The organism is Candidatus Arsenophonus triatominarum (assembly GCF_001640365.1).
In the GTDB taxonomy this organism is placed as follows: Bacteria; Pseudomonadota; Gammaproteobacteria; order Enterobacterales; family Enterobacteriaceae; genus Arsenophonus; species Arsenophonus triatominarum.
The window spans coordinates 344,472-392,287 of the sequence record NZ_LWMI01000006.1 but is presented as its reverse complement, the minus strand read 5'-3'; the positions used below and the strand labels follow the sequence as shown (position 1 = coordinate 392,287).

43 protein-coding genes and 13 pseudogenes are annotated in these 47,816 nt (G+C 37.1%); 21 read left to right on the top strand and 35 right to left on the bottom strand.

The features are described 5' to 3' along the window. Nucleotides 1-375 precede the first annotated feature (375 nt). The 7 genes and pseudogenes from AYJ55_RS04900 (at nucleotide 376) to AYJ55_RS04865 (ending at nucleotide 7,827) form a co-directional block, all read left to right on the top strand. Nucleotides 376-855: a hypothetical protein gene (locus tag AYJ55_RS04900; protein WP_187153172.1), complete on the top strand. Its 480-nt coding sequence runs from the start codon at nucleotides 376-378 to the stop codon at nucleotides 853-855. Nucleotides 856-867: 12 nt separating this feature from the next. Further along, nucleotides 868-1,796 (top strand): annotated as a pseudogene (locus tag AYJ55_RS35600) (inverse autotransporter beta domain-containing protein). Between the two features lie 19 nt (nucleotides 1,797-1,815). Next, nucleotides 1,816-2,136 (top strand): annotated as a pseudogene (locus AYJ55_RS35595) (Ig-like domain-containing protein); the annotation flags it as partial. Nucleotides 2,137-2,268: 132 nt separating this feature from the next. Next, a complete protein-coding gene (locus tag AYJ55_RS04880) occupies nucleotides 2,269-2,517 on the top strand; it encodes a hypothetical protein (protein WP_063654615.1) in 249 nt (82 codons plus the stop codon). Between the two features lie 17 nt (nucleotides 2,518-2,534). Then, nucleotides 2,535-5,153, top strand: coding sequence for an Ig-like domain-containing protein (locus AYJ55_RS04875; RefSeq protein WP_245677266.1), 2,619 nt, complete (start codon nucleotides 2,535-2,537; stop codon nucleotides 5,151-5,153). Nucleotides 5,154-5,176: 23 nt separating this feature from the next. Further along, nucleotides 5,177-6,034 (top strand): beta-prism lectin domain-containing protein, encoded by an 858-nt coding sequence (locus AYJ55_RS04870; protein ID WP_063654611.1) that lies wholly within the window; start codon nucleotides 5,177-5,179, stop codon nucleotides 6,032-6,034. A 191-nt stretch (nucleotides 6,035-6,225) separates the two neighbouring features. Further along, on the top strand, nucleotides 6,226-7,827 hold the full coding sequence (locus AYJ55_RS04865; protein WP_162505322.1) for a hypothetical protein: 1,602 nt from the start codon (nucleotides 6,226-6,228) through the stop codon (nucleotides 7,825-7,827). Between the two features lie 97 nt (nucleotides 7,828-7,924). Here AYJ55_RS04865 and AYJ55_RS04860 read toward each other — a convergent pair. After that, nucleotides 7,925-8,970 (bottom strand): annotated as a pseudogene (locus AYJ55_RS04860) (IS481 family transposase). Nucleotides 8,971-9,000: 30 nt separating this feature from the next. Between AYJ55_RS04860 and AYJ55_RS04855 the strand changes: the two are divergent. From AYJ55_RS04855 to AYJ55_RS32680, 4 genes and pseudogenes are all read left to right on the top strand, one after another. After that, nucleotides 9,001-9,177 (top strand): annotated as a pseudogene (locus AYJ55_RS04855) (IS3 family transposase); the annotation flags it as partial. Nucleotides 9,178-9,213: 36 nt separating this feature from the next. Further along, nucleotides 9,214-9,579, top strand: a complete 366-nt coding sequence (locus tag AYJ55_RS04850) for an IS630 transposase-related protein (RefSeq protein ID WP_063653415.1) — start codon at nucleotides 9,214-9,216, stop codon at nucleotides 9,577-9,579. Next, entirely contained in the window at nucleotides 9,503-10,036 is a 534-nt protein-coding gene (locus AYJ55_RS04845; protein WP_162505291.1) for an IS630 family transposase, read from the top strand. Before AYJ55_RS04850 ends, AYJ55_RS04845 begins: the two co-directional genes overlap by 77 nt. Before the next feature lie 21 nt (nucleotides 10,037-10,057). Beyond that, nucleotides 10,058-10,383: pseudogene (locus AYJ55_RS32680) on the top strand (IS3 family transposase); the annotation flags it as partial. Between the two features lie 14 nt (nucleotides 10,384-10,397). Here AYJ55_RS32680 and AYJ55_RS04840 read toward each other — a convergent pair. From AYJ55_RS04840 to sctF, 16 genes are all read right to left on the bottom strand, one after another. After that, the gene (locus AYJ55_RS04840; RefSeq protein ID WP_063654603.1) at nucleotides 10,398-11,219 is read right to left on the bottom strand and encodes an IS630 family transposase; all 822 of its coding nucleotides are present in this window, start codon (nucleotides 11,217-11,219) and stop codon (nucleotides 10,398-10,400) included. Between the two features lie 122 nt (nucleotides 11,220-11,341). Next, nucleotides 11,342-11,773: a hypothetical protein gene (locus tag AYJ55_RS04835; RefSeq protein WP_063654601.1), complete on the bottom strand. Its 432-nt coding sequence runs from the start codon at nucleotides 11,771-11,773 to the stop codon at nucleotides 11,342-11,344. After that, complete coding sequence (locus AYJ55_RS04830) at nucleotides 11,766-12,164, bottom strand: hypothetical protein (protein WP_063654599.1); 399 nt, start codon at nucleotides 12,162-12,164, stop codon at nucleotides 11,766-11,768. The genes AYJ55_RS04835 and AYJ55_RS04830 overlap by 8 nt, the downstream gene beginning before the upstream one ends. A gap of 5 nt (nucleotides 12,165-12,169) precedes the next feature. Then, entirely contained in the window at nucleotides 12,170-13,483 is a 1,314-nt protein-coding gene (locus tag AYJ55_RS04825) for a FliI/YscN family ATPase (RefSeq protein ID WP_063654597.1), read from the bottom strand. Next, nucleotides 13,467-15,500, bottom strand: a complete 2,034-nt coding sequence (locus AYJ55_RS04820) for an EscV/YscV/HrcV family type III secretion system export apparatus protein (RefSeq protein ID WP_063654595.1) — start codon at nucleotides 15,498-15,500, stop codon at nucleotides 13,467-13,469. The genes AYJ55_RS04825 and AYJ55_RS04820 overlap by 17 nt, the downstream gene beginning before the upstream one ends. Nucleotides 15,501-15,502: 2 nt before the next feature. Continuing rightward, nucleotides 15,503-15,862 carry a hypothetical protein gene (locus AYJ55_RS04815; RefSeq protein WP_063654593.1) on the bottom strand — a complete coding sequence of 120 codons (360 nt, stop codon included), beginning with the start codon at nucleotides 15,860-15,862 and terminating at the stop codon, nucleotides 15,503-15,505. Nucleotides 15,863-15,896: 34 nt separating this feature from the next. Next, on the bottom strand, nucleotides 15,897-16,871 hold the full coding sequence (locus AYJ55_RS04810; protein WP_063654591.1) for an IS701 family transposase: 975 nt from the start codon (nucleotides 16,869-16,871) through the stop codon (nucleotides 15,897-15,899). A 316-nt stretch (nucleotides 16,872-17,187) separates the two neighbouring features. Continuing rightward, nucleotides 17,188-20,634 carry a hypothetical protein gene (locus AYJ55_RS04805; protein WP_162505320.1) on the bottom strand — a complete coding sequence of 1,149 codons (3,447 nt, stop codon included), beginning with the start codon at nucleotides 20,632-20,634 and terminating at the stop codon, nucleotides 17,188-17,190. A gap of 262 nt (nucleotides 20,635-20,896) precedes the next feature. Beyond that, a complete protein-coding gene (locus tag AYJ55_RS04800) occupies nucleotides 20,897-21,295 on the bottom strand; it encodes a CesT family type III secretion system chaperone (protein ID WP_063654587.1) in 399 nt (132 codons plus the stop codon). A 15-nt stretch (nucleotides 21,296-21,310) separates the two neighbouring features. Beyond that, on the bottom strand, nucleotides 21,311-22,336 hold the full coding sequence (locus AYJ55_RS04795; protein WP_162505319.1) for an HrpJ domain-containing protein: 1,026 nt from the start codon (nucleotides 22,334-22,336) through the stop codon (nucleotides 21,311-21,313). Then, entirely contained in the window at nucleotides 22,326-22,982 is a 657-nt protein-coding gene (locus AYJ55_RS04790; protein ID WP_162505318.1) for a hypothetical protein, read from the bottom strand. The genes AYJ55_RS04795 and AYJ55_RS04790 overlap by 11 nt, the downstream gene beginning before the upstream one ends. Nucleotides 22,983-22,993: 11 nt before the next feature. Further along, nucleotides 22,994-23,578 carry a type III secretion system domain-containing protein gene (locus tag AYJ55_RS04785; protein ID WP_063654581.1) on the bottom strand — a complete coding sequence of 195 codons (585 nt, stop codon included), beginning with the start codon at nucleotides 23,576-23,578 and terminating at the stop codon, nucleotides 22,994-22,996. Beyond that, nucleotides 23,578-24,312, bottom strand: coding sequence for a type III secretion system inner membrane ring lipoprotein SctJ (gene sctJ / locus AYJ55_RS04780; protein ID WP_063654579.1), 735 nt, complete (start codon nucleotides 24,310-24,312; stop codon nucleotides 23,578-23,580). The genes AYJ55_RS04785 and sctJ overlap by 1 nt, the downstream gene beginning before the upstream one ends. Further along, entirely contained in the window at nucleotides 24,309-24,614 is a 306-nt protein-coding gene (gene sctI / locus AYJ55_RS04775) for a type III secretion system inner rod subunit SctI (RefSeq protein ID WP_222703419.1), read from the bottom strand. The genes sctJ and sctI overlap by 4 nt, the downstream gene beginning before the upstream one ends. Continuing rightward, the gene (locus AYJ55_RS04770; RefSeq protein WP_063654575.1) at nucleotides 24,598-24,903 is read right to left on the bottom strand and encodes an EscG/YscG/SsaH family type III secretion system needle protein co-chaperone; all 306 of its coding nucleotides are present in this window, start codon (nucleotides 24,901-24,903) and stop codon (nucleotides 24,598-24,600) included. The genes sctI and AYJ55_RS04770 overlap by 17 nt, the downstream gene beginning before the upstream one ends. Further along, a complete protein-coding gene (sctF, locus tag AYJ55_RS04765; RefSeq protein ID WP_063654573.1) occupies nucleotides 24,900-25,115 on the bottom strand; it encodes a type III secretion system needle filament subunit SctF in 216 nt (71 codons plus the stop codon). Before sctF ends, AYJ55_RS04770 begins: the two co-directional genes overlap by 4 nt. Before the next feature lie 897 nt (nucleotides 25,116-26,012). On the opposite strand from sctF, the pseudogene AYJ55_RS04760 reads away from it, so the two are divergent. The 4 genes and pseudogenes from AYJ55_RS04760 to AYJ55_RS25000 form a co-directional block, all read left to right on the top strand. Next, nucleotides 26,013-26,387: pseudogene (locus AYJ55_RS04760) on the top strand (transposase); the annotation flags it as partial. Nucleotides 26,388-26,422: 35 nt separating this feature from the next. Continuing rightward, a complete protein-coding gene (locus AYJ55_RS04755) occupies nucleotides 26,423-26,788 on the top strand; it encodes an IS630 transposase-related protein (protein ID WP_063653415.1) in 366 nt (121 codons plus the stop codon). Next, nucleotides 26,712-27,245, top strand: a complete 534-nt coding sequence (locus AYJ55_RS04750; protein ID WP_162505291.1) for an IS630 family transposase — start codon at nucleotides 26,712-26,714, stop codon at nucleotides 27,243-27,245. Before AYJ55_RS04755 ends, AYJ55_RS04750 begins: the two co-directional genes overlap by 77 nt. Nucleotides 27,246-27,264: 19 nt before the next feature. Next, a pseudogene (locus AYJ55_RS25000) lies at nucleotides 27,265-28,075 on the top strand (IS256 family transposase); the annotation flags it as partial. A 335-nt stretch (nucleotides 28,076-28,410) separates the two neighbouring features. Here the strand turns inward: AYJ55_RS25000 and AYJ55_RS28125 are convergent. From AYJ55_RS28125 to AYJ55_RS04715, 5 genes are all read right to left on the bottom strand, one after another. Continuing rightward, a complete protein-coding gene (locus AYJ55_RS28125; RefSeq protein ID WP_162505317.1) occupies nucleotides 28,411-28,845 on the bottom strand; it encodes a transposase family protein in 435 nt (144 codons plus the stop codon). Next, nucleotides 28,797-29,309: a helix-turn-helix domain-containing protein gene (locus AYJ55_RS28120; protein ID WP_063653633.1), complete on the bottom strand. Its 513-nt coding sequence runs from the start codon at nucleotides 29,307-29,309 to the stop codon at nucleotides 28,797-28,799. Before AYJ55_RS28120 ends, AYJ55_RS28125 begins: the two co-directional genes overlap by 49 nt. A gap of 148 nt (nucleotides 29,310-29,457) precedes the next feature. After that, nucleotides 29,458-30,618 (bottom strand): ABC transporter permease, encoded by a 1,161-nt coding sequence (locus AYJ55_RS04725; RefSeq protein ID WP_063654662.1) that lies wholly within the window; start codon nucleotides 30,616-30,618, stop codon nucleotides 29,458-29,460. Further along, a complete protein-coding gene (locus AYJ55_RS04720) occupies nucleotides 30,618-31,760 on the bottom strand; it encodes an ABC transporter permease (RefSeq protein WP_063654660.1) in 1,143 nt (380 codons plus the stop codon). The genes AYJ55_RS04725 and AYJ55_RS04720 overlap by 1 nt, the downstream gene beginning before the upstream one ends. A gap of 9 nt (nucleotides 31,761-31,769) precedes the next feature. Beyond that, nucleotides 31,770-32,741 (bottom strand): HlyD family secretion protein, encoded by a 972-nt coding sequence (locus AYJ55_RS04715; RefSeq protein ID WP_063654563.1) that lies wholly within the window; start codon nucleotides 32,739-32,741, stop codon nucleotides 31,770-31,772. Nucleotides 32,742-33,051: 310 nt separating this feature from the next. Between AYJ55_RS04715 and AYJ55_RS04710 the strand changes: the two are divergent. Next, a pseudogene (locus AYJ55_RS04710) lies at nucleotides 33,052-33,357 on the top strand (IS701 family transposase); the annotation flags it as partial. A gap of 710 nt (nucleotides 33,358-34,067) precedes the next feature. Here AYJ55_RS04710 and AYJ55_RS04705 read toward each other — a convergent pair. The 3 genes from AYJ55_RS04705 to AYJ55_RS04695 form a co-directional block, all read right to left on the bottom strand. Then, nucleotides 34,068-35,042, bottom strand: a complete 975-nt coding sequence (locus AYJ55_RS04705) for an IS701 family transposase (RefSeq protein ID WP_063654559.1) — start codon at nucleotides 35,040-35,042, stop codon at nucleotides 34,068-34,070. 323 nt (nucleotides 35,043-35,365) lie between these two features. Next, the gene (locus AYJ55_RS04700) at nucleotides 35,366-35,707 is read right to left on the bottom strand and encodes a SecY-interacting protein Syd (RefSeq protein WP_063654557.1); all 342 of its coding nucleotides are present in this window, start codon (nucleotides 35,705-35,707) and stop codon (nucleotides 35,366-35,368) included. Nucleotides 35,708-35,853: 146 nt separating this feature from the next. Then, a complete protein-coding gene (locus tag AYJ55_RS04695) occupies nucleotides 35,854-36,126 on the bottom strand; it encodes a SecY-interacting protein Syd (RefSeq protein WP_063654555.1) in 273 nt (90 codons plus the stop codon). 186 nt (nucleotides 36,127-36,312) lie between these two features. Here AYJ55_RS04695 and queF point away from each other — a divergent pair, with 186 nt between their 5' ends. The 3 genes from queF to xni are packed head-to-tail and all read left to right on the top strand — an operon-like array spanning nucleotide 36,313 to nucleotide 39,320. Continuing rightward, nucleotides 36,313-37,158, top strand: a complete 846-nt coding sequence (queF, locus tag AYJ55_RS04690) for an NADPH-dependent 7-cyano-7-deazaguanine reductase QueF (RefSeq protein ID WP_063654553.1) — start codon at nucleotides 36,313-36,315, stop codon at nucleotides 37,156-37,158. 10 nt (nucleotides 37,159-37,168) lie between these two features. Beyond that, nucleotides 37,169-38,539: a nucleotide 5'-monophosphate nucleosidase PpnN gene (gene ppnN, locus AYJ55_RS04685; RefSeq protein ID WP_063654551.1), complete on the top strand. Its 1,371-nt coding sequence runs from the start codon at nucleotides 37,169-37,171 to the stop codon at nucleotides 38,537-38,539. Nucleotides 38,540-38,561: 22 nt separating this feature from the next. Continuing rightward, entirely contained in the window at nucleotides 38,562-39,320 is a 759-nt protein-coding gene (gene xni, locus AYJ55_RS04680) for a flap endonuclease Xni (protein WP_063654549.1), read from the top strand. A 41-nt stretch (nucleotides 39,321-39,361) separates the two neighbouring features. Here xni and rlmM read toward each other — a convergent pair whose 3' ends face one another. The 3 genes and pseudogenes from rlmM to AYJ55_RS04665 all read right to left on the bottom strand — a co-directional run. Beyond that, on the bottom strand, nucleotides 39,362-40,459 hold the full coding sequence (gene rlmM / locus AYJ55_RS04675) for a 23S rRNA (cytidine(2498)-2'-O)-methyltransferase RlmM (protein WP_063654547.1): 1,098 nt from the start codon (nucleotides 40,457-40,459) through the stop codon (nucleotides 39,362-39,364). Continuing rightward, a complete protein-coding gene (locus AYJ55_RS04670) occupies nucleotides 40,452-40,847 on the bottom strand; it encodes a DUF423 domain-containing protein (RefSeq protein ID WP_063654545.1) in 396 nt (131 codons plus the stop codon). The genes rlmM and AYJ55_RS04670 overlap by 8 nt, the downstream gene beginning before the upstream one ends. Before the next feature lie 46 nt (nucleotides 40,848-40,893). Then, a pseudogene (locus tag AYJ55_RS04665) lies at nucleotides 40,894-41,641 on the bottom strand (transcriptional regulator GcvA); the annotation flags it as partial. A gap of 288 nt (nucleotides 41,642-41,929) precedes the next feature. On the opposite strand from AYJ55_RS04665, the pseudogene AYJ55_RS32675 reads away from it, so the two are divergent. Next, nucleotides 41,930-42,512, top strand: a pseudogene (locus AYJ55_RS32675) (IS256 family transposase); the annotation flags it as partial. Nucleotides 42,513-42,520: 8 nt separating this feature from the next. On the opposite strand, the pseudogene AYJ55_RS24985 reads toward AYJ55_RS32675, so the two are convergent. From AYJ55_RS24985 to AYJ55_RS32670, 4 genes and pseudogenes are all read right to left on the bottom strand, one after another. Beyond that, nucleotides 42,521-42,781: pseudogene (locus AYJ55_RS24985) on the bottom strand (integrase core domain-containing protein); the annotation flags it as partial. Nucleotides 42,782-42,803: 22 nt separating this feature from the next. Next, nucleotides 42,804-43,292 (bottom strand): IS630 family transposase, encoded by a 489-nt coding sequence (locus AYJ55_RS04650; protein ID WP_063653499.1) that lies wholly within the window; start codon nucleotides 43,290-43,292, stop codon nucleotides 42,804-42,806. After that, nucleotides 43,261-43,626 (bottom strand): IS630 transposase-related protein, encoded by a 366-nt coding sequence (locus tag AYJ55_RS04645; protein WP_063653415.1) that lies wholly within the window; start codon nucleotides 43,624-43,626, stop codon nucleotides 43,261-43,263. Before AYJ55_RS04645 ends, AYJ55_RS04650 begins: the two co-directional genes overlap by 32 nt. 35 nt (nucleotides 43,627-43,661) lie before the next feature. Then, a pseudogene (locus AYJ55_RS32670) lies at nucleotides 43,662-44,569 on the bottom strand (IS3 family transposase); the annotation flags it as partial. 388 nt (nucleotides 44,570-44,957) lie between these two features. Here AYJ55_RS32670 and AYJ55_RS04625 point away from each other — a divergent pair. After that, the gene (locus tag AYJ55_RS04625; RefSeq protein WP_063654537.1) at nucleotides 44,958-45,143 is read left to right on the top strand and encodes a SufE family protein; all 186 of its coding nucleotides are present in this window, start codon (nucleotides 44,958-44,960) and stop codon (nucleotides 45,141-45,143) included. Nucleotides 45,144-45,473: 330 nt separating this feature from the next. Here the strand turns inward: AYJ55_RS04625 and AYJ55_RS35590 are convergent, their stop codons facing one another. The 3 genes and pseudogenes from AYJ55_RS35590 to tcdA all read right to left on the bottom strand — a co-directional run bounded on the left by AYJ55_RS35590 (nucleotide 45,474) and on the right by tcdA (nucleotide 47,390). Beyond that, on the bottom strand, nucleotides 45,474-45,611 hold the full coding sequence (locus AYJ55_RS35590) for a transposase (protein WP_222703418.1): 138 nt from the start codon (nucleotides 45,609-45,611) through the stop codon (nucleotides 45,474-45,476). Nucleotides 45,612-45,784: 173 nt separating this feature from the next. After that, a pseudogene (locus tag AYJ55_RS35585) lies at nucleotides 45,785-46,449 on the bottom strand (IS982 family transposase); the annotation flags it as partial. 131 nt (nucleotides 46,450-46,580) lie between these two features. Continuing rightward, nucleotides 46,581-47,390 (bottom strand): tRNA cyclic N6-threonylcarbamoyladenosine(37) synthase TcdA, encoded by an 810-nt coding sequence (tcdA, locus tag AYJ55_RS04620; RefSeq protein WP_063654534.1) that lies wholly within the window; start codon nucleotides 47,388-47,390, stop codon nucleotides 46,581-46,583. Nucleotides 47,391-47,816: the final 426 nt, after the last annotated feature.

Here is a 47,816-nt window from a genome sequence, read left to right as displayed (position 1 = left end):
GACTAATTGGGCGGTTTCACATTTAATTCCGCAGTATATGTTTTTACTCATTTTGGCACCTATAAAATTATGAGGTAAGTATATCACCTCAACTTTAGGTGGCCAAAATTCAGTATGCCACTACAATAGCCCAATGGAGCGATTTTTTGTAGTTTCTCTTCTTCATATATTGAATCATTTATCTATTAAAAACGTTAGTCTAGTTCTAAAAAAATTTAGATATATTCGAAACCTGCTCAATATTGATTAATCATTGGGTTATGTCATAAGTTAACCTCTAGTTCAGGATGATGCTTGGTTTTAATTTTAAATAATAAACTTTTGTTAAAGGATATAACATATTTTGAGTTCTTATTTTGAAAGAAAAAAAATAATTTGGGATTGATTTTTTTGCAATTTTTTTACATCATATTACCACATATTGCCTATTCATCACAACCAACTAAAAAATCTTATCCGTTAACTCCCTTTGAAAATTTAAGTCCAGAAAATTATCCTCTGGAAATGCCAGAAATTGAGGTAGTTGAAAAAGATGACGCAAAAAATACGAGAGTAAAATCTATTTTACCTGATTTAGACAGTTCTAATTTCGATCCAAAAGAAGAGGATACATTTGATAAGAAAATAGCTTCAGGAGTTACTCAGGTGAGTAATATTCTTCTAAACAAGGATCCATTAGAGACTTCTATTGGCTATGCAAAGAATATTGGCCTAGGATTAGTTAATCAACGAATTACCGGTTGGTTAAACCAATATGGTAAGGCCGTGTTTCTTTTAATACAGATACTAAAATTTCGGGCGATTTTTTATTACCTATTATTGATAAGGAAAACAGTCTTCTTTTTAGCCAGTTAGGACTCAGAAATAATGCTGAAAGAAATACGGGTAAACCTCGGTTTAGGATATCGCCAATATTGGAAAAAATTGATGTATGGTGTTAATACTTTTTATGATTATGACATTACCGGAGGTAATGCGCGTTTAGGAATTGGTGGTGAAACGTGGACAGATTATTTTAAACTTGCTGTAAATGGTTATTTTGGCTTGACTCAATCGCATCAATCAAAATTATCACGCATGGATGATTATGATGAACGTCCTGCAACAGGTTTTGACGTTAGCGCTGAAGCTTATTTGCCAAAGTACCTCAATTTGGCGGTAGTGTTAAATATGAAAAATATTTTGGTAAAGGCATCGATCGTCACGCTAACCTTGATCCAACCCAATTAAATGATTATCCACAAGCTTTAAGTTTAGGAATAATTTACGCGCCTATCCCCCTGTTAACCTTCAGAGGGGAACATTCAATTGGTGATCAGAATAATACAAAAATTAGCATGAATGTGAACTATCGTTTTGGGGTATCACTTCAACAACAATTAGATCCTGATTCTGTTGATATAATGCGTAGTCTCGTTGGTAATAAGTATGATTTTGTCGACCGAAATTATGATATTGTGATGCAATATAGTAAACAAGAATTAATAAATATTGCTTTACCTAAAGAGATAATTGGTGAAGCTAAAGAAATAAAGACAATCAATGTTAAGGTCAATAAAACAAAGTATGGTTTAAAAGATATAAAGTGGATTGTGGACCATCACTTTTCCACTGATGGGGGAGAATTCAAAAAAATTTCACAGACTGAAGCGCAAATTATCTTACCACCTTATTCGAATTTTTCAAAAGAATATTATATCAGCGCAGTAGGTATTGATAAAAACCATAATGAGTCAAATAAAGCCACAACAGTTATTCGGAGTATTCGATCTACAACGACTTTAGTACAAATTTAATTATTACACCACCAGGAAAACTCTCACAGCAAATAATAAAGATAGGTATGTTGTTACAGCTGAGATCAAAGATAAAAAAGGAAAGCCACTTAGTAATGAAAACATTACTTTTGAGATAAGTGGGCTGAATTTAATTAATGGTGAATCCGGCGCAACATTATCTTCTAGTAGTCATATTGATAATAAAAAACTCACCGTTAAAACAGATAGTAATGGAAAATCCTTCATTGAAGTTTTTAGTAAAACTGCCGGTAAAGGTAGCATTACAGCAACGATGGACAATGGAAATCATAAAAGTGCTACTATTAATTTTGAGTCGGATGAAAACACAGCTGAATAAAAGACAGTAACTTAGAAGTTATCACTGATAATCAAATAGCAAATGGTCGAGCGGAAAATAAGGTAAAGCCGTCGTTACCGATAAGTATGGTAATGAAGTGGCCGAACGTTATAGTCAAATTTACCGCGAGCAATGAAGCAAATTCCCAAAACCCGTAATGTTACTACCGACAATAATGGTAAAGCGATTTTTAGTATTGTCAGTGAGCAAGCAGGACAAATGAAAATCACAGCCAATATTAATGGTTCTAATACAGAAAAATTATTACTTTTTTTAGCAGATGTCAGTACCGCGGAAATAGGCAGTGTAAAGCTTGATGATACTACGACGACAAAGATAGAGATGGCAATCAGTATTTTACCTATACCGCACAATTGGTAGATAAAAACGGTAATCCAGTGAAAGTAGCAAATAAGATTATTCGTTGGCATCAAGATAAAAACACGGATGTTAACGTGCCACCTACTAGTGAAACTGATGCTAATGGTCAAGCCAAAATTAGACTAACCAGCACAACAAAAGCCGTTGATAATGTAATGGTAAGTGCACAGTATGAAGATACCCCTCAACGGGAGGCTAATGAGAGAGTTAGTTTTATTGCCGATATCAGTACCGCGAAAATAGGTAGTATAGAGCTTAATGATACTACAACGACAAAGATAGCAGATGGCAGTCAGTATTTTACCTATACCGCACAATTGGTAGATAAAAACGGTAATCTATTAAAGATAGCTGATAAAGTTATCGATTGGCACTTAAATAAAAACACGAATGTTAACATGCCATCTACTAGTGAAACTGATGCTAATGGTCAAGCCAAAATTAGACTAACCAGCACAACAAAAGCAGTTGATAGTGTAGTGGTAAGTGCACAGTATGAAAATACCCCTCAACGGGAGGCTAATAAGAGAGTTAGTTTTATTGCCGATATCAGTACCGCGAGAATAGGTAGTATAAAACTTGATGATGCTACAACGACAAAGATAGCAGATGGTAGTCAGTATTTTACCTATACCGCACAATTAATAGATGATAATGGTAATCTAATAAAGATATCAAATAAGATGATTAGTTGGTATCAAGATAAAGACAATGCTGTTATTTTGCCAAAAACTAGTGAAACTGATGCTAATGGTCAAGCCAAAATTAGACTAACCAGCACAACAAAAGCAGTTGATAATGTGGTGGTAAGTGCACAATATGAAAGTACCCCTCAACGGGAGGCTAATAAGAGAGTTAGTTTTATTGCAGATAGTCATACCGCTCATATTGACAGCCTAAACGTCGATAAAGGAACTGCAACAGCAAACGGCTCTGATGTCATTACATTTACCGTAACAGTGAAAGATGCAAACGGTAATCTTGTTCCAAAAAATGAAATCGCTATTAGTCAGAGCCCAGAAGGGACAGGAACATTTGAGAATTTAAATGATGGAAAAATTATAACAGATGCTAATGGTCAGGCCACTTTTAGACTTAGAAGTAACAAAGCAGAAAATGTGACCGTAACAGCAGTTAACGATACCGATACAACGGGAAAAGAAAAGGTAGTTAACTTTGAGCCCAATGATAGTACAGCAACCATAGCGATAGAAAATGATAAAGATAGCGGAATAGCGAATGGCTCTGATGTCATTACATTTACCGTAACAATCAAAGACGGAAATCGTAATCCGTTTATCAATCATCAGTTGAATATCAAAACCACTTTAGGTGGTTTAAATCCTAAAACTGTTAAAACAGATCAGCACGGTAAAGCTACTTTTACGTTAGAGAGCAAAAAATCAGGCAATGCGACAGTAACTGTTACTCATACTCAGTCTAGTAAACAGCAAACTAGCAATGTCAGTTTTAAAACTGATAGCAGCACCGCAAGTATTGCCAGTCTAACAGCAGATAAGGATAGAGCAACAGCGAATGGCTCTGATGTTATTATATTTACCGTAACAGTGAAAGATGCAAACGGTAATCTTGTTCCCAAAAATGAAATCGCTATTAGTCAGAGCCCAGAAGGGACAGGAACATTTGAAAATTTAAATGATGGAAAAATTACAACAGATACTAATGGTCAGGCCACTTTTAGACTTAGAAGTAACAAAGCAGAAAATGTGACCGTAACAGCAGTTAACGATACCGATACAACGGGAAAAGAAAAGGTAGTTAACTTTGAGCCCAATAATAGTACAGCAACCATAGCGATAAAAAATGATAAAGATAGCGGAATAGCGAATGGCTCTGATGTCATTACATTTACCGTAACAATCAAAGACGGAAACCGTAATCCGTTTATCAATCATCAGTTGAATATCAAAACCACTTTAGGTGATTTAAATCCTAAAACTGTTAAAACAGATCAGCACGGTAAAGCTACTTTTACGTTAGAGAGCAAAAAATCAGGCAATGCGACAGTAACTGTTACTCATACTCAGTCTAATAAACAGCAAACTAGCGATGTCAGTTTTAAAGCTGATAGCAGCACCGCAAGTATTGCCAGTCTAACAGCAGATAAGAATAGAGCAACAGCGAATGGCTCTGATGTTGTTATATTTACCGTAACAGTGAAAGATGCAAACGGTAATCTTGTTCCCAAAAATGAAATCGCTATTAGTCAGAGCCCAGAAGGGACAGGAACATTTGAAAATTTAAATGATGGAAAAATTACTACAGATGCTAATGGTCAGGCCACTTTTAGACTTAGAAGTAACAAAGCAGGAACGGTGACTATAACGGCAACAACTACCAATACTGATAAAGCAGGAAGAAAAGAAACTACAGTTTTTGACCCTGATACAAGTTCGGCACATGTTACCTCATTAAATAATAAATTAGATAAAAATTATGCAAGTGCAGATGGTAGAACTCCTGTTAAATTTATTGTAGAAGTAAAAAACAAGCAAGGTAGTGCGCTAGCAGATATTCCAGTTAAGATTACAACGACTCTAGGTCATTTTGCTGATAATAAAAAACAAGAGACAACAGTAAGAACGGATAAACGGGTAAAGTTGAATTTTCTTTAATAAGCAATGACGATGGTCAAGCAATGTTGCATGCATCCGTTACTGACAATCGGAATGATGTCGGTAAAAAAACTGACTTTGATTTTATCAAATATGATTTTGAAATTAATGAAAAAAATAGAAGTATCATTGTTAATGGCTCGTTTCTGTATAAGGTCAAGTTAATTCCCTCACGCAATATTGAAAGCTATAAAGAAGGCGAATTTGTGAAGAATGATCTGATTGAATGGGTTTCAAGTAAGCCAAATATTGCTACTATAAATAATACTGGTTTAGTAACAGGAAAAAGCGCAGGAATTACTACTATTACTGCTAAAGGTAATCATGATGGATTTGAATTTATGGTAACATCAACGATTAACGTAAAAGAAAAAAAGTTCTCTCCTATTTATGGAGATCAAAATACAACGTTACATGAATATATAATCGAACCGCCAACCTATAGTCTTGTGTTTTCTGGGGGATGGATTGTTGATCGATTAGGAACACCAGAAAACACATTAATGACTGGCGGTCCAGGTGGGAATATTGTAAACGTAAAAAATATGAATGATGTAAAATCATTTGAGGTGACGGTGGGAGATAATTATTTTGGTACAAAAAAGTCAAGGGAAAACGTTGAAGTTCGGAAAGTAGCCGATTTAAAACTTGATATGGATATAAATAAGGTAGAATATGTAGTTGAAGGAGTTTTTATTGGTCAAATAGTTATTACGTATAAGAATGGTCTCACGAATAAAATAGGCAAAAATGAAGGCTTAATTAATCATAGAACAGAGACTTACAATATTCCAGATGGTTATATCTTACAGGGTATAAAAGTCGGGACATTTGGGGTTTACATACAAAGTATTCAGTTTATTTCTATGCCAGAATCATAAAATGTTCCATCGCCAGTCGAATGTTCATGGCCCCAATTTATTCGGTGGGCAGAAATTAATAATTTTCTTCTAGATTATATTAGGTAATTTGTAATAATAAGGAGGTAACTATAAAGAACATAGTGATATTTCTGGTAAAGTGGTTAAATATTTTTATTTTTACGTTTTTTATGTTGATTATATCGATTTATATGGTCATAAAAACACATTGGGGAGCAGAACAATTAAGTTATTTATTAAGTAAATATACTCATTATGATGCTAAAATAGACGATATTAGCCATAGTCTTAAAACACCAGGAATAATCTTATTTAAAGATGTTTCTATCCATAATAAAAAAAATAACTTTTCTCTCAATGTAAAACAAATTAGGTTAGAAATTTTCTTGCAAAAAATATTTTCAAAATTGTCGTTTGACAGAATAATCCTTACAGAAGGAAAAGTAAATCTACCTATTTCTTTCAAGGCGTTTCCTTTTATAACTAAAAGACTAAAATTAGAAAGGATTAATATAAGCTATAGAGGTAAAAATATTTCTAACGTAGCTACTAATATGACTGGCGAAATAACCTTCCACAATTCATTCGAAGAAGGTGTTTTTCAGTTCAATTCTGATCGACTTGAGTTAAATAATTTTAACTTAACAAATTTGATGGTAAAAGGAGCATATAAAAAAAATTTTCTTTCATTCAATAAATTTTCTGCTCATGTCAATAATGGTATTATTAACGCCAACATTGTTCAATATACTGATAATTCACTCACTGTTGAAAAACTAGTGTTAGCTAACACGGATTGGCAATTTTCTATGTCATTTGACGAAATGCTTAATATACTGAAAGACATTAAAAACCTAAAAGTTGAAGATATGGATTTAATAAATACTAATTTCCAAGGAAAAGAGTGGTCAATTTTAGGTTTATCAGGAAAGGTAAATGATATAAATATTATTGATGGGCATTGGAAAAACTCTTTTAATAAAAGTGAATTAAATATTGATAAGTTAATATCACATAATCAACAAATTAGTCACCTAGTTGCAGACATAACATATTCAAATGATATACTTTACTTTCATCGTCTTTTTGGTTATACACACGAAGGTACGTTTAGTTTAAAGGTAATTTCGAATATACAACACCATTCGATTAATATTGTAGATGCGAGGTTAGCTAATATACATTATCAATTACCTGCTAATTGGATAGAATTTATTACATTGCCGGTTACAAATTCGATTACTTCGTTACACGTTACTAATTTGAAATTAATTAATTCATCAATTATAGATATTAACCATAATTTCCCCTTCGAATTTACTAATATTAATGGTGATATCTCTAATATGGATTTTATAAAACAAAAAAAATGGGGATTATGGAAAGGGAAAGCTAGATTTAATGCTAACAGTGGTATGATTAATCAGATTGTTTTACGGCACCCTTATTTAGAAATATCTCAACAGAATAATACTAATATTATTTCAATGTTCAATGCCCGTATAAAAAATGCTTTAGTAAGATTTACTGCTAACATCGAACAACAAATGGATAAGTATCTTTTTGCATTGGAAGGGGAGGGCTTTAATATTAATCTAGGTATACTAAATCAATGGGGCTGGAAGAATTTACAAATAGATTCAGTTGGAAGCTTTAATTTCATACTTACAGGAAATTTATTAGCCAATTCCATTGCTGAAACCTTAGCAGGAAAATTATCTTATCAACCTACTACAGGAAAAAAAGAGACTTATTCTATTGTTAATGGAGAAATAAAGTTGTGTTGCATGTAAGCGGTGTTGAGAGGTTTTGTTCGGTTACTTCGTCATGAGTTGTAGTAGCTCAGACTTAATCTGACAGTTACCGGTTATTTATACAGTACCTGTCAGGTTAAATTTGATTTAAATCTTTCTCTCTCCAAAGTTGTTTTCCCTCGTGTAAAGTTGCCATAGGAGTTCGACCGCAACACATTTTTCCTTGATGAGTGCGTTGGTTATTATATTCCGCTAACCATTTATCTAAGTCAGCTTGTAATTCATCTAAAGCCCTATAGATTTTCTTACGAAAAGCCACCTGATAGAACTCTTGTAATACAGTTCTATGAAAGCGTTCACAAATCCCATTAGTTTGAGGTGAACGAGCTTTAGTTTTTGTATGATCAATATCATTGATAGCGAGATAAAGTTGATAATCGTGATGTTCAACTTTACCACAATACTCACTGCCTCTGTCCGTCAGTATACGTAACACCGGTAACCCATGCTGGGAATAAAAAGGGAGAACCTTGTCATTTAATAAATCTGCCGCCGTTATCGCGCTTTTTGTTGTGTAAAGCTTACAATGAACGACTTTACTGTAAGTATCAATGTAAGTTTGTTGATAAACACGACCAACGCCTTTTAAATGACCGACATAAAAAGTATCTTGTGAACCCAGATAACCTGGATGCGCTGTTTCAATCTCACCACAGGCTTCATCATCTTGCGCTTTCTTTTCTAGAACACTGATTTGTGATTCTGACAGGATAATTCCTTCTGTTGCGATTTTATCTTCAAGCGCTTTTAGGCGTTTTGTAAAATTTTCGAGATTATGGCGCAGCCAAATAGAGCGAACGCCACTCCCCGAAACAAAAATGCCTTTTTTTCTTAGTTCATTACTACTGCGGTGTTGACCGTGTGCAGGGTATTCAATCGCATACTCAACTACAGCGCTTTCAATCTGTTCATCTACTCTATTTTTTACGTTAGGCACCCGTCGATTTTGATTAATTAAAGCGTCTATCCCACCATCGTTAACAAGTTCCTGGTAGCGATAAAACGTATCTCGGGATACCACCCCATAATCTTACAGGCTTTTGAGACGTTATTAAGCTCTTCAGCGAGGTTAAGTAACCTGTAGTGGCATACTAAATTTGGCCACCTAAGTTGAGGTGATATGCTTACCTCATAATTTTTATAGGTGCCGAAATGAGTAAAATAATTACTGCTGAATTTAAATGTGAAACCGCCAAATTAGTCCTTGACCAAAATTACACCTACCAGGAAGCCGCGAAAGGCATGAACGTCAGTCTTTCAGCGATTAGCCGGTGGGTAAGAGCCCTTCGTTTAGAACGTCAAGGGAAAACATCGCCTGGTCTGCCATTATAGCTAGGCGACTTAATTTTGATTACAAGGTGTGTTATGAGTTATACAATTGATTTTCGACGTAAAGTAATATCTGTAAGGAAAGCCGAAGGTTTAACAATTCGAGAAACTGCGAAACAATTCCGTATTGGAAAAGCGTCTTTAGTACGTTGGCTTAAACGACCAGAGCCAAAAAATTCAACGCCACGTAAGAGGAAGCTCGATAAAAATGCTTTAGCAAAAGATGTGGAACAGTATCCAGATGCTTACCAAAAGGAACGGGCAGAGCGATTCGGTGTTTGTAAAAAGACTATTTGGCAATCCCTTAAAAAGCTGGGATTAACCTATAAAAAAAACTCTATTCCATCCAAAAACCAACGAAAGCGACAGGCTGGCACATCAGCAAAAAAGACAACAGTATGAAAAAAAAGATAAATCTGTTGTTTTTATTGATGAAAGTGGTTTTTCACATGACACTCCACGAACTCACGGCTATTCCCCAAAAGGTCACCGTTGTTTTGGCCTGAAAAACTGGGGTGCTAAGGGAAGAACAAATGTTATTGGCGCTTTATTGGGAACAACCCTTTTTGCTATCGGATTATTTGATTGCAATATTAATCGTGATGTTTTTTATGTTTGGATCACAAAAATATTGCTCCCAGAACTTCCTGAAAATTCTGTTATTTTTATGGACAACGCTAGCTTTCACAAAGGTAAGAATATTGAACAGGCAATTATAAACGCAGGACACCAGATAGAATATTTGCCTGTGTATTCACCAGATTTAAATCCTATAGAACATAAATGGTCTCAAGCTAAACGTAAAAAGATGGAAACAGGATGCACTATCGATGACCTGTTTTTAATACATATGCTGTAATCAAAATTAAGTCGCCTAGCTATAACACCTGAACAAATTGAGTTCAGAGAAATGAAGAAAAAAATCCACCGGCTGGAAATGGAGAATGACATCTTAAAAAAGGCTACTGCGCTCTTAATGTCCGACTCACTGAAAAATTTTCGGTAGTTGAAAAGCTAAGAGTGCTTTATCCGGTGAAAACTTTGTGTCGTATTTTTAATGTTCACCGAAGCAGTTATCGCTATTGGTGTCGGCCTAAGGAGCCAGATATTGAGCGGACGATAAAACGTAGCCTAGTCAGCGAAGCGTGGAACGTTAGTGGCGGCTCTGCTGGCGCAAGGACTATCGCCACGATGGTTATAGCTAGGCGACTTAATTTTGATTACAGCATATGTATTAAAAACAGGTCATCGATAGTGCATCCTGTTTCCATCTTTTTACGTTTAGCTTGAGACCATTTATGTTCTATAGGATTTAAATCTGGTGAATACACAGGCAAATATTCTATCTGGTGTCCTGCGTTTATAATTGCCTGTTCAATATTCTTACCTTTGTGAAAGCTAGCGTTGTCCATAAAAATAACAGAATTTTCAGGAAGTTCTGGGAGCAATATTTTTGTGATCCAAACATAAAAAACATCACGATTAATATTGCAATCAAATAATCCGATAGCAAAAAGGGTTGTTCCCAATAAAGCGCCAATAACATTTGTTCTTCCCTTAGCACCCCAGTTTTTCAGGCCAAAACAACGGTGACCTTTTGGGGAATAGCCGTGAGTTCGTGGAGTGTCATGTGAAAAACCACTTTCATCAATAAAAACAACAGATTTATCTTTTTTTTCATACTGTTGTCTTTTTTGCTGATGTGCCAGCCTGTCGCTTTCGTTGGTTTTTGGATGGAATAGAGTTTTTTTATAGGTTAATCCCAGCTTTTTAAGGGATTGCCAAATAGTCTTTTTACAAACACCGAATCGCTCTGCCCGTTCCTTTTGGTAAGCATCTGGATACTGTTCCACATCTTTTGCTAAAGCATTTTTATCGAGCTTCCTCTTACGTGGCGTTGAATTTTTTGGCTCTGGTCGTTTAAGCCAACGTACTAAAGACGCTTTTCCAATACGGAATTGTTTCGCAGTTTCTCGAATTGTTAAACCTTCGGCTTTCCTTACAGATATTACTTTACGTCGAAAATCAATTGTATAACTCATAACACACCTTGTAATCAAAATTAAGTCGCCTAGCTATATAGTGAGGTGAAATCGCTTGTTTTCGCGTGTAAATTCGTATATTAAATAAGCAATATTTTTTAATTAATTGATATGTAAATATTTTATTTACCATCTTCTATCTCCAAAGAGAGTAAAAAACCCCGTTTTGCTAATGTTGTTGTTAGTTTTTTCGCTACCCGCGTTAATGTAAGATGTTGAACAGAATTAGCTGGTTTTAACTGTAAATGTACCGTCGCCGGTTTTTGCCAATGAGCAATGATCACCATGCCCATCATCGGCCCATTCAGTAATCGATAAGTTAAACTATTACCATGACGTAATAAATAAACATTATTCAATGTTGCTGAGCTATTGCTATAGGTCAGTGTATCTAACACCGAAGACCAACCAGACGTTGACGAAGCGTTATCAGACTGGTCAGCCATCAAAAAACGGTCAAAACGACGTTTTAGTTCTGGATCAGCCTCCTGCCGACGTTGAATATTAGTCACCAGACTAGTGGTGACAATATTACGCTGGATCGTATTAGTCATTCATCACCTCTTTCAGTTTTTCTTGATTTTTAATCATTACCAGACGCTGTTTCGCTAGTTGCTCCTTTTGGCTCTCTAGTCCAACGATCATCTCACGTAATTGATCGATACGCTCTTTTAGTGCCCGCTCTGCAAGATAAACTTCACGCATAGATTGTTTAAATAACGCTAGTTGGTCACGGGAAATGGTCTCATTTGGTAATGAAGGCGTCGCTAAATCATGCCAAAATTTCATCCGTTGTTGTTCCAACTCGGTAATGGTTGCCTGCAGCGCTTGCTGCTCACGCTGAACTCGTTGCCTTTGAGATTGCAAGCTTATTTCTCGCTGCTGTCGTAATTGCAATAATTTTTTAATAATAACTTGCTCAGAGTCAGAAAATTGATTTTTCATATACGCTAAACCAGTTGGCTAAGATCTTCTATCGTCTGATCGAATGAAACTAATTCATCGTAACCTTGCCGAAGAAATTGATTAATTGGTTGATTTTTTTTAATTGCTTCATCGGTATCTTTATCTTGTCCTGATTGATATTCCCCAACACGAATTAATAGTTGAACATCTTGAAAAAGTGCTCGCAATTGCCTTAAACGACGCGCATGTAGGCTATGTGCTTTACTAACAATATTATCCATAACTCGGCTAACACTGGCGTTCACGTCAATAGCGGGAAAATGTCCTGCGGCAGCTAATTGGCGAGATAAAACAATATGTCCATCTAAAATAGAACGAACCTCATCAGCGACAGGTTCATTCATATTGTCACCTTCCACCAACACGGTATAAATAGCACTAATACTACCAACCTTAGCCGACCCCGTCCGCTCTAGTAAAGCGGCCATATGAACAAACACACTAGGCGGAAAGCCATTAGCAACCGGTGGTTCTCCGGCGGCTAAACCAATTTCCCGTGCCGCACGCGCAAAACGGGTCAATGAATCAACCATCAACAAAACCCGTTTACCTTGATCACGAAAATATTCAGCAATGGTGGTTGCTGTCAAAGAAGCTTTCATTCGCTCTAATGGCGGACGATCGGAGGTGGAGACAACTAATATGGTTTTTTTTCGAGCTGAAGCCGGTAAATGGTTATCGAGAAATTCACGCACTTCACGTCCACGTTCGCCAACCAAAGCCAATACAACCACATCGGCTTCACAACCTCGCGCTAACATACCAAGTAGCGTACTTTTGCCACCACCAGCGGCGGCAAAAATACCGATCCTTTGACCAACACCCAGCGTCAAAATACCATCTATCGCTTTGATGCCGGTTGGCAAAACTTCACTAATTAACTGACGTGTTAAGGGATCAGGAGCCGCGTTATGATTACTACGCCATTCACCCGCGTTCGGCATTTTTTCTAACGGCCGCCCTAAGCCATCTACAATGCCACCTAATAAATGCTCTCCTACCCGCACTCGATGACCATGACCCAAACGTTCAACACAAGCGCCGGCCACTAACCCGATGGTAGCGTCAAACGGTGATAACCAAGCTTCTTGCGCTTTGATGGTAATGACCTCTGCAGCTAGCCGATTATCAATCAGGCATAATTCACCTTGCTTAGCGCCTGGCAGTGTCACTTTAACCAAATTAGTGAATACTTCCTGTACCTTGCCAAAACATCGATAAGGGAGAATATCCGTCAATGGCTGAAATAGCGGGGTGGCCATCGCTTGAGTGATCTTTGCTTTATCCAGTGAGCGCATCCAATTTCTCCCCGGTAATATCAACTTGGGCCAGGACTTTAATATTGGCATCTTCACCAATTTCTTGGAATGAAAGTACGGCGGTGGATGTCAATGCTGGCTCGATAATTTTGCGTAGATAACGACGTACATCCAGTGAAGTTAGTACAACACAAGCGACCTGAGTGGGTAATTTTTGTTTTATGGCAGCAATGATCTGCTGCTCTTGCGCAGGTTCAAGGGCACAATAAGATCCTATCGCTGATTGGCGAATAGATTCTCGAATACTATTTTCAATCCCATCACCGACTAACAACATTGGGATCCAGCCCTCTTCGCTAGTAAAGCGCCGACGAATATGACGGCGAAGTGAAACCCGAACATACTCGGTCAACATTACCGTATCTTTTTCTTTCGAACCCCATTCAATCAGCGTTTCGAAAATGGTTCTTAAATCACGAATAGAAATTTGTTCTTCAACTAAACGTTGTAAAATGTCAGTCACTTTACTAATGGGCAGTAAGCGCTGTAATTCCTTCACTAATTCGGCATAGCGCATCTCCATCGCATCCATCAAATAGCGCGTTTCCTGTATACCTAAAAACGCTTTGCCAAAGTGATAAATGACTTTTTCTAGCAAATAGGTGACAATTTCTACTCCCCTATAACCGGCCGCTGGTGGCAATGATTGATTATCATCCGCTAACCAATAGATTGTTTGATGATTAAAAATCAATTGCTCCTGGCGTATTTGAGGTAAATCTATTGGTTGAGTTAATAAAATTGCCGCTGGATCTATCTCTGTCTTTAAGACAGGTTCTTGATATAACAGTATTTGTAATGTGTTTGTCTTTTTTGTATCGACCTGCAACTGTATTTCAGGTAAAGGTAAGCCTAATTTTTCAAATAATTGCCAACGTAAATTTTGTATTTTGTCAGCCATCGTCTCGGTCATTAGCTGTTGGCCAATAATGACTAACAGCGGTATTGTGCCTGGTGTCATCTCTCGTGATCCCTGTTCCGTTCCATTGTCGGCAGAGGAATAAACCTGACCTGATCCTTTTTTCACTTTGGCGTTACGTTTCATCCAATAAGAACAACCAAATAGCATCAAGGCTAATGGACCAAATACAAACCAAGGAAAACCAGGGATGATAGCAAAAACCAATAAAATACCAGCAGTCAGTTGCAATGACATAGGTTGACTGATTATCTGTTGTACTAAATCACCAGCCAGATTATTCTTTTTCTCTCCAGGTACTCGAGTAACAATTAATCCTGCGGTGATTGAAATAAGCAATGACGGTATCTGCGCAATTAATCCATCTCCTACTGATAAAATAGCATAAGTATTCAATGCTTCCGTTGCCGACATATTATGTTGCAACACACCAATGCCAATGCCACCACAGATATTGGCCAAAATGACAATCACGCTGGCAATGGCATCCCCTTTGACAAATTTCATCGCGCCATCCATGGCACCATAAAGCTGGCTTTCCTTTTGTACCAATGCTCTTTGGCGTTTGGCTTCAGTTGCATCAATAATACCTGCCCGCATGTCACCATCAATACTCATCTGCCTGCCAGGCATACCATCGAGAGAAAATCGGGCACTCACTTCGGCCACACGTTCAGAGCCTTTAGTAATAACAATGAACTGTACGATAGTGATAATGGCAAAAATAATGATACCAACCCCAAGATTACCACCAACCACAAAATTACCAAAGGTATACACTATCTCACCGGCATCATGTTGTAATAAGATCAGACGGCTAGTACTGATAGTCAATGCTAAACGATACAATGTGGTAATCAGCAACATGGATGGAAAGGCAGAGAAGTCAAGCGGATCACGAATATAGATTGCCATCATAAATAAAATGATCGACAACCCTAAATTGATCGCGATTAATACGTCAATTAAGGGGGTTGGCAGCGGCAAAATCATCATGAATACTGACAACATTAACATAGCGCTAAGGATAATATCTTGACGTCCTGCAATTTGAGATAGCCAACGAGTGATTGACATTATCAGGCGGCTCCTTTAGGTAACTGAGAAAGAAATTGACGCTGTCTTTGACACAAACGAAACAAAAAAAGACCATCACTCTCTTTTGGGCACCATGCGCTCACATAGGGTCGGTGGCGAATAATAAATACTCGCTGCGGGATCCCCCAAAACCGCTCTGGTTGATTAAGTTTTAATGCTGACAAGAGATCAAAATCACCCTCTTTTAACAACCAACTGGTTATAAGAAAACGTTCTTCAATAATTTCAATACGTAGACCAAAAGGTGGCCAGTGGCACTCAATTGCCGTTGAAATTTCGACTATTCTGTGATTGAACAAAGAGAAAAAATGTTCAAGATTACGAGCCAGTTGCAATTTCATTATCTTCCCTCTTTACCACGAGTTTCGCACAAAACTAATTTGGGTACGCTAATAAAACACGGATGTGCTCAGTAATAGCATTTTTGATTACGTCCCAATTTTGTTGATAAAGGGTTATTTTTTCAAATATACGACGTTTATGTTGTTCAAACCACGCAGAAATTGCGAGAAAAATATGATTTCTTTGCGCTCGGCTCGTGCGAGCCTGACAGCGTTCAATACCACAATTTTGTTTAACTTCTCGATGATAAACTTCAACAGACCAATGGGCATCCATGATAGATTTGACGTATTGACGGGTGGGATTCTCTTTGTTTGTTACTCTGTAATCAATACGGCCGTTTTTGGCTGTAAATTTGAAAACTGTCACCCAACCGTAGCCTCGTAAATGTATTGGAATTCCTTCTTTTGAGATGTCTAACTTGTTCAGTTGTTTGTTATGGTTAACAATCCTGTTTTTCCTCAGCGTGGTTACCCAGACCCAACCATGAGAGCGAATTGATTCCAGATTATCCAGGCTAGAATACCAGGCATCCATCACTACCGCTTCTGCTATGATCCCTCTTTTTTTAGCAAGAGCGAGCATTTCGGAAAAGTGCGTGTTTTTTGTTTTTTCATCAGAATCTTTATCATAAATACGATAATCAATAGGAATTGATCCAACAGTTGTTAGATTATGCCAAAGTAAATTAACTAAACCTATGCCAGCAATAACATCATGTTCATTACCTGAATATTGATAATAGACCATCTCTATTTTTTTACTACGTGTTTTGGCAATCAATGTATCATCAGCAATTAGTACGCAAGGGCTTTTTTTGTCTATAGAAGGTTGAACTAATCGCCATAGGTCTTTAGGTCGAAAACATCTACTTTTTAGCCATCGACTAATAGTGTCATGAGATAAAGGCGATGGGCTTACTTCTGATAACGCCAAACCAGAGTATCTTACACTGCTTACTTGTAAGAATGTTTTATAGATATTTTTAATGCATGGATAACCGGACAAAATATGAACACCCTAATTTTTTCTTGTTTTTAAATTTATACTTCTTTTTTGGAGATTGCGAAACTCGTGTTTACTATTCATTAAGCATGCTAAAGGAAGCTCTGGCTTCGTATCCGGTAAATACCTGAAATAACCTCACGGCAAGTAAAATGAATTTTTCGCCAACAAGGTTAAAATTAACAAAAAAATATTTACAGCCACAATACAATGATCAATACAGCGCAATTGGTTTAATTAAATCAATAAGTTATTCTAAATTACCTTAATCTATAATGACTTCAGGCAGTTAAATGACCTTTATATTCGGCTGATAAAATCAGTCGACAACAAGTTTAGATTGGACAAGTGCCTCATCAATTTCATCTAAACACTTTGTCAATTCCTGACCATCTAGCTCTTGCCAACCGTCTAATTGTTGTGCAACCGTAGCCAGTAATTCAGCTCGCGCTTTTTGCTGATTGCGGGCTAATTGCTGCTGTGTTTCATTCCCCCAGTTTTCCAGTTGGCGCACAAAAAATTGCGCCTGATCCTGCTCTGCTACCTGCTTAAGTGAAATATATTTTTCAATATCGACTAACTGAATATCTAAATGTTTAGCAACAGTTTTACCCTGATATTGCTTGTCGACAAATCGCTGTAACGCTTCTTGGATACGCTGTTCGGTCATGTTATCTTGCGCAAATTCATATGCCTGACGAAAACCTAGGAAGTTGCTATTTTTTAGTAAACTTAACCCACTATAGCCAAAGTAACCACCTACTGTAGCGGCTAACAATGCACCTAAGCCTAAAACCACTAACCCTACTCCGCCTGTTCCTAGTGTGAATAACACCATAGCAGCTGCAACGGTAGCAGAAATAGCTGCTGTACCGGCAATTGCCGCGATACTAAATAATTTTGCTTTAACATTCATTTGCCGCCAAAAATTAGTGGTATCCTGCCACCAACGACGAAAAGTTCCGATTTTATTAGTTTCAAAACAATCACGAGCCAAGTTACCAATATCTTGCAGTAACTGGCGTTTCATCATATAACTGACTGCCGAAGTAGCTCGATCTTGAAAACTACCCTGTTCACGAATGCCGAGCATCAATGCGTTAACCATCACTTCAGTATTACAATGCGCTGATATTGTTGAGGCTATTATTTTCTGTTCCGCCCAAGTTTGAACAAAGCCGCCTATCATACTGGTTATCCAACCGGTAGCAAAAAACGGTGCCAGTGAACTGACTAAACCACTTTGGACACCACCTTTGAGACTACCGGCAAGATAAGGTAATAAATGGGTAAAATGTAATAGCGCAATCACTTCAGGCGTCATTGAATATGATGGCTGTAAGGGGAGTAGCTCTCGGGTACCCAGAAGAATATCTTTAACTTGATTTTCTACCGTCGCACTTTGCCAAACAGAACTAACAGCAGCCGCTAGTTCGGCACCGAACCAACCACTATTAGCGCTAATAATTTGATAAGCATGGGTAATATCCTTGGCTAGTGTTTGTGATTCCATCGGATGTGCTATTACCCAACGATGAAAACCACTAAATGCCGCTGAAACTCCCTGATACTTATCTGTATCTAGTGCGTCGGCAAGTCGAGAGGGATTAAGTACTTGCAATAGCGCTTGATAAGCCTCTGTCAATGTATGCATGCCATTTTTTGCTAGTTGGTGCTGTAAAATTAAGGTTCGCAAATCAGGTCTAAATTCGCCTAACCATCCTCCCCAATCTCCGGTAATATTTTGCACCACCCAATGCTGCCATGCTTGAACATTATAGTAATCACCCTGCTCTGGATATCCGCCCATTTTATTTGCCTGTCTATCAAAACGAACCAGAAATAGCAAAGCAGCCTGATACTCTTCATCTAGCACGACAATTCCTTGTTCAATTTCTTGTAATTCACTCGCCTTCGATAGATACTCTTTAACCTCCGAGTCAGCTTGTAATTCCTTATTCTCCTGCCAGCTCTTATCGCCAAAGCGATCGTCTAAATATGATGCCCGCATCGACAGTTCTTCTGTCAGCCTTTGTTCTTGTAGACTAAGATCATAGATAGCTAAATCAAGTTGCCGTAACTGAGGTAAAAAAGCCAGATAACCTTGTTTATTAAGCTCCCTTACTTGCTGAATGGTTATATCTTGCAATTTTTGCAACTGAGCAACATATTGGTCTTGTTGCTGATATTGCTGTTTAACACTTTGCCAAACCATTGCCGCTTCCTGTAATAAACGTAAATGCTGCATCTGCTCGCTAATTTGTTTTAATTCTTCTTCAAAACGGCTGCGTACTTTGTATACATTTAATCTTTCAGTCAAAGATTGTAATGCAGCGTGATAATCGGTTAATGTCGCCATTTTTTCAGTTAAAAAAGGCAAATATCGCTCAGGCGATGCCATTAATCTAGATGGCAACACACGTTGTTTTACATCACAATGGAAATTTATGGCAGGTTGGCCACTTTCGCTATCATACAATTCTTCAAATCTATAGACTTTATCTTGTGCAATGAGCGCTTTTCTGGCCAAAGCAACCCATTTTTCTTCATTTGCTAGTTGCTGAATATCAGTTTCACATCCCTGCTCTATCTCTAAATCATCGAGATCCACCGCTCCATCAGCAATAAGTGTTTTATCTTGTAGGATCCAACGCTCACCACTAATGCCAATCAACATCGCTACCAGATACTGTTCATGTAAATAAATCTCTTCTCCGGCTCTATTTAACCAGTTGGTCAAAAGCGCTACTTGGCTACGAACATTTTTCTGTTTGTCATCAATTCCCAGGCGTTGCTCAAGATCCATTTTGCTATTTTTTACATGATCCTGACTTAGTTTTAGCACCTGAATTAAATGTTGATAAACACCAAACTGAATTTTATCCTGTTCTTGTTTAAAAGGGATAGCAATTTGACCCGCTAATTGAGGCCGTTCAATCGCCAAAATGGCCACTAACGTTGTTAGTTCAGATGATGAAGGTAATGGTAATTCGGCCTTCGCCCAAAATTCAGTTAATTGTTCTTGCCATTTGTCTATTGAAGGCGCCTGATCAAACATTTCAATTAACTGATGACTGAGTAATAATACCGATTCTGAGGCTAAATTCCTAAGTTCCTCAGGCAAATTCTCAAAGCGGGTATTAATGATCTGCCGCTCTATGACCGTCTGCTGCCAAAATTCAGGTAACTTTGCCAACTGTACAGCAACTGTGGCAATGTGCTTTTTCTGCGCTAAAACCTGCTGCAATAATGAGGTCAAATGAGCTTGTTGAGAAGAAGGAACCGTCAGACAACATTGTTCAATGTCATCTAGCGCTTGCCGATAAGAATCAAGATAACTTTTTAATTCGCTATAAAGATCAGAAAATTCATCAGCCTGGTGACATAGATCAGTTAAAGCTAACAAACGTGAAGAGGTACTTTGATATTCATTTTTTTCAACTAGCTTATGATAGCCAGCAATAGCTTGCTGCACTTTTTGAATATTTTTATCTTCCAAATAAAACCAATTACCAAATCTAGGTATTGCAGTAGGAATAGGTAAATGACCTGGTCCACCTTGATTGACTAGTCGTTTTATCGCATTGCTACACTGGTTCAGTAAAAAGACTTTATTATTTATACCTTCAGCTTGACTATCAGACATTGGATGCGGTTGGCTCATCGCTAACAATATAGATTGGGGAATAAATTCTATTTTATGAGCAGTCAGTGGTGTCTTTGGTGATAAATCGAGTCTAGGTAATGTTTGTTCACCGGTAGCCAAACCATACCTTTCCGCTAACGAGCGTAAGAACACGGTTAATTTCTGTTGAGCTGTTATATTAAGGCGTGCAACACAGGTCCGAATCGCATTTTCATTTTTCAAAAAAGGTAGTTTAGCTAATGTACTTATACACATGGTCATTAAAACTCATTTGAGAATGCACCAAACTTGAACAACCTTGATCTTGTTGACCCGATATGAAGCAAGGGCCTGTCCACGAATTTTTTTGAAAATTTATCCAATTCAATCGTCATATAACAACCTATATTGTTAGCTCCGGGCATTGACTAAACTCACGGTAAAGCGCTTCATAGCAAATTGTCGCACGTTCAAACCAGACTAATAGCTCTTCACCACTCGCGGGAACCGGCCAATTCACTGCATATAATAAAGTTTGCTGCACTGAATCATAGCCCACTGCACCATCATTATTTTCAACCAGTTGCATATTGTGGTGCATACAATTAATGAATAGTAAATGTGCTTTTTGCACATCAATCTGTCCCAAAAAACCATACAACTGCCAATAAGTTACTTTGGCATAGATGGATATCATCAATTGATTATCAAGTAATAAAGTGCACTGATCACTCCCATCCCATACCAAGGGTAGGCCTAATAGTTGACCAAAACGGGCAAGTACACTATCTTCTTTACGCATTTCTCCCTCTCCCCTTTAAACAGCATACTCATCATTCCACTGTTCAAGCAGTTGTAACATGACTTCCAGGATATGCTCTTTTTGCTCTGGATCGCGATAACAAGCTTCATTCATGATCACCATAATTTCGCGCCATTTACGTAAAAAAATTAAACGTTGCAACGTTGTTAATGGCAATTTTATTATCAACTGCGCTAATGCTTCAGGATAGATCCAACCCTGCTCCAATAATTCAATACTGATTTCTGCAACGGTATCGTTTGCTAAATTGAGTCCGCGCGATAAATAAGCACAATGCTCAGTAAAAGCTAAGAACAGCCATAAGCGACGTAAATCGTCAATCGTGGTTACCAATTTAGTCATATCTAACTGTTCATGACTTACCAGGGGCTCTGATAATGCACGTATTAATAATTGAATAGTCCGCCGTCGATCTTTATGTTCTTGTAATAATTTAAACCAATGACTTAGCCCTTTTTCTCCACGCGTAGCATGTTGATAGAGTTGACGATAAGCTTGCAAACGTGAAGTATCTATAGTCATACCTTGGCTAGCGGCAATTAACGCTAACTCAATATCTTCTTCGGCTAACAATGACATTAAAAACTTTTTGATTTTCGAACGTTCAGATAAGGCTAAACTTGTCATACCCTGTAATGTCGCTAACAAAAAAATAAGCTGTCCCTTATCTAAACCAAGCTGAGGAATTTGCTGTAAAATTTTTTCGACATCTTTAAAGGAGAGCAGTTGTTTAGCAATCTGCTCTATAAAACCTCGTTGCTTTTCATCTAATTGCTGTAAAAGTTTTTCTACAGCATGAAATAACGCACTTTGCTTTTTATTTGAATCGGCAATTTTTTTCATTACCTGGTTTAGCCCTAAGCTTAAGCCCTCTAACGTCTCTTCCAGCGCCTCAGCACGTACTTCCGCTAATGCAATACTGGCTTGCATTGCGGTACTCTCTGCTGGTAAAAAACTGGCTGACTGCTTGCTATCTTGTAGAGATTGAAAATCGAGATAATCAGATTGATCAATTCGCATCACAAGTTCCTCTCAAGTGCGTTTTTTCCATTGTAGGAACACAAGTTTCTAGTAGCCTTTCAAGGTGTTCATATAAATCAAAGCGTAATGTCATACAACTTGAACTAAGTTCTGCTTGCCATGGTGCAAAATCAGAACGGAGCCTAATTTGCATCTGTTCTGCAAATATTTTACCCAACCTATCTGCCTGTTCCGGTGAAACACTCAATACCAAACTTTGTTTAGTGGTTGCTTCACCAATCTGCTCAGTAATCTGGCTAATCAGATTTTCACTAATATTTTGTTTTTTACTCCAGGCTTTGATGACTAATTTTACTTGTTGGCAGATCCGTTCCTGTAAAACGACAACTAATTGTTTTTCCAACTCCGCCTGTTCAACCAGCCAATTTAGACTTTCTGCAACTATTTCTTGCCGCAATTGTTCTCGCCACGCTTTTTCCTGCTCCTTAGCGCTCATCTCTGCTTTAGCAACAATCTGTTGTGCTTCCTGCAGAAGCGCGTCACACTCATGCCGCACTTTATCTACATATTGCTTAATACGTTGCTTGGCTTTCTGTTCCCGTCTACATTCAGCTAAACCTTGCTGAATTTCATCAGGTGTGATTTCCAATGTTTGCTTTAAGAGCTCAAACTCTTTAACTAACACTAAAAATCCATTCATAAAAAACGCTCCAAACGAAATAACCAGCGAACAGCCTGTTCAATTTGTTGCTGTGAACAGACCATTTGCTGCTCTAATGGTGCAAAATACCAGGCCAAAAGCCGCGCAAAATCTTGTCCCTGCCAATAATGTGAGAAAACATTTAAGGCGTAAAGATGTGCCTGCTCAAGAAATTCCTCAACTAGCCAAGGCACCGCAACAGTGTGGCGCTCTGGCGGCCATAAAGCGATTAATTGCTTAATTTGTTCCTGGCTTAATAAGGTCGCCAAACGTGATCTATAAGCACTATCCCACAAATAGTCAGGGTAGGGATTACAAACTAATCCAACGACGGTGAATAAAAATGGCTTTTTCGTTAATAACAAAAACCAAGTCTGCATATTTTCCGGTACTTGACGATATAAAGCAGGTTGAAATCCTAATCGATTAAGTATCAATTTATCTAAGCGTCGTTTTAACTCATTACTAATTGGGTAGCGAGACTGCCATTCATTAAGTCCAAGCGATTGCCACCATTTAGCGTGCATGATCTCGCCTGGATGGAATAATAAATAATTAAATCTCACTGCCAATTCAGTCATTAAGATTTATCCTTACGGCGTCCAAATATTAATACTGCAAATACGACAATAAATATCCCTGTAATAGTCAATAAGATTAACGTTTTATTAGTGACAATATAATTCTGTAAATATTGCCATTGCTGATCAGTTTGAATTTTCTGTGGTTGATAACGGAATTCAGCTGGTTGCAAAAACAAACTAATTTTGTCGGATTGCAAACCTGATATCGCATTCTTAATTAAATTGCGAATTTGCGCTTCAACACCACTCATATTGACTTCTGGCGAATATTTAATGTAAACCGCTACCGACTTTTCTGGCGTGCTATTATCAATATTACCCTCACTATTGTTCGCCTGAGCAATAGACACGCGTGCACTAATAACACCGTCCATGTTTGATAGCGTACGCTCTAATTGTTGTTCTTTAAGATAACGCATTTTTGCTTCTTCTTGAGCAGGAGAAGAAACTAATTGACCTGCAGGAAAAAGATCCTCAATACCAAGATATTGTGTTTTGGGGTAACCATTTTGCCTAAGTATTTCCACCGCATCGATGAACTTATCTTTTTCGATTTGCAATGTCACTTTGCCAGTTTTGCTATCGATTTCAGAATTAACATCAATGTGATTTAACATCAATAATGCCACCATCTGATTAGCTTCATCTTGCGGCAAATTGCGGTATAACTCGACCTTACAGCCGGTCAGGAATAACACCAATAATAAACATAAATACTTTAAGTATTTCATTGCATGGCCACTAATTTATTGATCGATTGAGCAAGACTTCCTGCCGTTTTAGCTGCCATATCCACTTCAAGAACGGCTTTTACTATCATTGCTTGTCCTTGCACGGCTTGGGTAGGTGACAGTGCCTGAGCCATCGGCTCGACAGTTGATGGAAGAACTGACCCTAATGCAGCCGTTTGTCCTTGACCGTGTTGCATTAATTGATTGAATTTTTCAACTAATTGGCTATCAGGATTAACTGCTTCTGCCGCCTGGGTCTTCATCATATTGATGGGGGCTACCGCTTTAATGTCCATTTTCATCTCCTGCTAATAAAGCATAAATTTGCGCATGATCGACCATGTCAGCAGGCAAGGAAAATAAACATCGTAATCCTTCAGCTTGATTACTCTTCATGCCTATTAATGAACGCAGCGCGGCACTATTTTCACCTAACGCAAAGTAGACTAAACCGCTACATAGCGCACGCGCCTCTTCGTCAGCAATCAATTCTGGAAACACAGCTAAAATGGCATAAGCCTGTTTTATTAATCCATGATTGGCAGCAGCAAGCGCAATTTCTACCAATAATTGTTTATCTTCTTTTTTCATATTTTGGCAATAATCCCTTGTATCATGTCTTTAACCACTTTGATCAAAGCGCTTTCGTAACCGATAAAATTGGAATATTGCTGTACCGCAAACTGCATCTGTATCATCTGATCCGGATTGCTAGGATCAGCGTTGGCGATTTTACTTTTAATATCACCAGCAGCATTAGCAGATAGTTGCGATAATTGGTTGATGATAGCATTGAAATCCATAATTTTACCCTAACGTCAAATTAAGCATTGTTTGCCAGACCTTATTCTATCTTATTTTTCAACTATCAATAAAAATGGATGTAAATAGTTATTACCAAACGAGATAAATAATGCTATTTCATTTGAATCAAAACACTTAACGATGCATCAGTATTCAAATCTTTTTTAAAACTAAAAAACCTATGCAACTCTATCCATTATTAATATTTCTGTTAGTGTTTTATTGTTATTTAATGACTTATTTCTATATTATTGCTTTACTGCATATAACGTAGTTTGGTGGTTAATATTCAATTTCTATATCCGGTATTCACCTGAAATATCAATAAAAAATAAACAAGTTATGATTAGCATTAAATTTAATTAGGATAAATACCAATAAATAAATATAACCAAATAGAATAAATACACGAGTTTCGCACAGGCATATAAAATTCCAGAAATAGCTTAAAATCAATGGTTAATTTGCAAGTTACTAAAACGTATAAATTTGTTTAAATTACAATAAGTTGCTTTTAATTTATAAGATTTTCTCTATTTATATATTATGCTGAATTAAACTTAAAAATAGAGCGTTTTTTTATTGGTGCGAAACTCGTGTAATAGTTAAATTCGATATAACTAATTAGATTTATCGTTAGATGACAAGAAATAAATTGGTATTTAAAAATAGATAAAAAAGATTAATATATTTGTTAAACTAAAAAACAAGGATATTTTTTTAAAAAATTAACCGACTACAACAGAACCGGTTAATTTTTACTGTCAACATATTATCGACTTAATGAGCAAAATGAAATCTAAATATTACCAAATAATATAGTAATTTTTAGCTATTACAGTAGTGTTCAAAAATCTGTGTCATATTTTAAACTCAAAAAAAAGAGGTATGACAATATGAGAAATCAATCATTTAATTTTGATGAAGCGTTGAAGCAATTACAATCAGGTAAAAATTTACTCGGTACGGATGGAATACTCACACCACTCATAAAACAGCTGACCGAAGCTGCCCTGCAGGCAGAAATAGAACACTCCCTATCGACAACGTCAATCGATACGCGTAAAAATGGCTATACTCGAAAAACGGTTAAATCGACATCAGGTCAATTTGAACTGAAAACGCCCAGAGACCGGTCAGGTGCTTTTGAGCCTCAGCTCATTAAGAAAAATCAGACAAAATTATCAGAGGATATTGATAACAAAATCCTATCGTTATTTGCATTAGGCATGAGTTATCGTGATATTCAAAAACATGTTGCAGAATTATATAGCTAGGCGACTTAATTTTGATTACAAGGTGTGTTATGAGTTATACAATTGATTTTCGACGTAAAGTAATATCTGTAAGGAAAGCCGAAGGTTTAACAATTCGAGAAACTGCGAAACAATTCCGTATTGGAAAAGCGTCTTTAGTACGTTGGCTTAAACGACCAGAGCCAAAAAATTCAACGCCACGTAAGAGGAAGCTCGATAAAAATGCTTTAGCAAAAGATGTGGAACAGTATCCAGATGCTTACCAAAAGGAACGGGCAGAGCGATTCGGTGTTTGTAAAAAGACTATTTGGCAATCCCTTAAAAAGCTGGGATTAACCTATAAAAAAAACTCTATTCCATCCAAAAACCAACGAAAGCGACAGGCTGGCACATCAGCAAAAAAGACAACAGTATGAAAAAAAAGATAAATCTGTTGTTTTTATTGATGAAAGTGGTTTTTCACATGACACTCCACGAACTCACGGCTATTCCCCAAAAGGTCACCGTTGTTTTGGCCTGAAAAACTGGGGTGCTAAGGGAAGAACAAATGTTATTGGCGCTTTATTGGGAACAACCCTTTTTGCTATCGGATTATTTGATTGCAATATTAACCGTGATGTTTTTTATGTTTGGATCACAAAAATATTGCTCCCAGAACTTCCTGAAAATTCTGTTATTTTTATGGACAACGCTAGCTTTCACAAAGGTAAGAATATTGAACAGGCAATTATAAACGCAGGACACCAGATAGAATATTTGCCTGTGTATTCACCAGATTTAAATCCTATAGAACATAAATGGTCTCAAGCTAAACGTAAAAAGATGGAAACAGGATGCACTATCGATGACCTGTTTTTAATACATATGCTGTAATCAAAATTAAGTCGCCTAGCTATATGGACTGGAAATATCAGATGGAGCTATTACGCATATTACTGACAAATTGCCTTGGCAACAACGCCCTCTGGAGGCGCTCTATCCTTTTGTCTGGCTCGATGCCATTCATTACAAGATAAAACATGATGGTCACTATATCAATAAGGCAATCTACACAGTACTTGGACTAACCACCGATGGGCATAAGGAATTGTTAGGACTCTATATGTCTGAAACAGAAGGAGCACATCATTGGCTGAGCGTTCTGACTGACTTACATAACCGTGGTATACAAGATATTTTAATCGCTTGTGTTGACGGATTAAAAGGGTTTCCAGAAGCGATAGCCAGTATTTTCCCGCAGACAGAAGTTCAGCTATGCGTAGTTCATCAAATTCGCAATAGCTTACGTTATATTGCCAGTAAAGACCAAAAAGCCTTTATGGCTAAGCCGGTTTATCGTGCAGATACTAAAGCGGCTGCTGAGCCTTGATGAACTGGAATCGAAATGGGGTGAAAAATACCCGATAGTGCTAGAATCCTGGCGAAGTAAATGGGAGTTGCTCAGTGCTTATTTTCGATACCCTAAAGCCATTAGAAAACCCATTTATACGACCAATGCAGTAGAGGCGGTTCATCGGCAGTTTAGGACATTAACTAAAACCAAAGGGGCTTTTCCTAATGAAAACAGCTTATTAAAATTACTCTATATTGGCATCAATCAGGTATCCAACAAATGGACTATGCCGATTAGTAACTGGGCGTTAACCATTGCTCAATTGTCCATCTATTTTAAAGGGCGCCTAGATGGTATAATCAAAATATAAAATCCCCTGACACAGAATTATGAACACCCTCATTTGAATAGCAAGACTTTCACTTTATCACGAGTTTCGCACAGGCATATAAAATTCCAGAAATGGCTTAAAAGCAATGGTTAATTTGCAAGTTACTAAAACGTATAAATTTGTTTAAATTACAATAAGTTGCTTTTAATTTATAAGATTTTGTCTATTTATATATTATGCTGAATTAAACTTAAAAATAGAGCGTTTTTTTATTGGTGCGAAACTCGTGTTTATTTCTTATCCCGAACTCAGGTTAACTAATAAGCGTGTTGCTTAATAGTGAAATAAGGGTATTTCGGTGATTGAAGTAAATTTTAGGCTGTTCTGAGATGGAAATTCCAAAGACCGGCACTAAGGAGTAAAAAGGTATCATCAATAAAGGGTCTACGATTCCGTAAAATTTGGGTCACACAACCGAGGCGCTTGATACCCGCGATGGCGTGTTCAACCGTAATACGGATGCCCGAGATTATTTTATTTTCTTGTTTTTGTTCAGGCGATAAAGGTCTTTTTCGAGTTCCTTTTTTTGGGATTTGTGTATTAGGATGCTGTTTATCTATACCTTGAAAACCGGTATCGGCCCAGATGGTTACCTCAGGGGGAATATGGCGAATTATATCGACTTTATCGAGTAAGCGTTTATCGTGACGGCGCCCATTTTTGATCATGGGGATAAATCCAATTTTCCTCGTTTCGTCAGTCATAATAAGCCCTTTTCGAGTGGTCTGTCTTTTCTTTCCCGAATACATTTTTTTCGCCGACGCAGATTCTTAGGCTTTTGGACAGGTCGCTCTGTCCCATCAATAAAGACGTCTTTAACTCCAGGAAAGGCGCGAAAAAATTCCTCAGCAGAGCGAATTTGACGAGCGGGCAAAACACATTCTCGCCCCAAGGTCATCTCTAAAACCGGCAATAATATTTTTACCCAGCGACATACCCGTGTTCTATCTAAACCAAAAAGAAGTCCTTGCAAATCATAGGTCGGATAACATTTTAAATACAATAAAATAAAAAGCAGTTTATCTAATGGGGTTGGGATAAATCCTTTCTGCCCTGCACCCATCTGCCGCTCGTGATCTTTTCGATTCTTTTTCCGATAAATCAAATAACAAGCTGAAAATTCAGCGGCTAAATTTTTCAATTCTTCGACTGATAATCCAATGATTGCTTTACATAAACGATTATCTCGTAACAACCGCTCTTTGTTGATCATTTCAAACCGTTATTTTCTAAGTTAAACCTCTTTTTATTGTCTATAGCGTGACAAAAAATGCAACTCTCTATTCAGCAACTATTTTAATGATACAAATTGTAACGGCTTTTGGCGGCGCGCAGCCGGTTTATCGCTTATACCATGAAAACTAAAAACGTTTTTTTCTTTTCAATAAACAACGCAAATGGTGGCTGAACTGGCGCAGTTCACCATTACGTAACATATTGATCAATATGCCCAGTAACGCATAAATTGTGCCTAACATTAGCATCATCAAGATATCAACACCTACGTCAGATAAACTTAAATCAAGTTGGTTAATACCCGCTATCGCTTTTATTGCCCATGTTGAAGGTAAGGAATGAGCAACCATTCTTACCCAATCCGGCATTGCTTGTAATGGCCAAATAGTGCCTGAAATATAAAATACCGGCGTGGTTAGAAAAGCCAGTGTTAGATAAATCATTTCGACACTACGTAAAAATTCGGTAACAAACTTACCTAACCCTAAAACCGCCAATAAGAATGGTAAGGTGACGATCACAAGCTGATAAAGTGGTGCTTCTTGTCGGTAACCCAATACCCAAGGCCAAAGTGCAAAAAAGATGGCCGATAGGAATAACCAAATGGGTAGCAACGCTGACCATGCCCCCAGATAAACAGCGGAAGAGATTTTGCCGTTTGCCGCTTTGTGAACGTCAATATAGGCTTTCACACAAGCGACTAACAGTGAGTGTTGTAATAACATGACCAATAAACCTGGAAAAACAATCGCAGCGAAACTCGGGCCAGGATTGAATAAAGGTTCTGTTATTCCTTTAATGGGTGTTAATAATGTACTGGCCTGTTGATCAGTAAACCCTGCATTTTTTAGCCGTTGAGTATTATATTCGTTTAACAACTGAATATAAGCAGAGGAAATTTCTTTATGTATTTGGCCGTTGGCAAGTCGATTAGTACCATCACCATAAACTGGTATCGTAATATTTTTACCATTGAGTAAACCCTTTTCAAAATCGATAGGAATAAGAATAATGGCAAACAATTTCCGTTCACGCATATCAGCCCTTGCTCTGGCCAAATCATCATAACTGTGTAATTTTATTTTTGGTATCGTATCTAATCGGTTCATAAGTAAGCGGCTAGCAGAACTATGATCTTGATTAATAATCGCTACTGGTAAATCCCACAGTACTGGCCGAATATAAATCAGACTCATAATTGATAACGAAATCAACAACAATAACCACATGGGCTTTGCCAACATGCCAAGTAATACCCGATAAAAAGTCTGCAAATATAGCTTTATCAAAATGCCTCCTGCATTCTTAGCCTCGTTAACAGGCGATTACGAATCAAAAAGGCACAAATAGCAGGATAAATTAGCAATATTAAACAGACTTGTATGACGCGTAGCAAAGAAACCTCTCGCAAAAAAATATCAAACATCACATTTAATGCATGAGTAAGTGGTTGAATATTTGCCACAATCTGCGCGGGCCAAGCCATTGCCATAATTGGCATGGTAAACCCGGAAAAAGCTAATGCAAAGCTAACCATCATTCCGATCAAACTATAGGCAGTAAAAATACTTTTGGTAAAAACGAATAACAACATACCGACACTTTGGGCGGCAATGACATAAAAAAAGCCCACCAGCAAAAGGTAAAATGGGTTACCGGCAATTTTGGCGTCAAAGAAAAAAGAGAGAGCAGCAATTTCAATTAATAATAATGTGGTAAAAAACAGGGTGTAAGGCGCCAATTTGCCTAATAGTGCACTGGTAAATGTTTTGTTGGTTAATAATGCCGTACCACGCGACATAATATAGATAGTACAAGTGATAACAAACAACTGTAACATATGGATAGTAACAGCAAATTGCTGATAATAGATATAGTTTCCACTAGGGTTAAACAGGCTATCATAAGAGAGGGTAACTCTGGCTAAAGGAGGTATACTACGCCCCATTGATGAAGCTAATATTGGACGGAATTGTGCATTCAGTTGAGCGATTACCCCGCTAAAATCTTGAATGGCATAACTGCCAGAGGCATAAAATAAGGCATTATAATACATTCTGACTGTCGGTTGCCGACCCGTAAGAACATCCTTTTCAAAATGAGAGGGAATGTAGAGCAAAGCATAATCTTTAGCACTGCCTAAATGTAATAACGAAGTATTGATTGTGCCATCAATCGCTTTAATATCAGCATGTGGCGCTGCATTTAAATTACGAATTAACTCATTTGATAATAGGCTATGGTCATGATCAACCACTGAAACAGGAAGATTTAACAAGGTTTCTTTAGAAAAGTTAGCTATTACTAACATGAATAGAAGTAATGGAAATATCCAACTTAACCAATGTAGGATCGGGCTACGTACAGCAATCTGCATTTCTTGATTAAAAGCAAAACTAAAGTTAGCCCATATTGCTTTTATTGTCATAAAAAACATCTACTTATCCCACTCCCACAGTGCGCTCATCCCAGGACGCAATCCATCAATAGGCTCTAGTGGATAAAGTCGTACTTCAAATGTTCTTAAATCAAAGTCTCCAGTTTCACGTGTTGCGCGTTTAGTTGCATAGTCTCCCATTGGTGCAATATAGCGTATTTCCGCTACAATAATTTTGTCCTGCAAAGCAGGAACACGTATCGATACCTTATCGCCTTTACGAACGTACGCCATAATATCTTCGCGTAAATTATAAATAAAGTAGGCCTGCGGCAAACGAATAAGTGTCAGCAGTGGGCTATTGGCATTAAATAATTCGCCAACTTCGGCCGGTATGGTGCCAACTTCACCATCAACCGGTGCTTTAACAAGTAAATCATCAACTTGCACCTGCAACTCAATTATTTGTTGCTCGGTTTGCCGTAATGCAGCGGCATATTTATTCCGCAATTCAATGCGATCACCATTTTTGGCTTCATCTAATTGCGCCTGAGCGCTATTTACCTGTTGGAAAGCGACATCTTTCGCCCGCCGTGCTTTATCTAACTCATTAGCCGAAACATAGCCTTTACCCGATAAATTATACAGTCGGATATATTCTTTATTTGCATTGGTATATTGGGATTGGGCCTGTTTTAATACAGCTTGAACATTACGGATCGTCTCTTCGCGAATACCATTTAAAGATAAATCAAGTTGCGCTTTAGCTTGATCACGTACTGCCTTCAATGCCGCTAATTGTGCTTGCAATTCAGGGCTTTCCAAGGTGATCAATAATTGCCCTTTTTGTACCATGTCACCGCGTTCAATATGACGCTCAATTACACGTCCTCTAGCTTTAGAGGTAACGATGACTTCTGGTGCATCTACTTCCCCTTGTAACAAAAGGTGCTTATTCTGTGTATAAAGTAACACAGCAATCGCAACAACGATCGGCATCAGTAGCACTAAAAATAAGATTCTTCTTTTCATATTAACTATAACATACATACTTTAACTATTTCACATGCAACTATACTGTTTGCAATTATCAATCTAGTATACGCTTTTAAATGTAAGTTGTTAATAAATTCGTGCTCTAAATCGCATAAAACAGACGATATACCTTTACTATTGTACAATCTAATTTTTATCCTACGCATATTTTGACTAGTAACCATTCAATTTTAGTCTTGCTCATTCAGTTATGCGATACCATGAAATGTATTTTTTACACGAGTTTCGCAATCTCCAAAAAAGAAGTATAAATTTAAAAACAAGAAAAAATTAGGGTGTTTATATTTTGTCCGGTTATCCATGCATTAAAAATATCTATAAAACATTCTTACAAGTAAGCAGTGTAAGATACTCTGGTTTGGCGTTATCAGAAGTAAGCCCGTCGCCTTTATCTCATGACACTATTAGTCGATGGCTAAAAAGTAGATGTTTTCGACCTAAAAACCTGTGGAGATTAATTGAAACATCTATAGACAAAAAAAGCCCTTGTGTACTAATTGCCAAAACATGTAGTAAAAAAATAGAGATGGTTCATTATCAGTATTCAGGTAACGAACATGATGTTATTGCTGGCATAGGTTTAGTTAATTTAACCTGAGTTCGGGATAAGGATCATAATTTTTTATCACATATTCAAATAGTTAACTTAAAATAATTACATAAAACAGTATTAATTTTGGTTTTTTTCATGATTTTAGTAGAGAAAAATAGCTTCATTTTTAACCTGCTATCACTAAGAATTTTCCTGCTTTTTTATCTTCCACGAGTTTCGCACCAATAAAAAAACGCTCTATTTTTAAGTTTAATTCAGCATAATATATAAATAGACAAAATCTTATAAATTAAAAGCAACTTATTGTAATTTAAACAAATTTATACGTTTTAGTAACTTGCAAATTAACCATTGCTTTTAAGCCATTTCTGGAATTTTATATTCCTGTGCGAAACTCGTGAATTTTTTGCAAAGCTATGTAGCCATAAAAAAACCAGTCTATAAAATCGACTGGTTATATAATATGTAACGCTATTAAATAGAATATTTATGCATCCTGCATTATCAGCATCCCGCTGAATGTATCTTCCTACTATTTACGAGGTAGTAATTTGTAAGCACTAATACTTATCATTCGTTATCCCTAACACTACCTTTCTTATTCCTCTATATTATTAAACATTTAATAATTTCAAAGTTAAAAAACAAACTAACATTCACCATTTATTATTAGTAACAATGACTGAATTTATTCCGCGCAATAAACGCCCGTTAAATCATTTCCACTTCTTCACGAGTTTCGCACAAAACTAATTTGGGTACGCTAATAAAACACAGATGTGCTCAGTAATAGCATTTTTGATTACATCCCAATTTTGTTGATAAAGGGTTATTTTTTCAGATATACGACGTTTATGTTGTTCAAACCACGCAGAAATTGCGAGAAAAATATGATTTCTTTGCGCTCGGCTCGTGCGAGCCTGACAGCGTTCAATACCACAATTTTGTTTAACTTCTCGATGATAAACTTCAACAGACCAACGGGCATCCATGATAGATTTGACGTATTGACGGGTGGGATTGTCTTTGTTTGTTACTCTGTAATCAATACGGCCGTTTTTGGCTGTAAATTTGAAAACAGTCACCCAACCGTAGCCTCGTAAGTGTATTGGATTTCCTTCTTCTGAGATGTCTAACTTGTTCAGTTGTTTGTTATGGTTAACAATCCTGTTTTTCCTCCGCGTGGTTACCCAGACCCAACCATGAGAGCGAATTGATTTCAGATTATCCAGGCTAGAATACCAGGCATCCATCACTACCGCTTCTGGTATGATCCCTCTTTTTTTAGCAAGAGCGAGCATTTCGGAAAAGTGCGTGTTTTTTGTTTTTCCATCAGAATCTTTATCATAAATACGATAATCAATAAGAATTGATTCAACAGTTGTTAGATTATGCCAACGTAAATTAACTAAACCTATGCCAGCAATAACATCATGTTCATTACCTGAATACTGATAATGAACCATCTCTATTTTTCTACTACGTGTTTTGGCAATCAATGTATCATCGGCAATTAGTACCCAAGGGCTTTTTTTGTCTATAGAAGGTTGAACTAATCGCCATAGGTCTTTAGGTCGAAAACATCTACTTTTTAGCCATCGACTGATAGTGTCATGAGATAAAGGCAATGGGCTTGCTTCTGATAACGCCAAACCAGAGTATCTTACACTGCTTACTTGTAAAAATGTTTTATAGATATTTTTAATGCATGGATAAACGGACAAAATATGAACACCCTAATTTTTTCTTGTTTTGAACTTTATACTTCTTTTTTGGAGATTGCGAAACTCGTGTTCTTGTTTCGATTTATGGCACATTTGATAAATGCTAACTTATCGGCAAGCATAAGGATGTCGGATTTATCTGAGGAAAACAAGAAATAAGAAAAAATAGTTTTTAATCATTTTTTTCCGATAATAACAGAATATTTTTTATTTCAGTAGGATAAAAAAATATTTCATCTCGCTTTATCGTTTAAAAAGCAATAAACGCAGATATAACTTACATAATTTGTAAGTTATATCTCACAAAAAAATAAGTAAATATCTTAATCATATTGCTTTCTAATTATAGGAGTAAGTTGTTGTAAAAATTCAATCAGACTACCAGCTAAGACGCTACGTGTTGTTTGACTCAATGTTTCTAATATAACTTGGCCAGTAATATTATTTACGGAAATAATTTCAAATTCAGAATCTAAACTTGCAATAAAGAGAGTTGGGGTCAGTCTACGTCTTTTTTGCGTAATTAAATGCCCAATTAAGTTTTCTTGTAAACGAGTAAAATCGGTCATATTCCATACCTGAATTAAATCAAGTTGTTGGTCTTGAAATTTTACTCGCATATCAGCGGCTAATTGTGTTGTATAAAATTGGTGAATATTAGGCACGAGTTTCGCACCAATAAAAAAACGCTCTATTTTTAAGTTTAATTCAGCATAATATATAAATAGACAAAATCTTATAAATTAAAAGCAACTTATTGTAATTTAAACAAATTTATACGTTTTAGTAACTTGCAAATTAACCATTGCTTTTAAGCCATTTCTGGAATTTTATATGCCTGTGCGAAACTCGTGTTAGGATAAAAATGGATGTCTAACGCTTTTTCAACAGATTCTAACTTTTCATTTGGCATCGGAAACGGTTTAGGTAACCAATAAACGACATCATCTTTGCTATATTCAATGCAAGGCGAAGGAATACTGTAAAAAGCATCACTCGCCGGTAAATTACCCGTCTGCTGTTGCCAATAAGCAATATAACGCTGTGTGAGTTCCGTTAATACCTGAGAAATCGTTACTTCCATGGTCAATTATTCTTATTGGTGACTAATTATAGGAATAAATCATTCTAATATATAAAAGTATCATTAGGTATTATTATCTATCTGCGCAATTTGTTGTTAAGCTATACATCAAACAACAAACTTACTCTAATATATTGATTATGCTAGCAACTATCTTACTGATTTTCTATTTTAGGAAGGAACTCCATGCCACTTGATCAAGATAATGGTGAGCTACAACACCTAACGCTCGGAAAAAAAACCGAATATCAAGATAACTATGCACCTCATCTACTGCAAGCGGTTCCTCGTCGCCTAAATCGACAACCTTTAGGGTTATCATCAGACAGATTGCCTTTTCATGGCGCAGATGTTTGGACACTCTATGAGCTTTCGTGGCTAAACAGTCGAGGAATTCCTCAAGTGGCTATCGGCCATGTTACCATTAATGCTAATAGCATAAATCTGATTGAATCTAAAAGTTTTAAACTCTATCTAAATAGTTTCAATCAAACCCAATTTATTAGCTGGCAAGAAGTTGAAAAACAACTAACCCAAGATTTGACTACATGCGCTGCAGGAGAAGTGACAGTAAAATTACAGCCACTCACCATGTTCGCTAATCAAACTATTCATAATCTGCCTGGTGAATGTATTGATGAGCAAGAGATAGAAATTAGTGATTATGAATTTAATCGTGATTATCTTAACAACGCAACCGCGAATATAAAGGTAGAGGAAACATTAGTTAGCCATCTTCTAAAATCTAATTGCTTAATTACTAACCAACCTGACTGGGGTTCAATACAAATTCATTATTATGGCGCTAAAATTGATAGAGAAAAACTACTCCGTTATTTAGTCTCTTTCAGACACCATAATGAATTTCATGAACAATGTGTCGAGCGAATTTTCAATGATATTCTTCAGCTATGTCGACCCGATAAGTTAAGCGTTTATGCCCGTTATACACGTCGGGGCGGGTTGGACATCAATCCTTGGCGTAGTAATGAGAATTTTCAGCCAACAATGATGCGATTAGCACGGCAGTAAGGAGTTTAAATTGATAACACATGTCAGCCCGTTAGGCTCAATGGATCTACTATCTCAAATTGAAGTTAGTATCCTTAAACGTACTGCCAGTAGCGATCTTTATCAGCTATTTAGAAACTGCTCCTTAGCTGTACTTAACTCAGGTAGCAAAACAGATAATAGTAAAGAATTAATCGCTAAATATCCCAATTTTGATATCAATGTTCTACAACGTGAACGCGGTGTCAAACTGGAATTAATTAACCCGCCTGAAAAAGCTTTTGTCGATGGCAAAATTATCCGTTCACTACAAGCAAACTTATTTTCTGTGTTAAGAGATATTCTTTTTGTTCATACCCAGATTATTTCAGCAGAAAAACTGCTGGCATTAAGTCTGCATGATAGCATCAGTATCACTAATATTATTTTTACCATTCTGCGTAATGCCCGAGCACTACATCTCGATGAAGATCCGAATACTATTGTTTGCTGGGGAGGCCATTCAATAAATGAAATTGAATATCTTTATGCCCACAAGGTTGGAAACGAATTAGGATTACGTGAATTAAATATTTGCACTGGCTGTGGCCCTGGCGCAATGGAAGCGCCGATGAAAGGTGCCGCAGTAGGCCATGCACAACAGCGTTATAAAAATGGCCGCTTTCTTGGTTTAACTGAACCTTCTATTATCGCTGCTGAGCCACCTAATCCTCTAGTTAATGAGCTTGTTATCATGCCAGATATTGAAAAACGCCTTGAAGCATTTGTTCGGGTTGCTCATGGTATCATTATCTTTCCTGGTGGTGCTGGTACTACAGAGGAACTACTTTATTTATTGGGCATTTTAATGGATCCTGCCAATAATAATCAGGCATTACCATTAATTTTAACAGGCCCAAAAGAGAGCCAAGCCTATTTTGACACCCTCGATGATTTCATTAAGCATACCCTTGGTGAACGGGCCTGCAATTATTATCAAATTATTATTGATGATCCAGAAGCTGTAGCGCGTGAAATGAAAAAACAGATGCCACAAGTCAAAGAAAATCGTCTCAATACTGGTGATGCCTATAGCTTTAATTGGTCAATAAAAGTTAATTCAGAATTACAAAAACCCTTTACACCAACCCATGATAATATGGCAAAACTTAACCTATTTTGTGATCCAAAGCAGCCAGAAAAATTGGCCGCTAACTTACGACGAGCCTTTTCGGGTATTGTTGCCGGTAATGTGAAAGAAGTGGGTATGAAAGAAATTGAAAAGCATGGCCCCTATAAACTTCATGGTGATGCCAAAATTATGGCTCATATGGATACATTATTACGAGGGTTTGTTAGTCAATATAGAATGAAACTACCTAGCAAGGCAGCCTATATACCCTGCTATGAAATTATTAAATAACTGACAAAACTATGCACAAAAAATTATGATCCACTTACTTATTGTTGATGCTTTAAATCTAATCAGACGAATTCATGCTGTTCAAGGAAGCCCTTGCGAACAAGCTTGCGTTTCAACTCTTCGCCTGCTAATTAACCATACTTCGCCCACCCACGCTGTGGCAATATTCGATAGCAAAGAACAACAGACAAATAACTGGCGGCAACAACTTTTACCTCAATACAAAGCTGGCAGACAAGCAATGCCAGATGATCTTTATCACGAAATAAAAAACCTTGAAATTGCATTTAAGGCGCAAGGATTAGCATGTTGGCATGCCATTGAAAATGAAGCTGACGATCTGGCGGCAACGTTAGCATTTAAAGTGGCCACCGCTGGCTATCGTGTTACCATCATTTCAACAGATAAAGGCTATTGTCAGCTACTTTCATCATCGATCTATATTCGTGATTATTTTCAAAAACGTTGGCTTGATTTAACCTTTGTTAATAAAGAGTTTGGGGTTAAACCTGAACAGCTACAGGATTATTGGGGACTAACTGGCATAAATAGTAGTAAAATCCCTGGCATAACCGGCATTGGCCCTAAAACCGCAGCAACTTTACTTCAGCAATATCCTACATTAGAGGCCATTTTTGCTAATATCCATTTCTTACCCGAAAAATGGCGTAAACGGATTGAACCGGCGCAAAAAATAGCCTTTATTAGCCGACAGGTTGCCTCTCTCAAAACTGATCTACAGTTAAATGGAAATTTACAACAACTCAGATTTACGCCATAACACAATAAAAAATAAAAACTTTATTGTTAATCACTGCTCTTCTAATCCCGCTCTGGTATAGAGGCTGACCAGACTCGTCTTATATGTACCGTGATCTCTTCGCGATCATGGTAGAGTTGCTTCGCTTGGATTTGAGCATTAATACCATTTTCGTTTAGTGTCTGTGATATTTTGTTCAAAATTGATGAAACTTCTTGATAACGTTTTTTCATCGGTAGCTTTAAATTAAATATCGCTTCCCTGCACCAACCTTTTAACAACCAATCTGTTATCAAAGCAGCAACTTTTGCCGGTTTTTCAACCATATCACACACCAACCAACTAATATTCTTAGTGTGTGGAGTAAATTTAAAACCATCAGTTCGATAATGCCGTACCTGACCTGTTTGCATTAAACTCTCGGCCATTGACCCATTATCAACCGCATCGACCATCATACTGTGCTTCACTAATTGATAGGTCCATCCACCTGGACAAGCGCCCAGATCAACAGCCTTCATACCAGATGCTAAACGCTCTTCCCACCCATCATAAGGAATAAATAGATGAAATGCTTCTTCCAGTTTTAATGTTGAACGACTTGGCGCATCCGCTGGCAGTTTTAACCGCGGGATCCCCATAAAGAAAGGTGAATTGTTATTTGCATAAGAATAGCCAACATAACAACAGCCGGCAGCAATAAAAAATACATGTATAACCGGACGTTGATGGTTTTCTTTCAACAACAATATTTTTTGTTGACGAAGCACATGGCGTAAAGGCACAGTAAATTTACGGCAAAATTTCAGTAGCTCTTTACTCTCATTGGTATCCGGCACTTCAACTCGTAACTCACCAGCTCGTTCAACGACACCTTGCAATAACGCAACAATCGGCGATACGCGATCGTTCGATGGCAAATCTTTCAATAACTGGCTAACAACCACTAGTTGACGAGCAAATATTAATGTACCAAAGGGTATATCTTTAGCTAGACGGTCTGCATCAGTAGACTGATAGCATTCAAATAAAACATAACCGCTATTATCTTTTACTTTGGCATAGCCATAAACGCCGATCTGGGTAGCCTTATCAGTAATTTCTGCCGCACACTCTTTTTCAAATCCTGAACGACAATATAAAATAATATTATTATTCATGACGTATTGTTGGATTCCTAAGCCGAGTTGCACCAGTAACAATTAATATCCAGCCAATTAAAAAGCAAAAACCGCCTACTGGTGCCAAATGGGCAAAATATTTTACTTGTAAAAGTGCCATACAGTAAAAACTGCCACTGAACAATAAAATGCCTATACTGAAGAAAATTCCCCCCCAATAAAACCATAAAATAACTTTACGTAATAAGATAGCGCCTAATATCATAAGAACTAAAGTATGCATTGATTGATAACGTAAACCAATACGAATCCATTCTATTTGATCATGGTTTAGTAAAGGTGATAATAAATGTGAACCTATTGCGCCAAATGCGACACAAAAAAATCCACTAATTCCTGAAAATATCAACATTAAACGAGCATTCACGTTAATATCCTTTTTTTTAAATTAATTATTTTACTTACCATATAGTTTACAACTCACCGGTAACAAATCCCCATTTTTGTTGCTTTCTAGCTGCTTTTGCGAGGATCCATTGACGAAATGCAACAATCTTACCTAACTCCGCTTGATTATCATGACAAACTAAATAGAAAGCTTTTTACTGACTAAAACATCATTAAACGGACATACCAAACGACCTGTATCAAGTTCATTTTTTGTCATAACGTTATTAATCAAGGCGATTCCTTGACCATGAATTACGGCTTGAATAACCATAGCACTATGACTGAAAATGGGTCCTTGTTCTACGTTAATAATGTCTTGTAATGATAATTGACGTGCATAAGCTTGCCAATCACGTCGAGAAGAATCATGTAGCAATGTATGATGAATCAAATCTTGAGGTTTTTTCAATGGGTAACGCCCCGCTAATAAGGCTGGCGCACAGACTGGTATTAAGTATTCCGCATACAAACGATCTGTTCTTAAGCCTGTCCAATTACCATAACCATAAAAGATTGCCACATCAACATCATCAGCCATTTTAGCTCCCTCGTGATCAACAGCCTGAATACGCACATCGATATCAGGATAAGAACGATTAAAACTCGATAGACGCGGCACTAACCATTGAATAACAAAACTTGGTAATAAAAACTGACGGTTGATGCTCCCTTTGCACTGAGAGCCTGTAGTTTCCGAGTAGCTTCACGTAACGAAGAAAAAATTTCTTTAATATCTAAATAATAACTTTGCCCTTCTTCAATCAATAATACACGAGTTTCGCACAGGCATATAAAATTCCAGAAATGGCTTAAAAGCAATGGTTGATTTGCAAGTTACTAAAACGTATAAATTTGTTTAAATTACAATAAGTTGCTTTTAATTTATAAGATTTTGTCTATTTATATATTATGCTGAATTAAACTTAAAAATAGAGCGTTTTTTTATTGGTTCGAAACTCGTGTAATAATGAACGATTACGCCGACGAAATAATTTCAAACCCGGTAGTGTTCAAAAATCTGTGTCATATCTTAAACTCAAAAAAAAAGATGTATGACATATGAGAAATCAATCATTTAATTTTGATGAAGCGTTGAAGCAATTACAATCAGGTAAAAATTTACTCGGTACGGATGGAATACTCACACCACTCATAAAACAGCTGACCGAAGCTGCTCTGCAGGCAGAAATAGAACACTACCTATCGACAACGTCAATCGATACGCGTAAAAATGGCTATTACTCGAAAAACGGTTAAATCGACATCAGGTCAATTTGAACTGAAAACGCCCAGAGACAGGTCAGGTGCTTTTGAGCCTCAGCTCATTAAGAAAAATCAGACAAAATTATCAGAGGATATTGATAACAAAATCCTATCGTTATTTGCATTAGGCATGAGTTATCGTGATATTCAAAAACATGTTGCAGAATTATATGGACTGGAAATATCAGATGGAGCTATTACTCATATTACTGACAAATTACTCCCTGAATTAAAAGCCTGGCAACAACACCCTCTGGAGGCGCTCTATCCTTTTGTCTGGCTCGATGCCATTCATTACAAGATAAAACATGATGGTCACTATATCAATAAGGCAATCTACACAGTACTTGGACTAACCACCGATGGGCATAAGGAATTGTGTAGTGGTCAACTAAAATTGGCCACCCTACCTGACTGTTCACGGAACAGTCGCTCTGATTCGTTTGGCGTTAATCCACCGTTATACCAGTGAGGTCTTATATCGCTATAGTAGTGGGTTATGTAGCGAATAATGGCTGACTGAGCAGTACTAAAGCTTTGGTAGCCAGTCGTTGGCACCCATTCGGTCTTCAGACTACGGAAGAATCGTTCCATCGGACTATTATCCCAACAATTCCCTCTGCGACTGATACTTTGGGTCATCTGATATAGCTAGGCGACTTAATTTTGATTACAGCATATGTATTAAAAACAGGTCATCGATAGTGCATCCTGTTTCCATCTTTTTACGTTTAGCTTGAGACCATTTATGTTCTATAGGATTTAAATCTGGTGAATACACAGGCAAATATTCTATCTGGTGTCCTGCGTTTATAATTGCCTGTTCAATATTCTTACCTTTGTGAAAGCTAGCGTTGTCCATAAAAATAACAGAATTTTCAGGAAGTTCTGGGAGCAATATTTTTGTGATCCAAACATAAAAAACATCACGATTAATATTGCAATCAAATAATCCGATAGCAAAAAGGGTTGTTCCCAATAAAGCGCCAATAACATTTGTTCTTCCCTTAGCACCCCAGTTTTTCAGGCCAAAACAACGGTGACCTTTTGGGGAATAGCCGTGAGTTCGTGGAGTGTCATGTGAAAAACCACTTTCATCAATAAAAACAACAGATTTATCTTTTTTTTCATACTGTTGTCTTTTTTGCTGATGTGCCAGCCTGTCGCTTTCGTTGGTTTTTGGATGGAATAGAGTTTTTTTTATAGGTTAATCCCAGCTTTTTAAGGGATTGCCAAATAGTCTTTTTACAAACACCGAATCGCTCTGCCCGTTCCTTTTGGTAAGCATCTGGATACTGTTCCACATCTTTTGCTAAAGCATTTTTATCGAGCTTCCTCTTACGTGGCGTTGAATTTTTTGGCTCTGGTCGTTTAAGCCAACGTACTAGAGACGCTTTTCCAATACGGAATTGTTTCGCAGTTTCTCGAATTGTTAAACCTTCGGCTTTCCTTACAGATATTACTTTACGTCGAAAATCAATTGTATAACTCATAACACACCTTGTAATCAAAATTAAGTCGCCTAGCTATAACGCCACAATGCCTGCCTATACTCACGACTGGTATAATGACTTCCCTGATCACTATGGAACATCACCTGTTTGGGATGCCCACGTAGTTCCCAAGCCATTTGTAGTGCTTTGGCGGTTAATTCTGAGTCTGGTGCAAATGACATTGCCCAGCCCACCGGTTTTCGGGCAAACAAATCCAATACCACAGCCAGATAGGCCCATCGTGAGCCTGTCCAAATATAGGTTACATCGCCGCACCAAACCTGGTCAGGCTTGGTAACAGCGAACTGCCTATTGAGCAGATTTGGAATATCAATACGTTCATTTCCACCGCGGTTGTATTTATGTTTTCGCTCTTGGCAACTGACGATGATTAATTCTTTCATCAACTTACCCGCTAACCACCGCCCAAGTTTCACGTTGTGTGTATTGGTAACCATCGTGGCGATAGTCCTTGCGCCAGCAGAGCCGCCACTAACGTTCCACGCTTCGCTGACTAGGCTACGTTTTATCGTCCGCTCAATATCTGGCTCCTTAGGCCGACACCAATAGCGATAACTGCTTCGGTGAACATTAAAAATACGACACAAAGTTTTCACCGGATAAAGCACTCTTAGCTTTTCAACTACCGAAAATTTTTCAGTGAGTCGGACATTAAGAGCGCAGTAGCCTTTTTTAAGATGTCATTCTCCATTTCCAGCCGGTGGATTTTTTTCTTCATTTCTCTGAACTCAATTTGTTCAGGTGTTAATGGCAGACCAGGCGATGTTTTCCCTTGACGTTCTAAACGAAGGGCTCTTACCCACCGGCTAATCGCTGAAAGACTGACGTTCATGCCTTTCGCAGCTTCCTGGTAGGTGTAATTTTGGTCAAGGACTAATTTGGCGGTTTCACATTTAAATTCAGCAGTAATTATTTTACTCATTTCGGCACCTATAAAAATTATGAGGTAAGCATATCACCTCAACTTAGGTGGCCAAATTTAGTATGCCACTACATAGCTTACCGGCAGAATATAAAACAGTAAGCATGTTGCTCAATAGTGAAATAAAGTTGCTTAAAATAAAAACAAGTTAGATACATCTAAAAAATACAAAAATAGTTTATTTTTTAATCTTGAATAGGTTATTTTTAATGCAAAAATTGATGATTTTATCATCATCGGCTGGTTTTTTTGTAAGTCATAATTAATTTTGCTATTGAGCAACAGGCTTAATAGAAATAGAAGTGAGTGGCTGCGAAAATCGCGTTTGGTTAGGTTATCAACAAAATATTGACCACTCTCTTCATTTTTATGGCGATAGGGTAGAATAATGAAAGGCTTACTTGCCATTCTTCTTTGTGCTATCGAAGGCAAAACTGCCGCTCAAATTTTATCTATCGATTTGATAGATATTTTTAAACAAATGGGACTCATTCAACAACTCAGTACCTCAAGAGTAGATGGTATCCAATCGCTGGTTAAAGTCTGTCAAAAAATTGCTCAAAACGAGCTTTGATCGCTAATAATAACCTGAGTTCGGGATAAGCATTATCAATTATGCACGAGTTTCGCACAGGCATATAAAATTCCAGGAATGGCTTAAAAGCAATAGTTAATTTGCAAGTTACTAAAACGTATAAATTTGTTTAAATTACAATAAGTTGCTTTTAATTTATAAGATTTTGTCTATTTATATATTATGCTGAATTAAACTTAAAAATAGAGCGTTTTTTTATTGGTGCGAAACTCGTGTTATGCTTGAAGATATGTTCCTGCCACAGGTATCTTTGGTTTAGATGGAATTAAACAATATGCAACCAGCCCGGCTAATAAATTCACTACAAAGTTAGCAGGAGAGCGGTAGCCGCGTATGCTCTATCTGACAAAGATTTTTTAACTCATCAAATACCGTTTCAATGACAGGACGATGACGCAAGATGGCTTTGTCGAAACAAGTCTGTTCAACAGGCCACGAGTTTCGCACCAATAAAAAAACGCTCTATTTTTAAGTTTAATTCAGCATAATATATAAATAGACAAAATCTTATAAATTAAAAGCAACTTATTGTAATTTAAACAAATTTATACGTTTTAGTAACTTGCAAATTAACTATTGCTTTTAAGCCATTCCTGGAATTTTATATGCCTGTGCGAAACTCGTACAGGCTTCATTTTCTTCTTGATATTCGTTATAAGGTTAATTCCCATTGTTTTCAGTTGCTGTTTCAGTGAAGCCGATAAATACCCTTTATCCGCATACAAACAACCAGAAAGATCTTTTATCAGCTCAGGTAATGGTTTCCGATCATCTGTGTTTCCTGGTGTAAGTCGAAAACTGAGTATTTACCCCAAATGATTGATAATTACATGAAGTTTGAAACCAAAGAACCAACCTGTTAAGGTTTTTCCTCGTTCAGCTATCCCATCGAAGACTTTATGCCGGCGGATCCGTAAGTTATCACACATAGCTATCGGAGTAGAATCGGCAACCGACAGACCCGTGCACTTTCCCTTAATTGACTCAAACAGTGCCGTTAAAGCTAAGGCACTGCGCGGAAGTAACTCTACGCAGCGTGAATATGATGGCAAGTTAGGAAATTCCTTCCTGAGATATAAACGACATGATAGAGATAAAATACCTTGAATTGGCTGAATCGGAGTTGATGAAACAAAACAACCAGTGTCATCATTTCAGCCAATGGAAGCTGAGTAGACCGTCTACGACGCTTACTACCGTTATTCAGCAAAATTTCATGCATTTTTGGCTCGAAGTCTTTACAAAAATCATCCATCAGGCAATAAAGTTCAGTAAGATTTTCCATCATTGTTTAACAATGCTCTACGCTTTAACCAGATTGTTAGAGTATTTTAACGAAATATGCGCATTCAACTATTTGAATAGCAAGACTTTCACTTTATTTCTTATCCCGAACTCAGGTTAATAATAATTATTTCATACTCTTTCGCTAGCTATCATTTTACGCTGCAATTTTTTTAATACATGAGAAACAGCAATAAAACCAAAACTAGCAGTTACCATTGTTGCCGCACCAAAACCAGCGGCGCAATCCATACGCATTGTTCCTCCAGCATTACTTTTAGCCTTACAAACGCTTCCATCACTTTGTGGGTAAACTAACTGTTCGGTTGAGAAAACACAATCAATACCCAATTTACCTTTATTTTTAACTATTTTAAAATCACTTTTTAATCTTTCACGTAATTTTGCTGCTAAGGGATCATGGATCGTTTTTGCTAAATCTTTGACTTGGATCTGTGTCGGATCAATTTGCCCACCAGCCCCTCCCGTTGTGACGACAGGTATTTTATGACGGCGACAATAAGCTAATAAAGCAGCTTTAGGCCGTATGCTATCAATAGCCTCAATCACATAATCAAATTGAATAGATATCAACTCAGCTAGATTGCTGGCCGAGACAAAATCATCAATAATATTAACTTGACATTCAGGGTTAATTTGCAAAATACGTGATTTCATCACTTCAACTTTTGATTGACCAATAGTGTCGCTTAATGCATGTAATTGCCGATTAATATTTGTCACACACACATCATCCAGATCAATCAGAGTAATAGTGCCGATCCCTGTTCTTGTTAATGCTTCCGCTACCCATGAGCCTACGCCGCCAATACCAACAACACAAATGTGAGAACGAGCAAAAAGCATTAATGCTTTTTGACCATAGAGGCGGCCAATACCTGCGAAGCGCCGCAACCAAGCATCTGAAAGGAGTAATTGCATGTCTAACCTTAGCTAACAAAAATAGCGTGTTCACCAATAATAAAAAAGAAACTAATTTATTAATTCAAATCCTGATTAATCTATTATGATAACAAAAACTGATTCGTTATCTATTCATCTGCATGGCATAGCCAATCATGTGATAACGACTAGAGCGTATTATCTGTATCATATTTATCAACTGAATTGCATTTTATTTTGTATATTTAAATTAGCAATAAATTATACCCTACCCCATTTGATAAGATAATTTCCGATAAAATATTTTACTGATTTAAGGTAATCATTAAATAACTATTTTTATATGACCATTAAAAAAATAATGGATTTATTTTTGTTGATTACATATTTCGCTATCGATTTTTTGCTGACAAAGTATATCAATAAGCATGATGGCTAATTTGCATAAAAGAACAAAAAACAATC

Coding starts and splice junctions, on each gene's coding strand:
- AYJ55_RS04645 (WP_063653415.1), bottom strand. CDS start 43,626: ATGAGTTATACAATTGATTTTCGACGTAAAGTAATATCTGTAAGGAAA.
- AYJ55_RS04785 (WP_063654581.1), bottom strand. CDS start 23,578: ATGACTGAATTGGCAGTGAGATTTAATTATTTATTATTCCATCCAGGC.
- AYJ55_RS04840 (WP_063654603.1), bottom strand. CDS start 11,219: ATGAGTTATACAATTGATTTTCGACGTAAAGTAATATCTGTAAGGAAA.
- AYJ55_RS04830 (WP_063654599.1), bottom strand. CDS start 12,164: ATGAAAAATCAATTTTCTGACTCTGAGCAAGTTATTATTAAAAAATTA.
- AYJ55_RS28120 (WP_063653633.1), bottom strand. CDS start 29,309: ATGATCAACAAAGAGCGGTTGTTACGAGATAATCGTTTATGTAAAGCA.
- AYJ55_RS04820 (WP_063654595.1), bottom strand. CDS start 15,500: ATGTCAATCACTCGTTGGCTATCTCAAATTGCAGGACGTCAAGATATT.
- AYJ55_RS04625 (WP_063654537.1), top strand. CDS start 44,958: ATGAAAGGCTTACTTGCCATTCTTCTTTGTGCTATCGAAGGCAAAACT.
- AYJ55_RS04770 (WP_063654575.1), bottom strand. CDS start 24,903: ATGAAAAAAGAAGATAAACAATTATTGGTAGAAATTGCGCTTGCTGCT.
- AYJ55_RS04720 (WP_063654660.1), bottom strand. CDS start 31,760: ATGACAATAAAAGCAATATGGGCTAACTTTAGTTTTGCTTTTAATCAA.
- sctF (WP_063654573.1), bottom strand. CDS start 25,115: ATGGATTTCAATGCTATCATCAACCAATTATCGCAACTATCTGCTAAT.
- rlmM (WP_063654547.1), bottom strand. CDS start 40,459: ATGAATAATAATATTATTTTATATTGTCGTTCAGGATTTGAAAAAGAG.
- tcdA (WP_063654534.1), bottom strand. CDS start 47,390: ATGCAATTACTCCTTTCAGATGCTTGGTTGCGGCGCTTCGCAGGTATT.
- sctJ (WP_063654579.1), bottom strand. CDS start 24,312: ATGAAATACTTAAAGTATTTATGTTTATTATTGGTGTTATTCCTGACC.
- AYJ55_RS04870 (WP_063654611.1), top strand. CDS start 5,177: ATGTTGCATGCATCCGTTACTGACAATCGGAATGATGTCGGTAAAAAA.
- AYJ55_RS04695 (WP_063654555.1), bottom strand. CDS start 36,126: ATGGAAGTAACGATTTCTCAGGTATTAACGGAACTCACACAGCGTTAT.
- AYJ55_RS04835 (WP_063654601.1), bottom strand. CDS start 11,773: ATGACTAATACGATCCAGCGTAATATTGTCACCACTAGTCTGGTGACT.
- AYJ55_RS04755 (WP_063653415.1), top strand. CDS start 26,423: ATGAGTTATACAATTGATTTTCGACGTAAAGTAATATCTGTAAGGAAA.
- AYJ55_RS04815 (WP_063654593.1), bottom strand. CDS start 15,862: ATGAAATTGCAACTGGCTCGTAATCTTGAACATTTTTTCTCTTTGTTC.
- AYJ55_RS04850 (WP_063653415.1), top strand. CDS start 9,214: ATGAGTTATACAATTGATTTTCGACGTAAAGTAATATCTGTAAGGAAA.
- AYJ55_RS04825 (WP_063654597.1), bottom strand. CDS start 13,483: ATGCGCTCACTGGATAAAGCAAAGATCACTCAAGCGATGGCCACCCCG.
- AYJ55_RS28125 (WP_162505317.1), bottom strand. CDS start 28,845: ATGTATTCGGGAAAGAAAAGACAGACCACTCGAAAAGGGCTTATTATG.
- AYJ55_RS04715 (WP_063654563.1), bottom strand. CDS start 32,741: ATGAAAAGAAGAATCTTATTTTTAGTGCTACTGATGCCGATCGTTGTT.
- AYJ55_RS04800 (WP_063654587.1), bottom strand. CDS start 21,295: ATGCGTAAAGAAGATAGTGTACTTGCCCGTTTTGGTCAACTATTAGGC.
- queF (WP_063654553.1), top strand. CDS start 36,313: ATGCCACTTGATCAAGATAATGGTGAGCTACAACACCTAACGCTCGGA.
- AYJ55_RS04795 (WP_162505319.1), bottom strand. CDS start 22,336: ATGCGAATTGATCAATCTGATTATCTCGATTTTCAATCTCTACAAGAT.
- sctI (WP_222703419.1), bottom strand. CDS start 24,614: ATGAAAATGGACATTAAAGCGGTAGCCCCCATCAATATGATGAAGACC.
- AYJ55_RS04865 (WP_162505322.1), top strand. CDS start 6,226: ATGGTCATAAAAACACATTGGGGAGCAGAACAATTAAGTTATTTATTA.
- AYJ55_RS04880 (WP_063654615.1), top strand. CDS start 2,269: ATGAAGCAAATTCCCAAAACCCGTAATGTTACTACCGACAATAATGGT.